We start from the raw sequence: 57,061 nt of genomic DNA on the forward strand, positions 1-57,061 counted from the left end.
CAGTGTCAGTATCAGTCCAGGTGGTCGCCTTCGCCACTGGTGTTCCTTCCTATATCTACGCATTTCACCGCTACACAGGAAATTCCACCACCCTCTACCGTACTCTAGCTCGCCAGTTTTGGATGCAGTTCCCAGGTTGAGCCCGGGGCTTTCACATCCAACTTAACGAACCACCTACGCGCGCTTTACGCCCAGTAATTCCGATTAACGCTTGCACCCTCTGTATTACCGCGGCTGCTGGCACAGAGTTAGCCGGTGCTTATTCTGTCGGTAACGTCAAAACAGCAAGGTATTAGCTTACTGCCCTTCCTCCCAACTTAAAGTGCTTTACAATCCGAAGACCTTCTTCACACACGCGGCATGGCTGGATCAGGCTTTCGCCCATTGTCCAATATTCCCCACTGCTGCCTCCCGTAGGAGTCTGGACCGTGTCTCAGTTCCAGTGTGACTGATCATCCTCTCAGACCAGTTACGGATCGTCGCCTTGGTGAGCCATTACCCCACCAACTAGCTAATCCGACCTAGGCTCATCTGATAGCGCAAGGCCCGAAGGTCCCCTGCTTTCTCCCGTAGGACGTATGCGGTATTAGCGTTCCTTTCGAAACGTTGTCCCCCACTACCAGGCAGATTCCTAGGCATTACTCACCCGTCCGCCGCTGAATCAAGGAGCAAGCTCCCGTCATCCGCTCGACTTGCATGTGTTAGGCCTGCCGCCAGCGTTCAATCTGAGCCATGATCAAACTCTTCAGTTCAATACTGCTTGGGTTTTTAAGAAACCCTAAACTTGGCTCAGCAATCTCAAATGACTATGTGATTTCTCGCATGGCCACTTGTGATGCTGATAATCTTTGTGACTATCAGTCCGTACTCACAAGCACCCACACGAATTGCTTGATTCGATTTGTTAAAGAGCGTTTGGTTAAGAGCTTTTCGTCTCAACCGAGGCGCGCATTCTACGCTTTCCTCATTTGCTGTCAAGCGTTTATTTGAAGTTTTTTACAACCAGTTTCTTTCGAAACCCTTCAACCTCAACAACTTACCGCTTGCCTCGAAGCGTTCATCGCTGCGAGGAGGCGAATAATACGCGCTTTGAAATCAGAGTCAACACCTTGATCTGAAAAAACTTTCTGCCGCCGTTTTACCTTTGTCGGCAACTAATGAAAGCGCCGCGAATCTGTAGAAATACACCACCCAACGGAGCGTAGCGGCCATGAGCGATGCGCAAAGCGAGAAAACCCCAGGCCTGTCCGCGGACGAGGAGCAGGAAGTCAGCCTCAACCAACCGCCCCGCGCGGCAGTACTGCACGAGATCATTCGTTACCAGGGCGACCAGGAACTGGAACGCACACTCGCCGCACTATGGTGGTCGGCACTGGCCGCAGGCTTGTCCATGGGGCTGTCGCTCATGGCCATGGGCCTGTTCTACGCTCGCCTGCCTGAGGGCGACAGTGCCCAGGTAATCGCCAGCATCGGCTACAGCGCAGGCTTCCTTGCAGTAATACTGGCGCGCCAGCAGCTGTTCACCGAAAACACCCTGACCGCCGTATTGCCAGTAATGACCACCCCTACCCTGGCCAACTTCGGGCGCCTGCTGCGCCTTTGGAGCGTGGTACTGCTTGGCAACCTCGCCGGGACCTTGCTGGTGGCCTGGGTAATGCTGGAGCTGCCGATCTTCGACAGCAAGACCGACGTGGCCTTCCTGGAGGTGGGCCGCAAGGTAATGATGAACGATGTCAGCCAGATGTTCGCCAAAGGCATCGTATCGGGGTGGATGATCGCCACCATGGTGTGGATGATTCCGTCGATGGAACACGCCAAGATCTGGATCATCCTGATGATCACCTACCTGATGGCCCTGGGCGACTTTACCCATATCGTGGTCGGCTCGGTCGAGGTGTCCTATCTGGTCTGGGCCGGCGATGAAACCTGGAGCAGCTTCTGGCTGGAGTTCGCCTTGCCGACACTGGCGGGCAACATCATCGGCGGCAGCTTCATCTTCGGCTTGATCAGCCATGCTCAGGTGCGCAGCGACAGCGGCAGACCGCCCTCGCGGCTACTGAAAGAACACCAGCCCCCCTCCCCGCGCCGCGACAACGGCAACAAATGAACTTCAGCGTGCCGCTACCACGCGCTCGTTCGCCTGCCCGCGCTGACGCACAGGTAGCGGCTGCCACCAGTTCTGCCCGGCATGTGGCGAGTCAAGGCTGACCCGCTCCCCCATCTGCGGCGTGCTCAGGCGCACCTGTGCCTGGTTGGCCAACGCCAGAATGCGCTCGAACGGCTCCTGCCAGCCGTGGATGGACAGGTCGAAGGTACCGTTGTGAATCGGCAACAACCAGCGCCCGCGTAAATCGAGATGGGCCCGTAGGCTCTGCTCCGGCTGCATGTGCACATCGGGCCAGGCGACGTTGTAGGCCCCGGTCTCGATCAGGGTCAGGTCGAACGGCCCGAAGCGCTCGCCAATCTGCTTGAACCCATCGAAGTAGCCGGTATCACCACTGAAGAATACCCGCACATCTTCGTCGACGATCACCCACGACGCCCACAAGGTCCGGTTGCTGTCCAGCAGCCCACGCCCGGAAAAGTGCTGAGCCGGGGTGGCGACAAAACGTACGCCCTCGACCTCGCTTTCCTGCCACCAGTCCAGCTGCCGCACCTTCGCCGGTGCTACGCCCCAGGTCATCAGCAGGTTGCCTACGCCCAGCGGGGCCAGGAACACACTCGTGCGCGGGGCCAGTTGGCGAATTGCCTGCTCATCCAGATGATCGAAGTGATCGTGGGACAGTACCACCGCAGCCAACGGTGGCAATTGGTCCAGCGCCAGGGGTGGAGCATGGAAACGCAGCGGGCCGGCCCACTGCACCGGCGAGGCGCGCTCGGCGAATACCGGGTCGGTAATAAAGAAGCGCCCGCGCAACTTGAGCAATACCGTGGAATGGCCAAGGCGCCACAGGCTGCGGTCAGGTGCGTCGAGCACCTGCTGGCGAGTCATGGGCTGCAGGCTCACCGGTGTGGCCGGCCGGGTTTCCGGCGGTTTGCTCAGGAACAGATACTTGAGCCCGATGCGCAGCTTCTGCAATACGCCATCCTGCGGCAACGACGCCTGGTTGTGAAAACGCCCTTCCCGCTGGGGCGCCGGCTCGCCGGCAGGGCTGGTCAAGGGGACCATCAGCAACACTCCGAGCAACAGGAAAGCCTTCATGTTACCCCACAGTGATCGGACCAACCGTGAATTGGCTTGTAAGGTCATTTTTCATAGATGAAACACTGTTCAACAATATTCATGAGAGTTATGCGATAAACGGTGCTCCAGCAGAAGAACGATACCAAGATGGATAAACGCAGCGGCAAAGGACTTTCATTCGTCAAACGCATCTACCTGCCGCGAGTCATCGGCCTGGGGATCGGCCTGTTCAGCGTCATGGCCGCCATGGCGCCGCTGTCCCCGCCCACCTGGGCATGGCTGCTGTTACTGTTCAATGGCCTGCTGTGGCCGCATGTGGCCTACCTGTGGGCAGCCCGTTCGGCCACGCCTTACCAGGCAGAACAGCGCAACCTGGTGCTGGACTCCCTGATGGGTGGGTTCTGGACCGCTGCCATCCATTTCAATCCCTTGCCCAGCGTGACCGTGCTGTCGATGATGACCATGAACAACGTCGCCGCCGGCGGCAAGCGCATGGTCGTTCGCGGCGTCCTGGCCCAGCTGACGGGCATGCTCGTCGCCATCCTGCTGCTGGGCCCCGGCCTGCAATTGAACGCTACGCCCCTGCAGGTCTATGCCTGCCTGCCGATGCTGACGCTCTATCCGCTGGCGCTGGGCTGGGTCTGCTACCAACTGGCGATCAAGCTGGCCGACCACAAGCGCCGCCTGAGCACCCTGAGCCTCACGGACAGCCTGACTGGGCTGCTCAACCATGGTGCCTGGAAAGACCTGCTGCTGTTGAAGTTCCAGGCCTGCCAGCAACAGCAGGGCCACGCGGTGATTGCCCTGATCGACATCGACCACTTCAAGACCATCAACGACACCTTCGGCCATGTGGTTGGCGATTGTGTGCTGCGCCAGCTTGGTGCCGAGCTGCGGCACAACCTGCGCGAAGGTGACCAGGCCGGGCGCTACGGCGGTGACGAATTTTGCGTGATCTTGCCCGATACCAGTGAAGCCCAAGCCTGCCAGGCCATGGAGCGCCTGCGCGAGCGGGTCGCCAGCTACCGCAACCCGCAGCTGCCGCACCTGCGCATAAGCCTGAGCATCGGCCTTTCGGCATTCGAGGCCAACCTGGAGTCACCCGAGCACTGGCTCGAACAGGCGGACAAAGCGCTGTACACCGCCAAGCATGCCGGACGCGACCAGGTCAATTTTGCCCGCAGCGACGCTGCGGCGCTCAGGCTGGCCTATCCTGATTGAACCTCCTTCCTGACTGCCTGGCGGGAGGCTGCCTGAAGGAGCCGCTCGCTCATGGCCAGGACCGCCAACCCTCCACCCGCCAGCCCCACACCGCGCTTCCAGGTGCGTCGCCTGATAGCCGGCTTCAGCGCAGTTTTCGGCTTGGCCTGCCTGGTCATCGTCGGCGCCCTGTTCAACATCGCAGGTACTCTCGACCATCAGGAGCGCCAGCGCAGTGCCTCCCAGGCCAGCAAAGCGCTGGAACAACGGTTGCTTGCCTCGCGCCAGTTCCTTTCCAGTTACGCCGTATGGGATGCTGCTTTCGAACACCTGGCGGGCCAGGTCGACTGGAAATGGGCCTACGAAGAAAAGAACGTGGGCGAGTCGCTGTACAGCGCCAGCGGCTATGAAGGGGTGTTCGTGGTGGAGGACGCACGCACCACCTACGGTTTGTTCAAAGGCCAGCCTACCCAGGCGGCGGCCAATACCTATATTGATGCAGCGCTGCAGCCAATCATCGACCAGGCTCGGGCGGCGGCCATCCCACGTGAACAGATCACCCGGTTCGTCCTGTTCAACGGTTGGCCGGCCGTGCTCAGTGCCGCGGCAGTGCGCCCGGACCGGGATGTCACCGATAGCGAGGTGCGCCAGGCGCCGGTGATGCTGTTCGTCGACCAGCTCACCGAGGAAAAGCTGGCGCAGCTGAGCAGCAGTGCCGGCCTGACCGGCATGCACGTGGAAAACAATGATGTGGGTGAGCACGACCACCTGCGCATCGACCTCGGCGATACCGGCTACCACCTGTCCTGGAGCAGCCCGCTGCCAGGGCAGCAGTTGCTGCGGGCGGTGTTGCCGCCGCTGGCGGGTGCCTTGCTGATACTCGGTCTGATCATGCTGTACCTGTTCCGCCATGCCTTGCGCAGTTCGCGGGCGATCGACCTCACGCTCGCCGATCTGCAGCAGAGCAACCAGGCGCTGGAGGCCAGCGAGCAACGTTTTCGCGCGGTAGCGGAGTCGGCCTCTGACTGGATCTGGGAAACCGATCGGCAACAGCGCCTGACCTACCTTTCGCAACGCTTTGTCAACGTCACCGGCTACCCGGTGGACGACTGGCTCGGCCACCCGCTCAATCAGTTGCTGGCCTGCGATACCACGCCGCTCTCGCCATGGCTGGATGCCTTGGCCGCGGCCGACCCACAACAACTGGCCAACCTGCGCTGCACCTACCGCGACCAGAACGGCCAAAACCGCTACTGCCGGATTTCAGCCCGAGCCATCTGGTACGACGGCAGGCCCGTCGGTTTTCGCGGCACCGCCAGCGACATCACTGACGAAGTCGACGCTCATGCGCGCATCCAGCATCTGTCGCTGCACGACCCGCTGACCGGGCTGGCCAACCGCAACAAGCTGGCCCGGCACCTTGAGCAGGCATTGTTGCGCGGCAGTGATTCGCCGCCACTGACCTTGCTGCTGCTGGACCTGGACAACTTCAAGCCGATCAACGATTCCCTTGGGCATGCCGCCGGTGACGCCGTGCTGCAGGAGGTAGCAACACGTCTGCGCGACAGCACCCGCGATGGCGACCTGGTAGCGCGCCTGGGCGGCGACGAGTTCCTCCTGGTGCTCGGCGGCATGGACAACCGCAACGAGATCGACCGCTTCTGCGCGCGCCTGATCAGCCTGCTGCAGCAACCGATCGTGTTCGATAGCCAGCCCCTGCACGTGGGCGCCAGCATCGGTGTCGCCCAAACCCGCACCCAAGGCTTCGATGCCGGCGAGCTGATCCGCTGCGCCGATATCGCCCTGTACCAGGCCAAGGCCGACGGCAAGTGCACCTGGCGCTATTTCGCTGCCGAAATGAGCCAGCAGATCCAGTACCGCCGCCAACTGGAGAACGACCTGCGGCGGGCCTTGCGCAACCAGGAGTTCGAGCTGCACTACCAGCCGCGCTACCGCCTCAGCGACCTGCGCATCGTCGCGGTCGAGGCCTTGCTGCGCTGGCAGCATCCGCAGGAGGGGTTGCTGGGGCCGGACACCTTCATTCCGTTGGCCGAACAGAGTGACATCATTGTTGCGCTGGGCCGCTGGGTGCTGCGCGAAGCCTGCCGCACCGCCCATGACTGGCCCGCCGATGTGCTGGTTTCGGTGAACCTGTCACCGGCGCAGTTCCTGCGCAGCGACGTGGTTGCCGATGTACGCGAGATCCTGCTGGAAACCGCTTTCCCCGCACAGCGCCTGGAGCTGGAGATTACCGAGAACGTGATGCTCAATGACATCGAAGGCGCGCTGGGCACCATGCTGTCGCTTAAGGAGTTGGGCGTGCGCCTGAACATGGACGACTTCGGCACCGGCTACTCGTCGCTGGGCTACCTGCGCACCTACCCGTTCGACAGCATCAAGATCGACAAACGCTTCATCGGCGGACTGAACAACACCAGTGGCAGCGACCGCGCCGTGGTCCAGGCCATCATCAACCTGGGCGAAGCGATGGGGCTGACGGTGACGGCCGAAGGGGTGGAGAGCGAGCAGCAGCTCAAGGCACTGCAGAAGGATCGTTGTCACGAAGTGCAGGGCTATTACATGAGCAGGCCGCTGGACAGTGCGGGGCTTGAGGCGTTGTTGACGCAGGCATCCCAGCGTTCGGCACCTTACCTGTAGCGCGTCGAGGTAACTGTCTTGCTCAGGTTGGAATGCTTATCCCTGTGGGAGCGGGTTTACCCGCGAAGAATGCGGCGCGGTATATGGCACCGGCTTCGCCGGTGTTCGCGGGTGAACCCGCTCCCACAGGGATAGTGCAGTTTTTCGAAGTTTCTTCGCTATTACAGAGCTGAATCCCGCTGCAAACTGCGCTCTGCCACGATTTCCGGCAGGTCGCGCCGACGCAGGTAGGTGCGCAGCGGTTCACCAATGTTCAAACGGTCATCCACATGCTGTTCCAGCAACAGCGCCAGCCGTTCGCGGCACAGGGCCATGCGCTGCCCTTGCTCGGGCCGCCAGACAAACTCGCTGCAGGGCGTGATACTGGCGTCGGCCACGTCCATGCCGAACGAATCTTCGGAAAAACGCACGATGTGCACACCGCGCTTGCCATGAAAACCGACAAAGCCCTTGAGCTGGTCGGCAGCGTTGCAAATGTCCTGGGAAGTGATGGCCATGACGTAACCTCGCAATCAAATCGGAAGATACGCACGCCAGGCGGGGAAAGGTTGCCTCTGCCGGGCAACTCGTGGCTGGCAGCCTAACGCAAGCCGTCGCACAGGCGCCACGGTTTTCATCGATCAGCGCCCACCGTCTACCTGGGAATGCAGCAGCTCGCCCAGCCACTGCATGAAGGCCTGCACCCGGCGTGGCACGTGCCGTTGCCGTGCATACAGCAGTGACACTGGCATGGCCGGGGCTTGCCAGCCTTCCAGTACCGAAACCAGCTCACCGCGCTGCAGGTGCTCGGCCACGCCCACCGCCGGCACCTGGATCAGCCCCAGCCCGGCCAGGCATGCCGCCGAATACGCCTCGGCATTGTTGACTGTCACCACGCCGGCCATTGCCTGGAAGTGCAGTTCACCGTCCTGGAGGTATTCGAAACCGGCGCTGCGCGCGCCCAGGGTGCGAACGTAATGCACCAGGTGGTGCCGGGCCAGGTCCTGCAGCGTGTGCGGCACGCCATGGCGGGCCAGGTAGGCAGGGCTTGCACAGTTGCGCATGCTCAGTTGCCCGACCGGGCGCGCCACCACATCCAGGTCATGCAGGGCACCAATGCGCATCACGCAATCGAAGCCTTCACGCAGCAGGTCGACCTGGCGGTCGGTGCAACTGAGCTCCACCTCCAGGCGCGGAAAGCGCTGCAGAAACTGCGGCAGCGCCGGGATGATGACCCGGCGGGCCATCATGGTCGGCAGGTCGACCCGCAGGCGCCCGGCCAGCTCGGCATCGTCGGCGCGGAACAGGCTCTCGATTTCGTCCATGCCCGACAGCAGGTCCTTGCTGCGTTCGTACAGCAAGGCGCCATCCTGGGTCGCCTGCACCCGGCGGGTGGTGCGATTGAACAACTGCGTACCCAGCAAACGCTCCAGCGCCCTGACCTGCTCCGACACGGTCGAACGGGGCAGCCCCAGGCTTTCGGCAGCCAGGGTGAAACTGCTGACCTCGCTGACCCGCACAAAGGTGCGCAACAACTCCAGCTTGTTCACTTGAACCTCGTCTATCCGGTTTTAACGAACAGTATTTCCATATTCGCTGGATTTAACAGCAGAACAGCGACCAATAACCTGTGCTCATCAGCCCACCATGAGGTTTTCACCATGACCCGCAAGATTGCCCTGATTACTGGCGCCAGCCGCGGCCTGGGCCGCAACACTGCCGAACACCTGGCCGCACGCGGCATCGATGTCATCGGCACCTACCACAGCAAGGCGGAGGAAGCCCAGGCCGTGGCCGCCCGGCTGGAGCAGGCCGGGGTCAAGGCCACCATGCTGCAACTGGACGTCAGCGACAGCGGCAGCTTTGCCGGTTTCGCCGAACGCCTGAAAGCAACCTTGCAGCAACACTTCGGCCGCGAACGTTTCGACTTTCTGGTGAACAACGCCGGGATCGGCTTGAACGTGCCCTACACCGAAACCAGCGAGGCGCAGTTCGACCAGTTGCTGAACATCCAGTTGAAAGGGCCGTTCTTCCTCACCCAGCGCCTGCTGCCGCTGCTGGTCGACAATGGCCGCATCGTCAACATTTCCACTGGCCTGGCGCGCTTTGCGCTGCCGGGGTATGCCGCCTATGCCGCGATGAAGGGGGCGATGGAAGTGCTTACCCGCTACCAGGCCAAGGAACTGGGCGCGCGTGGTATTCGCGTGAACATTCTGGCGCCGGGGGCGATCGAGACGGACTTTGGCGGCGGCGTGGTGCGGGACAACCGCCAGGTGAATGAATACATTGCCGGCAACACGGCGCTGGGGCGGGTGGGCTTGCCGGATGATATCGGGGCAGCGATTGCGCTGTTGCTGGAAGATGGCAATGGCTGGATCAACGGGCAACGGCTGGAGGTTTCAGGCGGGATGTTCCTCTGAGGTCAGGTTTTCTGGGGCCGCTTTGCGGCCCATCGCCGGCAAGCCAGCTCCCACCTCGACTGCATCGACCTCAAGCATTGTGCAGTACCTGTGGGAGCTGACTTGCCGGCGATGAGGCCAGGACAGGCAACACAGGACAGTTGCTCCCACCACCGCATGAGCCTGGGTTGCCAGCGATCGGGCCACAGAGTAGCCACCTGCCTCATTGCTCATGCACCTGCACACTGGCCGTCATCCCCGCACTCAGGGTCACCCCCTCCGGCACCTGGTCCAGGCGGATCCTCACCGGTATCCGCTGCGCCAGGCGTACCCAGTTGAAGGTCGGCTCAACCTCCGGCAGCAACTGGCTGTCGGGGTTACTGTTGCGGTCGGTGATACCACGGCTGATGCTCTCCACATGCCCTTGCATCGGCTCGCCCGCGCCCATCAGCCAGACCTTCACCGCATCCCCCACACGAATGCGCGGCAGCTTGGTTTCCTCGAAGTAGGCCTGGATATAGAAGGTTGAATCGTCCACCAGGGCCATCACCGATTCCCCGGTGTTCACATAGTTGCCCTCGGCCAGGCGCAGGTTGGTGATTTGCCCGCTGCGCGGTGCCCGCACTTCACTGCGCGCCAGGTTGATTCTGGCAACCTGCAACTGTGCCTCGGCCTCATGCAGTTCACCGCGGGCAATGGCCGCATTGATCTGGGCGTTTTCCCGCAGTTCGGCACTGATCGCCTCCGGCCCCAGGGCCGTACGCCGGGCGGCTTCCCGCTCGCGCAGGCGCAGTTGCTGGCTGCGGGTCTCGGTCACCGCGCTGGCCTGGTCGAATGCCGCCTGGAAGCGTTCGCGGTCAATGCTCATCAGCAGGTCGCCGGCCTTGACCTGCTGGTTGTCACGAACCTTCAGCTCGCGCACCCAGCCGGACACATCGGGGGCGATCACCACCACATCGGCACGCACACGCGCATCTCGGGTCCAGGGGGTGAGCATGTAGTACTGCCACAACTGATAGCCGGCGAACACGGCAAGGGCCACCACACACAAGGTGACCAAGGTACGTACGGCCGCACGCATCGAAACACTCCTTTACAAGGTTCCCAGCAGTCGCACCACCAGGAACAACACACAAACGAACAGCGCCGCGTCGAACAGCGCTTCATGCCAGATCCAGCGCCCCAACGGCGTGGCCTGCACCACCAGACGCAGCAACCCGGTAAGCACCAGCGCCAGCAACACATAAACAAGGAAGGGACTGAACAGCACGCCGCCCACTTCCCACTCACGCAACCCCATGAGCTTCCTCCTGCCAGCGGCACCACTTGCCCCAGCTTTTTTGCAGTTGCAGCACCGCCCCTTCGGCCAACCGCAGCGGATCGCTGGAGGGTAGACGGCGCAAGGCGCCAATGAACTGTTCGCTGGCGGCATCCAGGCGCTGCCCGCGCCCGGGCGCCGGCCCCTTGGCCAGCACGGCCTCTACCTGCTGCAGGTATTCACGCTCGGCACGCCCCAACGGGGCCTGGGCGACCGCCAGGCACATGCGCAGATGCACCAGTTCGTCGCCGATATCCAGGCCGTGCAGGCCGTCGTCCCAGCGCTTGCGTTCGCTCTCGGGCAGTTCGCCGGCATGCCGCGCCAGTTGCATCAGGCGGTCGGCCATGCGCCCGCCAAACCAGCTGTCGGCCCCGCGCAAGTCGCGTCGGGTCAGGCGCACCAGGTCGTTCTGGGTCGCCGCACGCAAGCGCCGGCCCAGCCAGGCCGGGTGACGGAACACCAGCAAACGGAAGGCCATCACCGCTGCCGACACACCTACCAGCATGGCCAAGGCACTGTTGAGCATGGTGGCCACGCCGAACTGCATGGCATTGAGCGGCGACACCAGCACGATGAAATGCAGGCAATAAGAGGTAGCCGTTGCCCCGGTCCGCGGGTGAGCCATACCCAGTGCACCAAGAAACAGCGGCACGCCCATGCCCAGGCAAAGCATGGCGAAGCTGCTCCATTGCGGCAGCAGAATCTGCCCGACCAGAAACGCCGCGGGTATCGCCAGGAAGATCCCGCGCAAGAAGCTCAGGCCGATCTGCGCACCGTTCTCGCGGCTGGCGAACAGGCTGCAGACCACACAGGTCAGCACCAGGCCACCCGGCGCCGAAGGCCAGGCGGTGGCCAGCCAGAAGCCGCTCATTACCAGAAAGGCCAGCGCACTGCGTGAGCCGAACAGCAAGGCCAGCGACCAGTCGCGGTGCGCGGCCAGGCCTTGGGATACATCCTTGGGCGCCCTGCCCGCCTCGACATCTTCCAGCGCCTGGCTGGCAGCCATGGCGTAATCCAGCAGCAGAGCCATGCGCGCAAGGCAGAAGTGCTCCGCCGGGCTGATCTGCTCATCGTGGGCGGTATCCCAGATGCGCTGGCGCAGCAACAGAAGGCCCGGCTGGTCGGGCTTGCCCAGCAGTGCGCGCACCTCCTCCAGCCAGGGCGCCAGGCGTTGGGCCTCGCGCTCATCCAGTTGCCGCCACTGCCGGCGCACTGACCGGGAAATGCGCAGCAGCACCATCAGTTTCTGGCTCAGGCCGCGAATGGCACGAGCACGCTGGCGCCCGCGGTTGCCTTCGAACCAGGCGTGTTCGCGCTGGCTGTCGATGGCAACGATACGCCCCAGGCTCTCCAGCAAGCCTTTGCGCGCCTCGTCTTCCCCGCCCAGCATGGCACTGGCGGCCTGCAGGCCGTTCTGCCAGGCCTGGCGGGCCTGCCCGCCCAGTTGCTGCTCTACCCGCATGGGCCAGAGCAAGGCACTGCTGGCGGTGGCACAGAAGATACCCAGGCAGATCTCGGTGCAGCGCGCCACGGCCTGGTCGAACACCTGCAATGGGTGGTCGATGGCCGGCAGGGCAATGATCGCCGCGGTGTAGCCTGCCAGCACGAAGGCATAGGCCCAGGCGCTGCGTAGTTGGGTGGAGGCGGCGGTGCACAGGGCCAGCCACAGGGCCAAGGTGAGCAGGAACAGGCCGGGGGTCTGGGCGAACAGGCCGATGAACAGCACCGACACAATCGTGCCGACAAGAGTGCCCGCCAGCCGCGCCAAGCCCTTTTGCACCACCATGCCCGATAAAGGCTGGGCGACGATGAAAGCGGTCATCAGTGCCCAGGACGGTTGCTCCAGGCCCCAGCGCATCGCCAGCCACAGCGCCAGGCCGCCACCGAGCAGGGTCTTGATGGCGAACTTGAGGGCGAGGCTGCTGGGGGCGAACAGGGCCTGGAGAGTGATGGGCACGAGGCGGACCTTGCGGGGATGGTCTTGTAGAAAGATAGACAATGATGGGAAGGATAAGGCGGAAAGGATTAATTAGCTAGCTAATCATCTTTGTTATCGACAGGCTCTCCTGTGCTGCCCTGTTCGCGGGCACGCCCGCTCCCACATGGGACCGCGCACAGTCCGAATCTCGTGAAGTCATTGTGGGAGCGGGTTTACCCGCGAAGAGGCCGGCACAGGCAACACAAAAATTGCAGGCAAAAAAATGGGCGACCGAAGTCGCCCTAAATGCCTTGCGTGCTCGTGTACCCGGAAGGTCAGCGCGGCTTGCGCTTGTTCGAATCCTTCCAGATGAAAATGCCCAGACCGGCAAAGAAGACGACCATCAACCCGACCGTTACCACTCCGGCGATAACCACGTTGTCGAAGAACATGCTGGCCTCCCCATTCGTTTGCCGTTGTCCGATGGGTGCAAGTTAACCAAACTGGGGGCGGGGAAAATTGATCGGTGTCAATGGTGCCCGGGGCCGGGCACGCGAGGCGGGTGCTGGGTTGACCTGCGTCAAGTTTCAGCGTTTCTTCGGCTTGTTCTTGGGTTTCTTTTTCTTGGCGGTGTTCAACGGCAGGGCCTGCTCGAAAGCATTGCGCATTTCGTTCAGGCGCTTTTCCTTGAGGTCGTGGACGCGCTTGGCGCGTTCGGCATCGAAATCGATGAGGTTGTCTTGGCTCATGGGTGGGCTCGACGATCAACTGAGACTTGCATGATGAAGCCAGGCGCTGGCGCTGACCAGCCCCGCGTCAGACTTCGATGTCCACCAGAAGCCCCTGGCGCCCGTGCTCGCCCATCAACGGCGCCACCGGCACGGTGTTGTCGGCGTTGACCTCGTCACCCGGCATCGCACTGTAGCGTTCGTCGTCGCCCTTCTGCCGGCGTTGCTGCTGGCGGCGCTGCTCGTCGCGCAGCAGTAGTGCCTGCTCCTGCGGGTCACGCTGGTGCTTGAGGTCGATGGTGCTTTCGCCGGAGGCAGGCTGCGTCGGCACCACCGGCTTGATGTCGGGTGTCGGTTTGACCGGGTCCTGTTGCGAGGTCACCGGGGCGGCACTGAGCGGAATGATCGGTGGCAGCATGGACGTTCTCCTATGCCCCCTGTATCGGCAGGCGCGGGCTTACCTTGATGGCAGGCACAACACTTATTCGGCTTCTTCGTCAGGCTCGTCGTCGGTTGGCGGGCTGGCCTCGCTCCAGGGGCGCTTGTACACCTGCTGCCAGACCGCGTCCATGTGTTCGCGCAGCACCTGTGGCGCGGCTTTGAGCGAGGCGCTGTCTTCGCGCTCACCGCCGATCGGCTCCTCACCCGCCGGGGTGATCAGCGACTGGCCGGTGATACTGTAGCTGGCCTGCCCTTCACGCATCTCGATGGCGATGTCGTGCGGGTCGATGCCACCGCCGCAGAAGGCGTGGCTGGCAACCGTCACCTCGGCGACGCCGTCCTTGTTCAGGTCGCCGACATCGCTGACATCGTTATAGAAGTCCACATCCAGGTCCAGGCCCGGGCAGGTGGTTTCCTGTTCGATCTGCCAGCGCGCCTTGAACGCGTCGCTTTCGGCGGTGCGCCCGTACAACGTGGCCTTGAGGACCACCTTGTCCACTTCCTGCTCGCTTTCCGGGTCGCTGGTCTGGCCATCGCTGCGGCTCAATACCAGCAGGCCTTCACCATCGCGGTCACGAAAGTGCACGCTCTTGATCGGCGTTTGCACGCCCAGTACCTCGAGCTGCTCGATCGGGATGGCGGGCAAGGTCTCGAAGTTTTTCTGCTCGCAGGCGGCCAGCAGCAACAGGCTGCCCACGGCCATCGAAGTGCTGATCCAGCGGTGCTTGGCAGACATGTTGATCCGGGGCCCTCGTCGGCAGCAGGGTGGGGGACGATGAAGCGACTAGACTGTTGCTACCTATCGCACTTGCTATCGCAATTCGGCACCTTTCGATGCGCTCGGCACTTTGGTCTGACCGGCCGATCCGTTAACATAATCGGCTTTTTCATCGCGGGAGTTCAGGCAGTATGGCGCAGCAGTATCAACCGGGGCAACGCTGGATCAGCGACAGCGAAGCCGAGCTCGGCCTGGGTACCATCCTGGCGCAGGATGGCCGCCTGTTGACCGTGCTCTACCCGGCCACTGGCGACACCCGCCAGTATTCCCTGCGCAATGCGCCGCTGACCCGCGTGCGCTTCTCGCCAGGTGACCAGATCACCCACTTCGAAGGCTGGAAGCTGACTGTGCGCGAGGTCGAGGATATCGACGGGCTGATGGTCTATCACGGCCTGGACGGGCAAAACCAGCCGCGCACCCTGCCGGAAACCCAGCTGTCGAACTTCATCCAGTTCCGCCTGGCCAGCGACCGCCTGTTCGCCGGGCAGATCGACCCGCTGTCGTGGTTCAGCCTGCGCTACAACACCCTGCTGCACACCAGCAAGCAGATGCAGTCGGCGCTGTGGGGCCTGGGCGGCTGCCGCGCCCAACCCATCGCCCACCAGTTGCACATCGCTCGCGAAGTCGCCGACCGCAGCGCGCCGCGCGTCTTGCTGGCCGACGAAGTGGGCCTGGGCAAAACCATCGAGGCCGGCCTGGTGATCCACCGCCAGCTGCTGTCCGGCCGCGCCAGCCGCGTGCTGATCCTGGTGCCGGAAAACCTCCAGCACCAATGGCTGGTGGAAATGCGCCGCCGCTTCAACCTGCAGGTGGCCCTGTTCGACGCCGAGCGCTTCATCGAAAGCGACGCCAGCAACCCGTTCGAGGATGCCCAGCTGGCGCTGGTGGCCCTGGAGTGGCTGGTCGAAGACGAAAAGGCCCAGGACGCGCTGTTCGCCGCCGGCTGGGACCTGATGGTAGTGGACGAAGCCCACCACCTGGTCTGGCACGAAGACCAGGTCAGCGCCGAATACGGCCTGGTCGAACAGCTGGCCCAGGTGATCCCGGGCGTGCTGCTGCTCACCGCCACCCCAGAGCAGCTCGGCCAGGACAGCCACTTCGCCCGCCTGCGCCTGCTCGACCCCAACCGTTTCCATGACCTGGCCGCCTTCCGCGCCGAGAGCGAGCACTATCGCCCGGTGGCCGAAGCCGTACAGGAACTGCTCGACGAAGGCCGCCTGTCACCCAAGGCCCACGCCACCATCCAGGGTTTCCTGGGTGCCGAAGGCGAAGCCCTGCTGGCAGCGGTCAGCGACGGCGATACCCAGGCCAGCGCGCGCCTGATCCGTGAGCTGCTCGACCGCCACGGCACCGGCCGCGTGCTGTTCCGTAACACCCGCGCGGCGGTCCAGGGCTTCCCTGAGCGCCAGCTGCACCCTTACCCACTGGCAACGCCCGAGCAGTACCGCGACCTGCCAGCCGGCGAACATGCCGAGCTGTACCCGGAAGTTGCCTTCCAGGCCCAGGGCGAGGTGGCCGACGACGAGCGCTGGTGGCGTTTCGACCCGCGCGTCGACTGGCTGATCGACACCCTGAAGATGCTCAAGCGCACCAAGGTGCTGGTGATCTGCGCCCATGCCGAAACCGCAATGGACCTGGAAGACGCCCTGCGCGTACGCTCGGGCATCCCGGCCTCGGTGTTCCATGAAGGCATGAGCATCCTCGAACGCGACCGTGCCGCCGCCTACTTCGCCGACGAAGAGTTCGGCGCGCAGGTGCTGATCTGCTCCGAGATCGGCAGCGAAGGCCGCAACTTCCAGTTTGCCCACCATCTGGTGATGTTCGACCTGCCAGCGCACCCGGACCTGCTCGAACAGCGCATCGGCCGCCTCGACCGCATCGGCCAGAAGCACACCATCCAGCTGCATATCCCGTACCTGCAGGACAGCCCGCAAGAGCGCCTGTTCCAGTGGTACCACGAAGGGCTCAACGCCTTCCTCAACACCTGCCCTACTGGTAATGCACTGCAGCATCAGTTCGGCCCACGCCTGCTGCCACTGCTCGAAAGCGGCGAAAGCAAGGCCTGGGAAGCACTGGTGGCCGACGCCCGCAGCGAGCGCGAACGCCTGGAAGCCGAACTGCATACCGGCCGTGACCGCCTGCTGGAACTCAACTCCGGCGGTGCCGGCGAAGGCCAGGCGCTGGTCGAGGACATTCTCGAACAGGACGACCAGTTCGCCCTGCCGATCTACATGGAAACCCTGTTCGACGCCTTCGGCATCGACAGCGAAGACCATTCCGAGAACGCGCTGATCCTCAAGCCGAGCGAGAAGATGCTCGACGCCAGCTTCCCGCTGGGCGACGACGAAGGCGTGACCATCACCTACGACCGTGGCCAGGCGCTGTCGCGCGAGGACATGCAGTTCCTCACCTGGGAACACCCGATGGTGCAAGGCGGCATGGACCTGGTGCTGTCCGGCTCGATGGGCAACACCGCCGTGGCGCTGATCAAGAACAAAGCGCTCAAACCCGGTACCGTGCTGCTTGAACTGCTGTTCGTCAGCGAGGTGGTGGCACCGCGCAGCCTGCAACTGGGCCGTTACCTGCCACCGGCAGCATTGCGCTGCCTGCTTGATGCCAATGGCAACGATCTGGCATCGCGCGTGGCCTTCGAAACCCTCAACGACCAGCTGGAAAGCGTGCCGCGCGCCAGCGCCAACAAGTTCGTCCAGGCCCAGCGTGACATGCTGGCCCAGCGTATCGGCAGTGGCGAGGCCAAGGTCCTACCGGCCCACGTCGAGCGCGTGGCCGAGGCCCAGCGTCGCCTGAAAGCGGAGGCCGACGAGGAGCTGGCCCGCCTGGTCGCGCTGCAAGCAGTCAACCCGAGTGTGCGCGACAGCGAGATCGAAGCGCTGCGCAAGCAGCGCGAAGAGGGCCTGGCGATGCTGGAAAAGGCCGCCCTGCGCCTGGAGGCCATTCGCGTGCTGGTGGCTGGCTGATACCGGTCAGACACCACCGCCTTTGTGGGAGCGGCCTTGTGTCGCGAAAGGGCCGCAACGCGGCCCCAGAATTGGCGCAATAATTGAAATTGCTGGGGCTGCTTTGCAGCCCTTTCGCGACACAAGGCCGCTCCCACAGGGGGCCAATTTTCAGAAACCAAGTACATATTCCCTGCTGCGATCAGGTTCATAACCAAATCGTAGAAATCAATGTGCCATTAGTCAGGAAGGCTTAACCACCTCTTCCTATACTGCCTCTGGACAGTCTGCACAGGGTTGTAGCGCAGACGAGTGAAAACTCGATCATGAGGCATTCCATGGAGTGGCTGGGGCTGCAACTGTTCGCCGACCTGCCGGCAACCGGGCGCATCGTCATTGATTGCCGGCATGAACCGTTCCTGGTTCTGCTCGCCTACCTCGTCGCCTGTGCGGCCTGCTTCGCCACCCTGGACATGGCCGAGCGCCAATCCCACAGCGAAGACCCCACCGCCCACCGACAATGGAACATGCTCGGTGCCTGCTGCCTGGCAGGTGGCATCTGGGCCATGCACTTCATCAGCATGCTGGCTTTCCAGGCGCCAGTGGAAGTGCACTATGACGTTTCCCTTACCATCCTGTCGCTGCTCATCGCCCTGGCCGTCGCCTGGCTGGCCATGCACAGCCTCGACCGCAGCCAGATGCGCACGCACCACTACCTGCAAAGTGCAGTGCTGATTGGCCTGGGCATCATCCTCATGCACTTCGTCGGCATGGCCGCCCTGGAAACCGGAGCCCGCCAGTACTACCAGACCGGCCTGCTGCTGGCATCTGCCACCATTGCCCTGCTGACCAGCCTGACGGCGCTGTGCCTGGCACGCTACTTCCGTCATGGCAGCGGCACCTTGCACCACGCCATGAAATACGGCGCCAGCCTGCTGATGGCCGGCGGCATAGTCGCCACCCACTTCAGCGCGATGTCGGCCATGACCCTGGTCATCCCGGCAGACACTGCCCTGCGCCTGCCCTCTGGCGACAACAGCCTGCAACTGGCGCTCGGCATCGGCTTCATCACCCTGCTGATCAGTGCTGCCAGCATCAGTACCGCGCTGGCCGACAAGAAGCTGCAAAGCAAGGAACACGACCTGCGGCGGGTCAGCGTGTTGCTCAGCCAGCTGGACCAGGCCCGGGCTTCGCTGCAGCAGGCCGCGCACTACGATGCCCTGACCAACCTGGTCAACCGCCGAGGTTTCAACCAGGTGTTCGCCGAACGCCTGGCCGAACACCAGGCCACGGAAAGCCACCTGGCAGTGATGTTCCTCGATATCGACCATTTCAAGCGCATCAATGACAGCCTCGGCCACGACGCCGGCGACGAACTGCTCAAAGTGATCGCCAGCCACATCAAGGCCGCCACCCGCAACCACGACCTGGTCGCGCGCTTTGGCGGCGACGAGTTCTGCGTGGTCACCAGCCTCAACAACCGCGACGAAGCCCGCCACCTGGCCCAGCGCATCATGCAGCGGATGAAGGAGCCCATCGACCTGGGCGGTCGGCGCATGGTCATGACCACCAGCATCGGCATCAGCATCTTCCCCGACGACGGCACCACCGCCGAAGAACTGCTCAAGCACGCAGACCTCGCGCTGTACCAGTCCAAGGGCAACGGGCGCAACAGCCTGAACTTCTTCAACGACAGCCTGAAGACCCAGGCCTCGATTGCCCTGCAACTGGAAGAGGAATTGCGGGTGGCCCTGCTCGAGGAGCATGGGCTGTGCGTGCATTACCAGCCGATCTTCGACCTGCGCAGCAGGCAAGTGGCCAAACTGGAAGCCCTGGTGCGCTGGCGACACCCGCAACACGGCCTGCTCGGGCCCGATCGTTTCATTGCCATCGCCGAAGCCAACGGCCTGATCATCGACCTTGACCTGTGGGTGCTGCGCCACGCCTGCGCCGACCTGGCCTACCTGCAGCGCCACGGCCATGGCAACCTCAAGGTCACGGTCAATTGCTCGGCCGTCACCCTCAGCCACGACGAACTGCCCAACGAGGTGGAGAAGGCGCTGTTCCACGCCGGGCTCGCGCCCTGCCAGCTGGAGCTGGAAGTGACCGAGAACGCCCTGATGGGTGACATCCAGCGTACGGTCAACCTGCTCAAGCGCGTGCGCGCCCAGGGCGTGGCGCTGTCGATCGATGACTTCGGCACCGGCTACTCGTCACTGGCCTACCTCAAGCGCCTGCCGCTGGATGTGCTGAAGATCGACCGCAGCTTCCTGCAGGATGTGCCAGGCAACCAGAAGGACCGCGAGATCGTCCAGGCGATCATCGTCATGGCGCATACCCTCCATCTGCAGGTGGTCAGCGAGGGCGTGGAAAACGCCGAACAGCTGGCGTTTCTCGAAGCCCACGGCTGCGACTACCTGCAAGGCTACCTGCTGGGCCGCCCGGAGCCGCTGGCCGAACTGCGCTCGTTGCTGGAGCGGCTTCAGCACCAGGGCGGCCTATTCAGCCCTTGCTGCGATACAGCTCAACCAGTGTCGCCGGATCTTTTTGCAGATACCCCTGGCTTGCGTGCAGGCGCATCAATTGTGCGGCAAGGCCACTGAGCGGCGTCGCCGAGCCTTGCTCGCGGGAGAACTTGACCGCGCCATCGAGGTCCTTGAGCAGCGTGCGCACGTGCCACTTGATCGGCTCGAAGCGGCTCTCGGCCATTTGCGGAGCGAGGATCTGCAACGGTTTGGAGTCGGCAAAACCGCCCGCCAGCGCTTCGGCGATCAGCGTCGCGTCGACCCCGGACTGTTCAGCCAAGGCCACCACTTCGGCGATCACCAGGGCATTGCAGGCCACGATCATCTGGTTGCAGGCCTTGGTCACCTGGCCTGCGCCCACCGCCCCCATGTGCGTCACGCGCTGGCCAAGTACCTGCAGTACCGGGCGCGCACGCTCCAGGTCGGCCGACTCGCCACCGACCATGATCGCCAGGGTGCCGGCTTCGGCCCCGGGCGTGCCGCCGGAAACTGGCGCGTCCAGCCAGGCCATACCGCACAGCGCTGCCAGTTCGGCGGCCATTTCACGGGTGGCGGTTGGCTCAAGGCTGGAGAAATCGATCAGCAACTGACCACTACGCCCGCCCTGGGCAATGCCTTGCTCGCCGAACACCACCTCGCGGACCACGGCCGTGTCGGCCAGGCACAGCAGCAGCATGTCGCTGTCGCGGCACAGTTCGGCAGGGTTGCTGGCCAGGCGCGCGCCGGCGGTGACCAGTGCAGCGCACTTGTCCGGGCTGCGGTTCCACACCGTCAGCGGGTAGCCCGCTGCCAACAGGCGCCGGCACATGGGCAGGCCCATCAGGCCGATGCCGGCGAATCCAAGCGAAGGTAGTGCAGTGCTCATCGATGACTCCTGACTATTCGAATAACCGGGGGCCGCTGTGCGGCCCATCGCCGGCAAGCCAGCTCCCACAGGGTTCGGTGCAGCTTTACAGGGCTGCACCTCACCTGTGGGAGCTGGCTTGCCGGCGATGGGCTGCAAGGCAGCCCCCATTACGCATCCCGTAAACTGTTACCGCCACGCCGAATTGTTACTTACCTCTACCCGCCTTGAACGCCTGCAAGCACCAAAACGAGGCGGCTGCGCATTTTCGCGCACCAAAAGCGATCATGCATCGAGAGGGCGCTTCGCCTGGATCACGATGAATGGCGAAACCACCACCGCCCAAATCTCTGGATCGCGGCTTTGCAGGTCCTGGGCCTGCTCGGCGGTCACCGGCCCAACAGTGCCATCACTACGCCACTTGGCGAAGATCTCGCTGCGATTCTCGGCCATTGCCTCGGCAACGGCAATCAGGTCCAGGCTTGGGTCGACCCAAATCAGGTCACCCTTGGCCCAGAAACGCTCCAGCGCTTTCCACTCGATGATTGCCGTCTCGCCAAGCAATTTGGCATAGAGGGTGCTTGTGTGATCAGTCATGGGTGGTATCCGCAAAAATCGGCCAATAAAAAAGGTCGGCATTTTTGCAGAAAAACCCGGTTTCAAATATGTAATTTGGTCGATTGATCCCGAAACTTGTGGGGCGGGGTCGCAGATGCAGGCAGTTTGATGGCGCCTTTCTGTATCTTTGTGTCGACCATGCGACAACCCAGGAAGCAGGCACTTTTCGACCGCTTTTCAAGCGCTCGGGCAGCGCTCTACACTGTACCGGTACAGTTCCGGGACATGTTCCGGGGGAAGGTGGGCTTGCGCGTTGGCATGGCCACGCCGCAAATCCCGCCCGGTCTGTAGCCCTGGCCGCCAGGACTATAAGAATTACAACAGAATGAGTGGAGCACTATGATCAAGATTTCCAAGCTGTTCGCCGCAATGGTTCTGGCAGGGGTAGCCAGCCATTCGTTTGCCGCCGATACCATCAAGATCGGGATTGCAGGCCCCAAGACCGGCCCTGTAACCCAGTACGGCGACATGCAGTTCATCGGCGCCAAGCAAGCCATCAAGGATATCAACGCCGCGGGCGGCGTGGATGGCAAGATGCTCGAAGCCAAGGAATACGACGACGCCTGCGATCCTAAACAGGCCGTTGCAGTCGCCAACAAAGTGGTCAACGACGGCGTCAAGTTCGTCATCGGTCACCTGTGCTCCAGCTCCACCCAGCCTGCGTCCGACATCTACGAAGACGAAGGCGTGATCATGATCACCCCGGCCGCCACCTCCCCGGAAATCACCGCCCGTGGCTACAAGCTGATCTTCCGTACCATCGGCCTGGACAGCGCCCAGGGCCCGGCTGCCGGCAACTACATCGCCGACCACGTCAAGCCGAAGGTAGTCGCCGTCCTGCACGACAAGCAGCAGTACGGTGAAGGCATCGCTACCGCGGTCAAGCAGACTCTGGAAGGCAAAGGCACCAAGGTTGCCGTGTTCGAAGGCCTGAACGCCGGTGACAAGGACTTCTCCTCGATCATCCAGAAGCTCAAGCAGAACAACGTCGACTTCGTCTACTACGGCGGCTACCACCCAGAGCTGGGCCTGATCCTGCGCCAAGCCCAGGAAAAAGGCCTGAAAGCCAAGTTCATGGGCCCGGAAGGCGTGGGTAACGACTCCATCTCGCAGATCGCCCAGAACGCCTCCGAAGGCCTGCTGGTGACCCTGCCGAAGTCGTTCGACGCGGACCCTGCGAACAAGAAGATCGTCGACGCCATCAAGGCTGACGGCAAGGACCCAAGCGGCCCGTTCGTGTTCCCGGCCTACTCGGCTGTCGAGCTGATCGCCCAGGGCATCAAGGCCGCCAAGTCCGAAGACGCCGAGAAGGTGGCCGAGGCCATCCACGCCGGCACCTTCAAGACCCCGACCGGTGATCTGTCCTACGACGTCAAAGGCGACCTGAAAGACTTCAAGTTCGTGGTCTACGAATGGCACTTCGGCAAGCCGAAGACCGAAGTCTCCCCTCAGTAACTGCGTGACTAATAGCTGACCGTAGAAGCCCACTGTGCGAGCAGTGGGCTTTGTTTTACGAGGTTCATGGGCCTGATCCCCGCGATCCGGGGGCGGGTTCACCTGAAAATCTTAAAACCGTCACCCGCGGTTTCCTGGCCGTACCCCCGCCAGCGAAATGCAAATCAGGTTTTTAGGAGCGCTGTAATGCCTGAGATCTACCATTTCTTCCAACAACTGGTTAATGGATTGACCATCGGCAGCACCTATGCCTTGATCGCCATCGGCTACACGATGGTGTACGGCATCATTGGCATGATCAACTTCGCCCACGGCGAGGTGTACATGATCGGTTCCTACGTGGCCTTCATCGCCCTGGCGGGCCTGGCCATGATGGGTATCCATTCGCTGCCGATCCTGATGACCGTCGCCTTCGTCGCGACGATCTTCGTCACCAGTGCCTATGGCTACAGCATCGAACGGGTTGCCTACCGCCCCTTGCGCAACAGCAACCGCCTGATCCCGCTGATTTCCGCCATCGGCATGTCGATCTTCCTGCAGAACACCGTCTTGCTGTCGCAAGACTCCAAGGACAAGTCCATCCCCAACTTGATCCCCGGAAGCTTCTCGTTCGGGCCGGGTGGCGCGGAGGAAGTACTGATCAGCTACATGCAGATCCTGGTGTTCGTGGTCACCCTGGTGGCCATGACCTGCCTCACCCTGTTCATCTCCCGTTCCCGCCTGGGCCGCGCCTGCCGCGCCTGTGCCGAGGACATCAAGATGGCCAACCTGCTGGGCATCAACACCAACAACATCATCGCCCTCACCTTCGTCATCGGTGCCGCCCTGGCGGCGGTGGCGGCCGTGCTGCTGAGCATGCAGTACGGGGTGATCAACCCCAACGCCGGTTTCCTGGTGGGCCTGAAGGCTTTCACCGCGGCGGTGCTGGGTGGCATCGGCAGCATTCCGGGCGCCATGCTCGGCGGGCTGGTGCTGGGCGTGGCCGAAGCGTTCGGTGCCGATATCTTCGGCGACCAGTACAAGGACGTGGTGGCATTCGGCTTGTTGGTTCTTGTCCTGCTATTCCGGCCGACCGGCATCCTGGGCCGCCCGGAGGTTGAAAAAGTATGAACAGAAATCTCAAACAGGCGTTCTTCAGCGCCTTGCTGGTATGGGCCGTGGCCTTCCCGGTACTGGGCCTGAAACTGAGCATCGACGGCATCAGCCTAGTGGTGCACAGCCAGGGCTCGTTCACTATCAGCATCATTGCCGTGTGTTCGGTGCTGATGTTCCTGCGTGTGCTGTTCGACAAGCAGTGGAGTTCGGTGATGGGCCGCCGTTCGGATCGCAAGCTGATCCCGCCGGCCGTCAGCAACTACCTGACCCTGCCGAAGACCCAGCGCTACGTGATCCTGGGCCTGATCGTCGCGGCACTGGTGTGGCCGTTCTTCGGTTCGCGCGGTGCAGTCGACATTGCCACGCTGATCCTGATCTACGTGTTGCTGGGCCTGGGCCTGAACATCGTGGTCGGTCTGGCAGGCCTGCTCGACCTCGGTTACGTCGGCTTCTACGCCGTCGGCGCCTACAGCTATGCCATGCTCTCGCACTACCTGGGCTGGAGCTTCTGGGTATGCCTGCCGATCGCCGGCCTGATGGCCGCTACCTTCGGCTTCCTGCTCGGCTTCCCGGTGCTGCGCCTGCGCGGTGACTACCTGGCGATCGTGACCCTCGGCTTCGGCGAGATCATCCGCCTGTTCCTGCGTAACCTCACCGACTGGACCGGCGGCCCCAACGGCATCAGCAACATCCCCAAGCCGGAGCTCTTCGGCCTGACCTTCGAACGCCGTGCCGCCGAGGGCATGCAGACCTTCCACGAGTTCTTCGGGCTGGAATACAACTCGATCAACAAGGTCATCTTCCTCTACCTGGTGGCTCTGCTGCTGGCCCTGCTGGCGCTGTTCGTTATCAACCGCCTGCTGCGCATGCCGATCGGCCGCGCCTGGGAAGCCCTGCGCGAAGACGAGATCGCCTGCCGTGCACTGGGCCTGAACCCGACCGTGATCAAGCTCTCGGCATTCACCCTGGGCGCCTGCTTCGCCGGTTTCGCCGGCAGCTTCTTCGCTGCGCGCCAGGGCCTGGTGACGCCGGAGTCGTTTACCTTCATCGAGTCGGCGATCATCCTCGCCATCGTCGTGCTTGGCGGCATGGGCTCACAACTGGGCGTGATTCTCGCGGCCATCGTGATGATCCTGCTGCCCGAGCTGATGCGTGAGTTCAGCGAATACCGGATGCTGATGTTCGGTGCGCTGATGGTGTTGATGATGATCTGGCGTCCGCAGGGCCTGCTGCCTATGCAACGACCACACATGGAGCTGCATCGATGAGCCGTGAAATTCTGCAAGTCAGCGGCCTGAGCATGCGCTTCGGCGGCTTGTTGGCGGTCAACGGCGTGGGCCTGACCGTCAAGGAAAAACAGGTGGTGGCACTGATCGGCCCGAACGGCGCCGGCAAGACCACGGTGTTCAACTGCCTGACCGGCTTCTACAAGCCCAGCGGCGGCACCATCCTGCTCGATGGCCAGCCGATCCAGGGCCTGGCCGGGCACCAGATCGCCCGCAAGGGCGTGGTGCGGACCTTCCAGAACGTGCGCCTGTTCAAGGAAATGACTGCGCTGGAAAACCTGCTGATCGCCCAGCATCGCCACCTGAACACCAACTTCTTCGCCGGCCTGTTCAAGACCCCGAACTTCCGCCGCAGCGAGAAGGAGGCCATGGAGCGCGCCCAGTACTGGCTGGAGAAGGTCAACCTGACCGAGTTCGCCAACCGTACCGCCGGCACCCTCGCCTACGGCCAACAGCGCCGCCTGGAAATCGCCCGCTGCATGATGACCCAGCCGCGCATCATCATGCTCGACGAACCGGCAGCCGGCCTGAACCCGAAGGAGACCGAAGACCTCAAGGCGCTGATCGCCTACCTGCGCGAATCACACAACGTCACCGTGCTGCTGATCGAACACGACATGAAGCTGGTGATGAGCATTTCCGACCATATCGTGGTGATCAACCAGGGCACCCCACTGGCCCACGGCACGCCGGAAGAGATCCGCGACAACCCTGACGTGATCAAAGCCTACCTGGGGGAAGCGTAAATGCTGAAGTTCGAAAACGTTTCCACCTTCTACGGCAAGATCCAGGCGCTGCACAGCGTCAACGTGGAGATCAACCAGGGCGAGATCGTTACCCTGATCGGCGCCAACGGTGCCGGCAAGTCGACCTTGCTGATGACCCTGTGCGGCTCGCCGCAGGCGCACAGCGGCAGCATCAAGTACCTGGGTGAAGAACTGGTCGGCCAGCCGTCCTCGCACATCATGCGCAAGAGCATCGCGGTAGTGCCGGAAGGCCGCCGTGTGTTCTCCCGCCTGACCGTCGAGGAAAACCTGGCAATGGGTGGTTTCTTCACCGACAAGGGCGATTACCAGGAGCAACTGGACAAGGTGCTGCAGCTGTTCCCGCGCCTGAAGGAGCGTTATATCCAGCGTGGCGGCACCATGTCCGGTGGCGAGCAGCAGATGCTCGCCATTGGCCGGGCGCTGATGAGCAAGCCCAAGCTGCTGCTGCTCGACGAGCCCTCGCTGGGCCTGGCGCCGATCATCATCCAGCAGATCTTCGACATCATCGAACAGCTGCGCCGTGATGGCGTGACGGTGTTCCTGGTGGAGCAGAACGCCAACCAGGCGCTGAAGATTGCTGATCGGGCGTACGTGCTGGAGAACGGCCGGGTGGTGATGCAAGGGACAGGTGAAGCACTGCTGACCGACCCGAAGGTGCGCGACGCGTACCTGGGGGGGTGATCGGGAAAAGGGCCTTCGGGCCCTTTTTTCTGCCTGCCGGTTTTGTGTCGCCTGTGCAGCCCTCTTCGCGGGTAAACCCGCTCCCACAGGTACGGCGCCACACTCAAGCCTTGCGCTACCCCTGTGGGAGCGGGTTTACCCGCGAAGAAGCCAGCACAGTTGACCGAAAACTTGTGATCCCGGCAAAGCCTGAGTAACGTGGCCAGCTCCTTGGCAAAAGATTCCCCCGGAGCCCGCCCCATGCGCCTCACTCCCACCCTGCTGCTCACCGCCCTGCTGCCCCTGTTCGCCGGCTGCCAGCTGATGGCTGACGCCCCCAGCGACCCGAACATCGGCACCACGCGCATGCAGGGCGAGCTGCGTGCCGCCGGTGGCCAGCTGCTGTTCAAGCCGTGCAGCGAAAACCGTACCTTCGTGATCAACGACGTCGCCGCCACCGGCATCCTGCAGGAAGCCGCCAACCTCGCCAAGGATGCCAACGACAAGCTGTTCGCCGACGTCCGTGGCCGCCTCACCGGCAGCAGGCAGGCCAACAACGACGGCCAGCTGGAAGTACGCCGCCTTTACCGCCTGGAACCTTCCACCCGCGCCTGTGAAGACCCCAACTTCAAGCAGCTGACCCTGCGCGCCAACGGCCACGAACCGGAATGGGACATCAAGGCCAGCGGCAAAGGCATGGTGCTCAACCGCGTCGGCCAGGAACCCCTGCCCCTGCCCTTCCTGGAAGAAGAAGTGCCCGGCGGCGGCCTGACCCTGACCAGCGAAGCCAACGGCCAGCACGTGGAGCTGTGGGTCGCGCCACAACGCTGCGTGGATACCGCCACCGGTGCCATCCACCACCTGCGCGCCGAACTGCGCATTGACGGCAAGACCCTGCAGGGCTGCGGCTACTACGGCGGCGCACGCGACAACTGATCGCCGGGCGCTTTTATCCTGCCAGTCCGGGCGGCGAACAGCTTATACTTGGCGGTTTGTGTAAAGCCGCCGGCCGCCCATGGCCGGGATACTGGACCCTGCCATGCTACGAATCACCGAACTGAAGCTGCCCCTGGACCATCCCGACGAAGCCCTGCGTGAAGCCATCGTCCAGCGCCTGGGCATCCGCGACGAGCAACTGCTCAGCTTCAACCTGTTCAAGCGCAGCTACGATGCGCGCAAGAAGAACAGCGAACTGCTGTTCATCTACACCATCGACCTGGAAGCCAGCAACGAAGCCGAACTGCTCAGCAAATTCGCCGACGATCGCAACATTGGCCCGGCGCCAGACGTAACCTACAAGTTCGTCGGCCAGGCCCCTGCCGATCTGCAGGAACGCCCGATCGTGGTCGGCTTCGGCCCGTGCGGCATCTTCGCCGGCCTGTTGCTGGCACAGATGGGCTTCAAGCCGATCATCCTCGAGCGCGGCAAGGAAGTGCGTCAGCGCACCAAGGACACCTGGGGCCTGTGGCGCAAGAGCGTGCTCAACCCGGAATCCAACGTGCAGTTCGGCGAAGGCGGCGCCGGTACCTTCTCCGACGGCAAACTGTACAGCCAGATCAAGGACCCGCAGCACCACGGCCGCAAGGTGCTGGAAGAGTTCGTCAAGGCCGGTGCGCCGGATGAGATCCTGTATATCAACAAGCCGCACATCGGTACCTTCCGCCTGACTGGCATGGTCGAGCAGATGCGTCAGGACATGATCGCCCTCGGCGCCGAGGTGCGCTTCCAGCAGAAGGTCACCGACCTGCTGATCGAGGATGGGCAACTGACCGGCGTAGTGCTGGAGAGCGGCGAACAGCTGCACTCGCGCCATGTGGTACTAGCCCTGGGCCACAGTGCTCGCGACACTTTCCGCATGCTGCACGCCAAGGGCGTGTACATGGAAGCCAAGCCCTTCTCTGTGGGCTTCCGTATCGAGCACCCGCAAACGCTGATCGACAAGGCGCGCCTGGGCAAGTACGCCGGCCACCCGAAACTCGGTGCCGCCGACTACAAACTGGTGTACCACGCCAAGAATGGCCGTTCGGTGTACAGCTTCTGCATGTGCCCGGGCGGCACTGTGGTCGCCGCCACCAGCGAGCCAGGCCGGGTGGTTACCAACGGCATGAGCCAGTACTCGCGTAACGAGCGCAACGCCAACTCCGGCATTGTCGTCGGCATCGACCCCGAGCGCGATTACCCGGGCGGCCCGCTGGCCGGCATCGAGCTGCAGGAACGCCTGGAAGCCCACGCCTACGTGATGGGCGGCAGCAACTACCAGGCCCCGGCGCAGCTGGTGGGTGACTTCGTCGCCGGCCGACCGTCGACTGCGCTGGGCAGTGTCGAGCCGTCCTACAAACCGGGCGTGACCCTGGGCGACCTGGCGCCGAGCCTGCCGGACTTTGCCATCGAGGCCATTCGCGAGGCACTGCCGGCGTTCGACCGGCAGATCAAGGGTTACAACCTGCATGATGCAGTGCTGACCGGGATCGAGACCCGCACCTCGTCGCCGCTGCGCATTACCCGCGGTGAGGACTTCCAGAGCCTGAACCTGAAGGGGCTGTTCCCGGCGGGTGAAGGGGCCGGGTATGCAGGCGGGATCCTGTCGGCGGGGGTCGATGGGATTCGCATTGCCGAGGCGGTGGCGCGGGATATGCTCGGCCTCTGATCCTTTGTTGCCTGCGAGGGCCTCTTCGCGGGTAAACCCGCTCCCACAGGTACTTCACAGGTATTGAAGACTGTGAAGTACCTGTGGGAGCGGGTTTACCCGCGAAAGGGCCACTGCAGACATCAGAAAAATCCACAGCAAATATCAGACTTCCCCTCCCCACTCCTTCCCCATCTGCATCTAGGCTTCCCTCAGCCCAGCCAGTAACACCATATAACAAAAACGAATATAGTTTTTGTTTGAAAGCATATCGTCACAGGCTAGGGTGTATGCCCGTTCCATCTTAACTGCTCATGGAGAGCCTATAGCCCGTGCGTAGCCTGTTCACCCGCTTCTTCCAGCTCGAAGCCGCCAGCGGCCTGTTGCTGATCGCTGCAGCCATCCTGGCCCTGGTCATCAACAATTCGCCGCTTTCCTACCTGTACAGCGGCCTGCTCGACGTGCCCGTCGCCGTCCAGGTCGGCGCGCTGCAAATCGCCAAACCGCTGCTGCTGTGGATCAACGACGGCCTGATGGCGCTGTTCTTCCTGCTCATCGGCCTGGAGGTCAAGCGCGAGGTGGTCGACGGCCACCTGTCCAAGCCCTCCCAGGTGATCCTGCCTGCCACCGCCGCCGTGGGCGGCATGGTGATCCCGGCATTGCTCTACTGGTTCATCAACCGTGACAACCCGGCAGCCGTGGCCGGCTGGGCGATCCCTACCGCCACCGACATCGCCTTCGCCCTCGGCGTACTGGCCCTGCTGGGCAAGCGCGTGCCGGTGTCGCTGAAACTGTTCCTGATGACCCTGGCGATCATCGACGACCTGGGTGCGATCATCGTCATTGCCCTGTTCTACTCGGGTACCCTGTCGAGCGTGTCACTGCTGCTGGCCGCCGCCTGCCTGGTAGTGCTGGTGGCCATGAACCGGCTTGGTGTGGTCAAGCTTGGGCCGTACATGGTCGTTGGCCTGATCCTCTGGGTCTGCGTGCTCAAGAGCGGCGTGCATGCCACTCTGGCCGGTGTTGCCCTGGCCTTGTGCATCCCGCTGCGCACGCGCCATGCCGAACGCTCGCCACTGCTTGCCCTGGAACACGCCCTGCATCCCTGGGTCGCCTACGCCATCCTGCCACTGTTCGCTTTTGCCAATGCCGGTGTATCGCTGGCAGGCATGACCGTAGAAAGCTTCACCCACCCGGTGCCACTGGGCATCACCGTCGGGCTGCTGCTGGGCAAGACCGTGGGTGTCTTCGGCCTGACCTGGGTCGCGATCAAGCTACGCCTGGCCGCGCTGCCTGCCGGCGCCAGTTGGGGGCAATTGCTGGGTGTGGCGATACTTTGCGGTATCGGCTTCACCATGAGCCTGTTCGTTGGCTCGCTCGCCTTTGTGCCTGGCAGCAGTGATTACGCCGGGATGGACCGCATGGGCATTCTCACCGGCTCGTTCTTCGCCGCCGTGATCGGCTATGCGGTAACCGCCATGGCCAGCCGCAAGCCCAACGTCGGCTGACCTTGCCGCAGCATGAAAAAACCCCGACTGGCGAGCGCCATGTCGGGGTTTTTCTTGTTGGGCTACGGTCAGCGCGTGACGCGGCTGGTGCCATCGACAGTCATGATGCGCACGCGGTCGCCAACGCGGAAGATCTCGTTCTGCTGCACGGCCTGCACATAGGCACGCATGCTGCCATCATCCTCACGCACGGTGATTTCGACACCTTGGGTACGAGTCAGGCCTTCTTCGGCGGCGGAACCGGCCAAGCCACCGGCAACAGCACCGATCACGGCAGCAACGATGCTGCCACGGCCACCACCCACGGCGCTGCCGGCCACGCCACCGACGATGGCGCCCGCGCCACCACCGATCGGGGTCTTGGTGCCCTCGATCTTGACCGGACGCAAGGACTCGATGGTGCCCATGCGCACGGTTTGCACGCGGCGGGCCTCATCACGGGAGTAGCTGTCACCGGTCAGGCTCGAGGCACAGCCACCCAGCAACAGCGACATGGTGGTAAAGGTCGCCACCAGCAAAGCGGATTTACGCATGGGTAAAGTCTCCATAAGTCAGGTGCTCATTAGACGCTGCACGTTGACGGCTGTCACGGTACAAACGTAATAAAATTGTTTTCATTCAGCCAACGGACAGCCTGCGTAGCTGTGTCGAGGCCTTTCAAGTGAGACCAAGGATAGCCATGGATTACTTCATCGTCGTGGTCACCACCGTTGCGGGGCTGTACTTCCACTGGTGGCTTTATGTGCGCATGCGCCGCTGGATGGACCGTGATCTGGCATTGTCGCTGGCTGGGGCGGACCCTCGAAAACGCGCTTATATGCTGCAACGGCTGGAGCAGGCACGGGTGGAGAAGGTGGGGCGCAAGCAGTTGGCGGGGTGGTTGGAGCGGGAGGCTGCGGGGTATTCGGGGTAGCTGATGGAATGCGGGGGCTGCTGCGCAGCCCTTTCGCGACACAAGGCCGCTCCTACAGGGGGCCGCGTCAGTTGCCGGGACCGCGATCCCCTGTAGGAGCGGCCTTGTGTCGCGAAAGGGCCGCAAAGCGGCCCCGACAATCTCAGGGCGCCAACCGCTCCCGCAGCCATTGCCCATCCACCAGGCGGTAGTTCAGTCGGTCATGCAGGCGGCTGGCCCGCCCCTGCCAGAACTCGATACGCTCAGGCAGCAACCGATACCCACCCCAATGCTCCGGGCAATGCGGCTGGGTGTCGGAGAAGCGCGCCTCGGTGGCCTTGACCAGCCCCTCCAGTTCCTCGCGACCGGCAATCACCTGGCTCTGCGGCGACGCCCAAGCCCCCAGGCGACTGCCCAGCGGGCGCACCTGGTAGTACGCGTCAGACTCCTGGGGCGTGACCTTTTCCACCCGCCCTTCGATGCGCACCTGGCGCTCCAGCGCAGGCCAGAAGAAGGTCATGGCGGCGAAAGGATTGACCAGTAGTTGCTGGCCCTTGGCACTATCGTAGTTGGTGAAGAAGGTGAAACCACGCTCATCGAGCCCCTTCAGCAGCAAGATACGGCAGTGAGGGCGGCCTTCAGCATCGACAGTGGCCAAGGTCATGGCGTTGGCTTCCACCGGTGCCTGCTCGGTTTTCACCGCATCGGCGAACCACTGGTGGAACAGGGCGAACGGCTCCCCCGGAGCCTGGGCTTCGGCCAGGCCATCACGGGTGTAGTCGCGGCGCATATCTGCCAGGGATTGGGTCATTGCTGCGTTCCTTGACGATCAGTTGGTCTTCGCAGGGCTGTTGGCAGCTACTTTCTTGTCAGTGGTAGCTTTCTTGGCGACGGGCTTGGCCGGCGCGGCTTTTTTCTTGGCCGTGGTCTTGGCGGGCGCCTTGGCCTTGGCTTTTGTAACAGGCTTCTTCGCCGCAGCCTTGGTGGCCGGCTTGCTGTCGGCAGCCTTGACGGCAGGCGCCTTGACATCCTGCGCCGCCACCATCGGGGCCCGCGCCGGGGCGGCTTGCTGGTACTTGGCCAGCAGGGCGACCATGGTGTTCTGCGGGGTCAACAGCATTTCCACACGGCGGTTAAGGGCGCGGCCCTCGGCGCTGTCGTTGGCGGCGCGCGGCATTTCCGAGCCCATGCCCTTGAGGTTAAGGCGGTCACGCTGCAGGCCGCTGAGGCGGAAGATGGCCGATACCGAAGCGGCGCGCTCCAGGCTGAGCTTCTGGTTGGCGGCAGCGACACCGCTGCTGTCGGCATGGCCAAGCACCAGCACGGCGGTCTTGGCATCGCCCTCGACAGTCTTGGCCACCCGGGTAATCGGGCCCAGGGTCATCGGCAGCAGCATGTTAGGACGATCGGGGTTGTACGAACTGTCCACCGGGATGGTTACAGCCAGCACGTTGTCACGGCGCTCCAGCTCCAGCTTGCTGCCCTTGATCGCCTCACGCAGCTTGGGCTCGTACTCGTCCAGCCAGGCCTGGGTGGCCTTCTGGTCGATCTTCGGTACCACCGGCCCCTTTGCCTGCTTATCTTCACCGCCGAACGGCCACCACCAACGGCTGGCGCTGTCGGACTTGGCGTCGGCCTTGGCCACGTTTTCCGTGACGGCTTGCTTCACTTCCTGCTCGGCAACCTTGTCCGAACCGAAAGGCCACCAGCTCGAGGCGCTGTCCTTCGAGCCGTCCTGGGGGTGGCTGGCGCAGCCGGTAACGGCGGTCAGGCACAGGGCGAGTGCTAAGGTTTTGTGTGAAGACATCAGCGATACACCATGAAATAGAAAGAAATTTTGCCTACGCACTTCAGGCGTTGGCATTGAGGATAGTCAAAGGGATGGGGCAATACCCGCATTACCCGATCAAAGGCAACTGGCAAGGACACGTACCAGTTTCTGGGCTCGCGGGTCCATGAGCACATAAGGGCCAAGGGTATTGACCACGAAACCGAAGGCAACATCGTGCTCCGGGTCAGCGAAACCGACCGAGCCACCAGCGCCTGGGTGGCCGAAGGCGCGGGCCCCGAGGCCGAACGTGGCGTTGGCCACATCGGGTTGGTCGAGCATGCAGCCCAGGCCAAAACGGGTCTGGGTAAGCAGGGTGCGATCCTGGCCGAGGCTGTGCTCTCGGGTCAGTTCGTCGAGCAGTTCGGATTCGAGCAGGCTACCGTCCAGCAACCCGGCATAGAAGCCCGCCAGGCTGCGCGCATTGCCATGGCCATTTGCCGCTGGCTGCTGCATGCGCCGCCACTCCGGCTTGTTGGTACTGGTCAGGATCGCCGGCGGGTTGGTGAAGGCACGGGTCGACAGTGCCTCTGGCTCGCGCATGGTCACCTGTAGCAGGCGCTGGGCCGCAGCGTCGCCGGCGTTGCCCTTGCCACGGGCGATATGCGCTACGCGATGGAACTCATCGTCTGCCAGGCCGACATGAAAATCCAGCCCCAGGGGCCGAGCGGTACGGGCCACGATCGAGTCGCCGGGGCCACGGCCGTCGGCACGGCGGATCAGCTCGCCAATCAGCCAGCCATAGGTAATGGCGGCATAGCCGTGCTCGGTGCCGGGTGTCCACCAGGGCGTTTCGGCAGCCAGCGCATCGACCATGGTCTGCCAGTCATACAGCGCCTCGGCCGGCAGCAACTCACGGATGGCCGGCAAGCCGGCACGGTGGCTGAGCAGCTGGCGCAGGGTGATCGCCTGTTTGCCTGCTTGGGCAAACTCGGGCCAGTAGTTGGCCACCGGGGCATCCAGGGCCAGCTTGCCCTCGCCAACCAGTTGCAGGGCAGTGACGGCGGTGAAGGTCTTGGTGCAGGAGAACAGGTTGGCGATGGTGTCGCTGTGCCAGGCCTGCTGGCCATCCTTGTCGGCACTGCCGGCCCACAGGTCGACCACGGTTTCGCCACCGACCTGGATGCACAGCGCGGCGCCACGCTCCTGGGGATCATCGAACAGCGCGGCGAAGGCCTCGTGCACTGCTTCGAACTTCAGCTCATAGTGACCCTGGATCTGCACCCGCTGTTCTCCGTACGACCAATTCCGAAAATGGTGTGCATTGTTTCAGTAGTTGCGAGTTTTGCAAACTGGCTTGGGCTGGGTGGTCACTGTGGGAGCGGCCTTGTGTCGCGATGGGCTGCGCAGCAGCCCCGGCAATTTATGCAGCGCCGCTGAAATCAGGGGACTGCTCCGCAGTCCTTTCGCGACGCAAGGCCGCTCCCACAAAAAGACCGCGTCAACCTGGGCTAGGGCGTCGGCTTTTCCAGCTGGGCGCGCAGCTGGCTCATTGCCTGCAAGTTGCTCTTGCGCACGGCATCGACAAACCCTGGGTATGGCATATCGGTAATCGCCACCAACCCGAGGTGGCCGTTCTCGCCATCGAGCAGGCGGCCGCTGGCCGGCTGGTCGAGGTACTGGAACCAGTGCGCGCCAACGATCATCGGCTGCGCCAGCGCCGCCTTGAGGAAATTGCCGTAGGCCGGGCCACGGTCTTCTTCCCGCGCCACTTCCAGCGGCCCCGGCCAGAACGGCCCGCGATCGCGCGAGCCGAACTGGAACTCGGACACCAACACCGGCTTGTCCAGCTCGGCCAGGCGGGCGAAGTCGTAGCCGTCCTGCGGCTTGAGGGTATAGAAGTTGAAGCTGAGCACATCGCAGAATTCGGCGCAGGCCTTGACCGCCTCCGGCGTGCTGACGGCAAAGCGGCCGCCCAGCAGCAAGTGATTGGGCGCATGCCACTTCAACGAGTCGGCAATGGTTTTGAAATAGGTTTCGGCGAACACCTGCTGGAAGTGCTGGTAGTCACGCTCGATTTCCGGGTGCTCCGGGTTGGGCAACGGTGCCTCGAAGCCCGGGTCCTCCATCAGTTCCCAGGCCGCCAGCTCGATCCCCCAGGCCTTGGACAGCCCTTCTTGGTTGCGGTACTTGTCACGCAACTGCTTGAGGAAGGCGCGCTTGGCCGGTACATCGGTGGTCAGGCGCAAGGTACCGTAGGCCAGGCCATAACGCGCCTTTGGGTCGTTACCTGGGGCGGCCCAGGCCAGTTCGTTGTCGGCGAAATAGCCGATCAGCCAGGGGTCGTCGCGGTGATCGCGGGCGGCGATTGCCACGGCGCGCTCGGTGGCCATGGCAAAACGCGGGTCGAACGGGTCGGGCATGCGGCCCCACCAGTCCATGCCGGTGCTGATGCTGGCGTAATCCCCCACGATCGATAGCGGCAATGTGTATGGCATGCGCCTGGCCTGGCCCAGAGCCGGCTCGCTCCAGTTGCCTACCGTGTTGAAACCCCAGGCCTGCAGGCGGTCGAGCGCATGCGCCTGCCAGCGGGCGGTATCCAGCGCCAATGGCGGGCAACTGGCCGGCTGCCCTTCTACTGCGGGCGGGCAAGATTTGCCATGGGTGCGTTGCAGGTTGGCGGCATAGAAGTCGAACCAGCGCCCTTGCTTGAAGTTACGCCCTTGCGACGAAGGGTTGCCATCGTCGTTGTTGCCATCACCATAGAATGCTGCCAGTGCATCACCTTCGCCCGGCAACGCCTTGAACATCCCCTCACGCCCGGCAACGTAGGTACGCCCGCCATCCGCAGCCACTGCATTCACCCCCAGGGAATAGAACGGATGCCCCTCGGGCGTTACCAGGTACCAGCGGCCGTCACGCTTTTCGGTGCGGAAGAAGCCTTTGGCCTCGAACGCCGGGCCAGCCAGCAGACCACCGTATGCGTCCAGCTGCTGTTTGCCGCGCTCTGCCAGCCAGCCTTTGAGCTGTTGCTGTTCGCGCGCATCGGCCGCCTTGAGCTGCTCGTCATTGGCAACCTTTTCTGGCCAATGGCCGCGGGTGGACTGGCCATAGGCATCGATCAGCTCCTGATAGGCCGCCTTGTAGGGCTGGTCGTCATCCTGGATGCCCACACGTTCGATCAGCAGGTTCTGCGCCACGTTGGGGTTGGGGATACTCAGGCTGACCGACGCCACCTGCTTGAGGTCGACCGCGCCGGCGCTGCTGGTCAGCAGCAGGCGCTGGCCGCCATGGTTCCAGGGCATGGGCGGGCCGGCGCGCATGCCCTGACTCAGCGGCGAGCTGGCCGTCAGCGGTACCATCACGGTTTGTGCAGGACCGGCCGGAAGGTCAATGCGGCTGGTCAACATGCGCCCATCACTGCCTTGCACCGTGACATCCACCGTCAGCGCCCAATCCATCGCGCTTTGCAGGCGCAAGGTCAGGAACTGCCCACCGGACCAGTCCCACACACCGCTTTGCGGGCTCAGGCGCAGGGTCGGCCGCTGGGCCGGGTTGAACACCACGCGCCGCAACACTTCGCCTTCGGCCGTCTGCTCCGCATTGTACTGCGGCATGCCGGCGTTTTCGGTCGCCACGTTGACCACCGAGGCCGGGCGCACGAAGCTGAACAGCGTCTGCTGCCCAGCCAGCAAGGGCGAGCTGAACAACAAGGCGAAAACGGCGGGCAGGGTACGGCGGACCATAAGGCTGGGGCTCTCCTTCAAGGGCCCTCATGGCCCGCGACTGAGTAATGGACAACGCGCCGGAGCAAGTGCTCCGGCGGTCAGGAAATCTCCCGCCGGAACGGCGGCAGCGCATTGAGAATAGCCTTGCCGTAGCGCTGGGTAACCAGGCGCCGGTCAAGCAAGGTGATGACACCGCGATCCTGTTCGGTTCGCAGCAGGCGGCCGCAGGCCTGGATCAGCCGCAGCGAGGCGTCGGGCACGGCAATTTCCATGAACGGGTTGCCGCCGCGAGCCTCGATCCACTCGGCCAATGCAGCTTCGACCGGGTCATCGGGCACGGCAAAGGGAATTTTGGCGATCACCACATGCTCGCAGTAAGCCCCCGGCAGGTCGACCCCCTCGGCAAAGCTGGCCAGGCCGAACAGCACGCTGTGCTGGCCATCGTCGACCCGCGCCTTGTGCTTGTTCAGGGTTTCCTGCTTGGACAGGTTGCCCTGGATCAGCACCAGCTTGCGCCAGTCACGGTCCAGGCCATCGAACACGTCCTGCATCTGCTTGCGCGAGGAGAACAGCACCAGCGCGCCGCGGGCATCTTCGACAATGTTCGGCAGTTCGCGGATGATCGCAGCGGTATGCGCCGCCGCATCGCGCGGGTCGGCCTTGAGGTCGGGGACCCGCAGCAGGCCGGCATCGCCATGCACGAACGGGCTAGGCACCACGCAGGTGACCGCGTCACGCGGCAACCCCGAGCGCATGCGGAAGCGGTCGAACTTGCCCAGCGCGGTCAGGGTCGCCGAGGTCACCAACGCGCCATGGGCCACGCTCCACAGGCTGCGGCGAAGCATTTCGGCGGCCAAAATGGGGCTGGCATTGACTTCGATGTCGAATAGCGCACCGCTCTCGGCCAGGGTCAGCCAGCGGGCCATGGGCGGGCTGTCTTCCGGGTCTTCGGCGGTAAAGGCCGTCCACAGCTCCCAGTTGCCCTGGGCACGGGTGACCAGGCTCCCGAACAGCGGGTACCACTCCTCGGCCTGGTGGCTGGCGATGCCGATGTTGACCTCACCGTCCATGCCTTCCTTGAGCAGGTCGGCCAGGCGCGTGAACAGGTCGTTGAGGCGGGCAAAACCCTTTTTCAGCTCGATGCCCACTTCACGAATCTGCTCCGGTACCACGCCACCTTCGAAGCGGTAGCGCGGGCGCTCACGGCCTTCGTTGTCCTCGCTGGGGCGGAAGTCGGCAACCTGCTCGCACAGGGTGAACATGAACTGCTGCTGGGTGCGCACTTCCCGCGCAAGCTCCGGCACCTGCTCGATGTACTTGCCCAGGTCGCCGGGCAACGGGTGCTGGGCCAGCAGCTTGGTCAGGTTCTTGGCTGTCTGCTCCAGCCAGTCGGCAGTGGAGCGCAGGCGCGAATAGTGAGCGAAATGGCCGATGGCCTTGTCCGGCAGGTGGTGGCCTTCGTCGAACACGTACATGGTGTCGCGCGGGTCAGGCAACACCGCGCCGCCGCCAAGGGCCAGGTCGGCCAGCACCATGTCGTGGTTGGTGACGATCACATCGACCTTGCCCATGCCTTCGCGTGCCTTGTAGAACACGCACTGCTGGAAGTTCGGGCAATGACGGCCGGTGCACTGGCTATGGTCGGTGGTCAGGCGCGCCCAGTCCTGGTCCTCCAGGGCTTCGGGCCAGCTGTCGCGGTCACCGTCCCAGCGGTTGCCGGCAAGCTTCTCGATCATGCTGTTGAACAGCTTCTGGCTGCGCTCGTCGACTTCGATGTGGAAGCCTTCTTCCTCGAACAGCTGGGCGGTGGCCGACTGGGCATGGCCCTCCTGCAGCAGGATGTCGAGCTTGGACAGACACAGGTAGCGGCCACGGCCCTTGGCCAGAGCGAAGCTGAAGTTCAGCCCGCTGTTGCGCATAAGGTCGGGCAGGTCCTTGAAGACAATCTGCTCCTGCAGCGCCACGGTGGCGGTGGCGATCACCAAGCGCTTGCCGGCGGCCTTGGCGGCCGGAATCGCAGCCAGGCTGTAGGCCACCGTCTTGCCGGTACCGGTGCCCGCCTCCACTGCCACCACGGCAGGCTCGCCGGCACGGCGGCCTTCTTCGTCGCAGGCAATGTCGCCGAGCACCTTGGCCACTTCGGCAATCATCAGGCGCTGGCCATAGCGCGGCTTGAGGCTCTTGGCTTCGAGAAAACGCGTATAGGCGCCCTGGATGGTGGCTTTGAGTTCGTTGCTGATCATGGTCTGCAGGCGCCCGGAGGGCTGGATATATTTTCAGTGTTGCGCATGGGGCGGCTATCATACCCCGCTATTGCCCTTTATGCCGCATGGAGATCCGCATGCTTGCCTTTGCCCTGCCCTACACATTGCATGTCCTGGCCGCCATGGTGTGGGTCGGCGGCATGTTCTTCGCCTGGCTGGTACTGCGCCCGGCAACGGTTGCAGCCCTTGAAGGGCCTGCCCGGCTGCGCCTGTGGGTGGAAGTTTTCCGACGCTTCTTCGGCTGGGTCTGGCTGGCGGTGGCGATTTTGGCGATAAGTGGTATCGGCATGTTGCACATGCGCTTCAGCGGCTTCGAGACTGCGCCGAAGTACGTGCATGTGATGATCGGTGGGGGCATCGCCATGTTTGCCCTTTTCATGCGCATCCAGGCGTTGCTGTTGCCGGAGCTGAGGGCTGCTGTGCAAGCCGAGGACTGGTCGGCAGGTGCGGCGGTGCTGGGGCGGATTCGGCGGATGGTGGGGATCAACCTGCTGCTGGGCCTGGCCGTGGTCGCAGTGGCCAGTTCGCGGCTGATGCTCTGATATTGCCTGCACCGGCCCTATCGCCGGCAAGCCAGCTCCCACAGGTACTGCACATGGCTTGCAGCCGATGCGGTCGCAGTGGGAGCTGGCTTGCCGGCGATAGGGCCAGTACAGGTTTTCACAAGCGCTGCAGAATCAGCTCACCTGCAGCCCCCGCCAACCCAGGCTGGCCCGGCTCCCCCGCCCGGCCGTTGGCACCGGCGTCTGTGCGGTACACCAGGCAACCCTTGCTGGCCCCGCCTTTACCGGCCTTGCCGGCAGCCCCGGCCTTGCCCGGTGCGCCGCCGTCCAGGCGCACCACGATACGTTCCTGCGGGAAGCCCTGCGGCAGGCTCACGCGGACGCGCCCACCCGGTGCACCATCGTGCCCGTTGCCGCCGTCATCGCCATTGGCGCCGCGGCTGGCCTGGCCCCAAGTGCAGCCACCGGCCTGGCCGTTGGCACCATCGAGCCCCACGTATCCCGGCGCACCGGCACCGCCACGGGCATCGATAGCCAGGCGTTCAGCATCCACTTCCGCCAGTTTCAGGTCCAGGCTGCGGCCAGACCGGGCTCCCCGCTGGTAAGTGCCCGCCGCTCCCGGCGCACTGAATTCACTGCCCTCACCCAGCCGCGCGCTGCGCGCCTCGATCAGCAGCGGGCTATCGGACGGTGCAATGGCGATACGCGCATCGCGCCCCAGCTCCAGCTGGTCGACCTTCAATTCGGCGAGCGTGGCAGGCAGCAGCAGGGTTGCAGCATCGGCGACACGCAGCTGTGCAAGATGCACGCTGGCCGACTTGTCGGGCAGGCGCAGCATGGAATTGGCAGCGACTTCCAGGCTTTCGGCCTGGGCCAGTGGAGCAGCCAACATGGCCATTAACATCAGATTACGCATTTCGCGGCGCCTCCTGCACACGGGGGATGGACATGACATGGAAGATACCCGTCAACAGGATCTGCAGACGATCGAACCAGCGGTGGCTGCGCCCGCGCAGGCTGCCATTGAAGAACAGCACTTCGAGCAGGTGCAAGCCCAGCAAGGTGATGCCGGCGGCGTTGATCAGCAGGTTGAAGGGCAAAGGTTGTGGCATCAACTGATTGAACAGCACCACCCCCCAGAAAGCGACAGTCAGGACCTTGCCCAAGCCCAGGATGAACCTCATATCCCGCCCCCATGAATTGTTGTTATGTCGAGACGGCCCGTTCGAGCGGGCCGTGCGACCAACATTAACTGCAATGCCAGGACAGGCGCCAGCACCACTCAGTTGAGGTGCAGTTCCACCCGTCGGTTGCGGGCGCGGCCCTCCTCGCTTTCGTTGTCGGTGAGCGGTTCACTCTCGCCGCGCCCTTGGCTGGTGACCTTGCCCGCCTCCAGCCCCTGGCTGATCAGGTAAACGGCCACGCTGCTGGCGCGGCGTTCGGAAAGTGCCTGGTTGTAGCTGTCGGAGCCCACGTTGTCGGTATGCCCGATCACGCTTACTTTCGCCACCGTCGGTGAATCGAGCTTCGCCACCAGGCCTTGCAGGCGCTGCTGGGCCGCCGGGGTCAGCTCGGCAGAATCGAAGGCGAACATCACCGCGCCGTTGTCATCCAGGATGATCACCTCTGGCGAGGGTTCAGGTTCAGTGGCGGGCTGTGATGCGGGGTACACCTTCAACGGGCAACCCATGTGGTCGACCGCAGTGTTGGCGGGGGTATCGGGGCAACGATCGCGGCGATCGAAAATGCCATCGCCATCTTCGTCGCCATCCTGGGCGTAACAGATCAGGCCCCCGGCAATGGCGCCAAGGGCACCGCCGCCAGCCGCCCAGGTCGAACTTTCGATGGCGCCCAGGCCACCACCGACCAGGCCGCCGAGCAGGCTGCAGATGGGCCAGGTCCTCTGGTTGAGCGGCGCGCTGCCATCGCTGTGGGTGGCGCAGCCCGCGAGCAGGCTGGCAGCCACCAACAGCGGCAGCGCCGCCTTCGACGTCACACTCATGCTGAATGCTCCTGTGTCATTGGCCACGAACGGCTGAGCGCCGTGAAGACACGCCCGTGCCACTGCTCAAGGCACGGGCGCACGCCGTTCTACCGCTGGATCTTGATCTCGGTACGGCGGTTCATGGCACGCCCATCGGCCGTGGCGTTGTCTGCCACCGGTTGGGTTTCACCGGCACCGACCACCGACACGAAGCTGCTGCGCGGCACACCGCTCTCGACCAGGTAATCGGTCACCGAATGGGCACGGCGCTCGGACAGTTTCTGGTTGTAGCTGTCGGAGCCAACGCTGTCGGTATGGCCGCTGACGCTCAGGCGGGCGGACGGCGCCTCCTGTTTCAGGCGCGTGGCAATGGTGTTGAGGCGCTCCTTGTCGCTGGCGGTCAGGCGCGCAGAGTCGAACTCGAAGTGCACATCGCGGATGACGATGACTTCTTCCTTCTGCACCACCACTTCCTCAACCACCGCGGCCGGCTCCGGCGGGCAGCCGTTGGCATCGACCTGCACACCGCGCGGGGTGCCAGGGCACTTGTCACGGCTGTCCGGTACGCCGTCGCCATCCTCGTCGCCATCGCCATGGGCCCAGCAATAGCCCGCCGCCAGGCCACCGCCCAGCAACGCGCCCCAACCAGCCCAGCTGGAGCTCTCGATGGCGCCCAGGGCAGCGCCGCCTACACCCCCGACGGCAGCACACTTCGGCCAGTCGGTCTTTTGCAAACCTGCACAACCAGTCAACACACTGGTGAGCAGAACCAGGGGTATCGCTGTGCGTACTATGCTCATTTCATTGCTTCTCCTAGGGGGAATCGGCATAAGGCCGATCTCAGGGATTAAAGACCGAGCATTTGATCCCTGCCAGCAATAAGCCACGACACAATCACATGCCTCTTTGCCCGCACGCTGCGGCCCGCTAGTCTTGGACGACTTCAACGAGGATTGCCAATGACCGACGGTTTTTCCCAGCGCACCCCGCAGCAGGCCCTGGCGGCCCTGCTCGAGCGCTTCACTCCGCAACGCCTGCTGCTGGTGGGCACGCGTTTCCCGGCGCTGGACGCCTTCGCCCAGGCGCATCCACTTGCAACCATCGCCGCGGCCGCCCCAGGCCCGCTGCCGGCCGAACTGGCCGCCCAGCGCTTTGACCTGGCGGTACTGGTGGACTGCCTGGAGCACCTGCCCAAACGCACCGGCCTGGAATTGCTCGGCGGCATTCGCAACCTCAATGCCAGCCGGGTCGCGGTGCTGGCCGACCTGGCCGCCTGTGGCTGGCAAGACACCGATTTCTTTGCCCTGGCCCTGTCGGCCAGCGAGAAATTCCGCCGTGACCAGCAGGTATTGAGCCTGTTCACCTATGATCTACATGACTACAAGCAGGTACCGGACTGGCTGAATGCCAAGTTCTGGGCCAACCCTGAAAACTTCGGCAAGTACTGGTGGTGATGATGAGTGTCTCGGTCTGCCCTTGTGGCAGTGGCAACCTGCTCGACGCCTGCTGCGGGCATTACCATGCCGGCACCCCGGCACCGGATGCCCAGGCGCTGATGCGCTCACGCTACAGTGCCTACGTGCTGGGCCTGGTCGACTATCTGGTGGCCACCACCCTGCCGGCCCAGCAAGCTGGCCTGGACCGTGCTGCCATGGCCGCCTGGAGCGCCCAGAGCACCTGGCTGGGCCTGGAGGTGGAAAGCGCAGAGGTGCTGGGCGGCCAGCCGGAGCACGGCTTTGTCACCTTCACTGCCCGCTGGCACGACCAGGAAGGTGACCATCAGCACCGCGAGCGCTCGGCATTCGTCCAGCATGCCGGGCGCTGGTACTTCATCGACCCCACGGTCGGACTCAAGGCCGGGCGCAACGACCCCTGCCCCTGCGCCAGCGGCCAGAAGTTCAAGAAATGCTGCGCCAGTTACGTGGGTAGCTGACCATGATCGCCCGCGCCCGCCCGCTGCTGTTCGCCGCCCTGATCGCATGGCTGGCACTGCTGGCGGGCTGCGCCAGCTGGGGCGGTGACGACTGGCGCGAACCCGAGGTGCATCTGGTCGAGGTGGAGACGGTCAAGGCCAGCTTGCTGGGGCAAGAGTTCGTGCTGCATCTGCGAATCGACAACCCCAATGACAGCCGCCTGTTCATCCGCAACCTGTCGTACGCCATACGCCTCAACGACCTGTTGCTGGTGCAGGATGAAACCAGCGTATGGCGCAGTGTCGGCGGGCATGCCCGGCGGACTTTCAAGATCACCGCGCGGACCAACCTGTGGCAGCACCTGAAGCCTCTGGCCAAGCTGCTGAAAAGCGAACAACCGCTGCATTACAGCCTGCAAGGCGAACTGGCGACCGGGTTGCTCATCCATCGGGACCTGCACTTGTCGCGCAGTGGTGAGATAATCCCCGGCGATTACAAACCGGAGTAACCCTGCAATGTCCCAGCAACCCCACGTTCATGGCCCTGACTGCAACCACGATCATGATCACCACCACGACCATGGCCATGTACACGGTCCGCACTGCAACCACGGCCACCAGGAACCGGTACGCAACGCCCTGAAGGACGTTGGCCGTAACGACCCGTGCCCGTGCGGTAGCCAGAAAAAGTTCAAGAAGTGCCACGGCGCCTGAGCTGAACAGCACTTGCGCGTCCCTGCCGTGGGCCGCGCAGTGGGTAGCCGGGGCCTAGCTGGCCCTGGCAGGCCCTGAAACCTTGCGCTGCAGCAACCCGGCGGTGGCCATGAGCAGCACGATGCACAGGGCCATGCAAATGGCATTGGTACCCTCCCAACCGACCGTGCCCAGCAACAGCGCCGGGCTGAACGCGCCAACGGTCGCGAATACCGCGATGGCCAGATCGTTCTTCCCCTGCATCTGCATCGCTGCCGGGCTGTTTTGCAGCGTCTGCGCCAACAGCGCACCACCGCCCACGTAGGTCAGGTTCCAACCCAGGCCCAGGGCTATCAGTGACAAGGTCATCATCGCGTAGCTGTGCGACCACATGTTCATGGCCGTGCAACCGATCAGCAGGCCCAGGCCGAGACAGATGGTGGCCCTGATGCCGAGCTTGTGGATGATGGCGCCGGTGAAAAACGATGGCGCAAACATGGCAATCACATGCCATTGAATCGCCAGGCGAACGTCGGAAAAGTCCTCATGCATGTGTTTCATGTGCATGGACGCCTGGATCATCAGCAGATTCATGATCCCGTATCCCAGCGCGGCCACTGCCATGGCCACGGCAACCACCGGGCTCAGCGGTTCGGCGGCCGTGCCAGCCGGTTTCGCTTCGCGGTCGTTACCGGCGGTGTCGGTATCGCCGGGCAGGCAGGCCGCTGTCAGCAAGGACATCACCGCCAGGCCGACAAAAGCGGCGTAGCACAGCGAAAACAGCGGATAGCCACCAACGTCCCTAAGCCACTCGGTGAGTGCCGGCCCGACCACGGCAGCGATCACCCCACCGGCCACCACCAGGGAAAGCGCTTTGGGCTTCAGGTCCTGCGCCAGATTATCGGTGGCCGCAAAGCGATTGAAGTTGGCAAACGCAATGTAGATGCCCAATGCCGAATGGCTGATTACCAGCGTCGGGAAGTGCTGGTACTGCACAGCCAGGTAGCCACAGATGCCAGACACCGCCAACGGGATCGAGCCCAGCATGAAGGCGCGCTTGCGGCCAATACGGCTCATCAGCCTGGAGACCGGATAGGTGGCCAGCATCAGGCAGAGGAACTGGAAACCATAGGGCACGGTGGACCAGGTGGCGGCAGGCGCCAGCGCCGCCCCGACAATGGCCGCCATGGTCACGGACATGACCGCAGTCGTCAGGTTGATCGATTGCGCGGTGAAATACAGGTACGTGCGCCGCGGAAGTGTGCTCGACATGGCGTGTGCTCACGGTAGGTGGACAGGGTAATTGTCGGCACGGGAAAAGCGCCGACAGGTGCATGGTGGCATCTGTCGAACCCAGCGATGCAAACAGTCGACGCACTTTTCGGTTAACTGTTAGGCTGTTTTTTCTAACAGCTGCTGGACCCGCCATGCGCCCGCACAGCCTTCTTGACCAGTTGAAACAGCGCCTCGAAGCCGGCGAATGGCTGCCCGGCCAGCGCATGCCTTCCATCCGTAAGCTGACGGCGGCAATTGGCTGCAGCTACCACGATGTCGTCTCCAGTTATGCCCGGCTGGTCAGCGAAGGTGTGTTGACCGCCATTCCTGGCCGCGGCTACTTCGTCGCCAGCCACACACGGCAAACCGGCGCGGTGGATGCGCCCGCAGGCATGGCCGCAGACCCGTTGTTCAAGCTGCTGCAGGGGGGCAAGCACTACACCAAACTGGGCAGCGGCTGGCTGCCACCCGCCTGGCGTGACACCGAGCTGCTGGCCAAGGCGATTCGGCGCACGGCGCGGCTGGAGCAGAGTTCGCTGGCCGAATATGGCGACATCCAGGGTTACCTGCCCATGCGCAAACAGCTGTGCGTGCACCTGAAACGCCTGACCCGTGTCGATGCCCGGCCAAGCCAGTTGCTGACTACGCTGGGCGCCACACAAGCGCTGGACCTGGTGGCGCGATTGTTGATCAAGCCAGGGGATCACGTGTTCGTCGACGAACCCGGCAATGGCAACCTGATCAAGCTGATCCAGTTGGCCGGCGGCCACGTGGTCGGGGTGCGCCGAACCCAGGACGGGCCAAGCGTGGAAGACATGAAGGAGCACCTGGCCAGGCACAAGGTCAAGGCATTCTTCTGCAACAGCACCTTCCACAACCCGACCGGCGGCAACATCAGCCCGCACAATGCCTTCAGCGTCCTGCGGCTGGCGGTGGAACACGACTTCTTCGTGGTCGAGGACGATGTCTACGGCGACTTCAGCCCGGGAGTGCGCCAAACCTTTGCCGAACTGGACAACCTTGAGCGGGTCATCTACATCGGCAGCTTCTCGAAATGCCTGTCCGCCTCATTGCGCGTGGGCTACATCGCCTGCTCGGCAGAGCTGATAGAGCCGCTCACGCGCCTCAAGCTGCTGACCTGCGTGGCGGTGCCGGCGTTTTGCGAACGCTTCGTCAACACCATCTTGTCCGACGGCACCTATGCCCGGCACATGCAAGACCTGCAGCAGCGCCTGGTCCGGCAGCAGGCGCAGACCCAGCAGTTGTTGCGGGCACGTGGCTGGCAGTTCGACATAACGCCCCAAGGCGGCATGTTCCTGTGGGTCTACCACCCCGAACTGGCCGACCTGCAGCCGTTCATGCGTCGCCTGGAACAGCACCAGGTGCTATTGATGCCAGGCTCGGCCTTCGCAGTCAGCCGTGGCTATCAAAGCCTTGCTCGCATCAATTGCACGCACTTTTCCGACGCCGTGGCCGAACATTTCAAGGTTTGAGTCGGCACTGGCAAATAAACCGCCCAAGGACCTTGCACGGCGCCTGCGCGCTCACTACCTTAGCGCCTTTCAAACCCGCCACGCCTTGCAGGAGCCCTCGTCATGGCCGCCCCCGCCTTTCCTCCATTCCGTCCGCGGTTCGCAACCGCTGCCACGCTGCTCGGCATGCTCGGGCTGGCCGGCTGCCAGACGGGCGGCTACCAGGGCAGCGTGCCACCGACCAGTGGCGTGCAGCCACTCAAAGGCCTCGCGCAGAACGTTTCGGTTCGGCGCAACGCGATGGGCGCACCACTGATCGAAAGCAGCAGTTTCCATGACGCCCTGTTCAGCCTGGGCTATGTGCATGCCGGCGACCGCATCGAGCAGATGGTCGCCATGCGCCTGCTGGCCCAGGGCCGCCTGGCAGAACTGGCAGGCAGCGACGCGCTGGACATCGACCGCCTGATGCGCGCAGCCAACCTCAAGCAGAGCGCGGCCCAGCAGTACGCCGACGCATCGCCACGGCTCAAGCGCTTCTTCGAAGTGTATGCGCGCGGTGTCAACGCCTACCTGTTCCGCTACCGCGACAAACTGCCTACCAGCCTGGCTGGCAGTGGCTACCGCCCCGAATACTGGAAGCCCGAAGACTCGGCGCTGATCTTCAGCCTGTATGCCTTCAGCCAGTCGGTGAACCTGCAGGAAGAACTGAGCGCCCTGACCCTGGCGCAGAACGCCGGCAGCGACAAGCTGGCCTGGCTGCTGCCCGGTGCCCCGGACGAGCCGTTGGCCGAGGCCGAAGTGGACAAGCTCAAGGGCCTGAACCTGGCCAGCCAGTTGCCGGGGCTACCGGCCCTGGCAGCTGCCAGTCAGAAGCTGGCCGACCTTGACCTTCTGGGCAGCCCGGGCTCGGCCAACCTGGCCCTGGCGCCGCAGCGCAGCCGCAGCGGCAAAAGCCTGCTGGCCAGCGACAGCCGAGCCGCCTGGGCCCTGAGCCCGGTGCAGATCCATACCGGCAAGTATCAGGTCGCCGGCCTGTCGTTGCCTGGCCTGCCGATCGTGCTGGCCGGCTACAACGGCAAGCTGGCCTGGAGCAGCAGCGCGGTCATGGCCGACAACCAGGACCTGTACCTGGAGCAACTGCGCCACCAGGGCAGCCAACTGAGCTACCTGGCCGACGGCAAATGGCTGCCGGCCCGCGCCCGTAGCGAAACCTTCTTCGTCCGCGGCCAGCGCCCGCTGCGCGAGGTGATGTACGACACCCGCCACGGCACCCTGCTGGCCCAGCCAGGCAATGCCAGCCTGGGCCTGGCGCTGAACCTGCCACAGTTCAAGGGCGACCGCAGCCTGGATGCGCTGTTCGACCTGACCCGTGCCAAGAGCGTGGAGCGTGCCTTCGACAGTACCCGTGAAGTGACCTCCGCCGCCCTCAACTTCGTCTTCGCCGAACCCGAGCACATCGGCTGGCAAGTCAGTGGCCGCTACCCCAACCGCCGCGAAGGCCAGGGCCTGCTGCCCTCGCCGGGCTGGGACGGGCGCTACGACTGGGACGGCTATGCCGACCCGATGCTGCACCCTTACGACCAGGACCCACCCGCCGGCTGGATCGGCCACGCCAACCAGCGCAGCCTGCCGCGTGGCTATGGCATGCAGCTGTCCAGCACCTGGTACTACCCCGAACGCGCCGAGCGCCTGGCCCAGCTCGCTGGCAATGGCCGCCACGACAGCCGCAGCCTGATGGCCCTGCAGAACGACCAGACCACCCTGTTGGCCGAAAAGCTCAAGCAGATGTTCGACGCCCCAGGCATGGCCCAGCCACTCAAGCAGGCGATCGATGCCCTGCCCGCCGCACAGCGCGACAAGGCCCGCGACGCGCTGGCCCGGCTCAAGGCCTTCGATGGCCGCCTGAGCCCGGTGTCGAGCGATGCCGCACTGTACGAACTGTTCCTCCAGGAAGTGGCCCGGCAAACCTTCCTCGACGACCTGGGCCCTGAATCCGGCGCGGCCTGGCAGGCTTTCGTCAGCAATGCGCGGTTGTCGTTCTCGGCGCAGGCCGACCACCTGCTGGGCCGCGACGACAGCCCGTTCTGGGATGACCGCAGCACCCCGCAGAAGGAAGACAAGCCGGCCATCCTGGCCCGCAGCCTAGCGGGCGCGGTGGATGCCGGCACTGCGCAACTGGGTGCCGACCGCCGCGCCTGGCAGTGGGGCAAGCTGCACCAGTACCGCTGGCCTGCACCGGCCTACCATGGCTTGGGCGATACCCTTGAACGCTCACCGCAGGCTGCCGGTGGTGACTTCACCACCCTGGCCCTGACGCCATACGCCTGGGGCAGCGACTTCAACACCCGCCTGCCGGCCTCGGCGCGGATGATCGTCGACTTCGGCCAGGCCGAGCCGTTGCAGGTGCTGACCAGCAGCGGGCAGTCCGGCAACCCGGCCAGCACGCATTACAGCGACGGGCTGGATGCCTGGTTCAAAGGGCGTTTCATGAGCCTGCCGCTGCAGCAGCAGAACTTCGGGCGGGCGTATGGCAACCAGCGTTTGACCCTGGTGCCCGGCAAGTAAACCTCTCAATCAAGCCGCCACCTGTGGCGGCTTGGGCTATGCACTACACAGCTACGACTGAAAGCTCGATCCGTTGTCCCAACACGTGCAGCGCATGCTCGACCTGCTCGATCTTGGAACGGTGCAGCAGATCGACCAGACGATCGACCTGGGGACGATTCACTCCAAGTCGGCGCGCCATCTCGGTCTTGCTGATTTTTTGTGCAACCATCGTATTCCACAACGCTGCCTTCGCGGCGGTCAGGGCTGGCAGACGTACGACGGGTTGACCTTCAGTTGGTGTTGCAGGCAGCGGAATAGCTTTTTTTTGATCCACATAGAACGAGAGCGCGGACTCCAAGGCATCCACGGCATCGAACAGAGCTTCCTCCGAAGTGTCACCCGCGCAGGCCATCTCAGGCACATCGGGACAACTCACCCAGACACTGGCGTCTTCCCGATGAACGACTACCGGATATTCGAATACCATCACGTGCTCCCCTAAACCGTTCATGATTTCAACCCTAGGTCCTTCAGGATCTTCCGTCTCAGGCCTTCGCTTATTTCCTTCGCCCCGTGATCTGGGAAAATCGTCTGGCGATTACCTAAATAGACCTTGAAATGACTACCCTTGGCAGCGACAAACGTAGCGCCTTGGCCGCGCAGCCATCGGCGAAATTCACTGTATTTCATATCAGCCTTTGTCGAACCAATGTGCATCACGCGCCGACAGACCGCAACATTTTTGTTGCAGCCCTTCGACCTGAGGACACAGTTAACCGCAAAAGGCGGTTCGGCATTTCTGAATGGCAAGTAGTCCACTTCGCTTGTTAAAACGTTCGAACTCTCGTGACAGTTCCGCGCTCCTAACAAGAACCTCGGCCACCAGCGCCCACGCCATGGACCTCGTCATCGCCCGCCCCGAAGGGCTCTATTGCCCCCCCGGTGATTTCTATATCGACCCGTGGCGGCCCGTAGACCGGGCCGTAATTACCCATGGCCATGGCGACCATGCTCGTATCGGCAACCGCCATTACCTCACCGCCGCCCCAGGCGCCGGCATCCTGCGCAGCCGTCTGGGCCAGGACATCGACCTGCAAACCCTGCCGTATGGCGAACGCCTGCTGCATCATGGCGTGACCCTGAGCCTGCACCCGGCCGGGCATGTTCTGGGCTCGGCGCAGGTACGCCTGGAGTACCAAGGCGAGGTGTGGGTCGCCTCCGGGGACTACAAAGTGGAGCCCGACGGCACCTGCACGCCGTTCGAACCGGTGCGCTGCCACACGTTCATCACCGAATCGACGTTCGGTCTGCCGATCTACCGATGGCCCAGCCAAAGCGAAATATTTGCCGGCATCAACGCCTGGTGGCGCGCCAATAGCGAACAGGGCAAAGCCAGCGTGCTGTTCTGCTATGCCTTCGGCAAGGCCCAGCGAATCCTCCACGGGTTGGACGCCAACCTTGGTCCTGTCCTCGTGCATGGCGCTGTAGAACCGCTCAACCGAGTGTACCGGGACGCTGGCGTCTACCTTCCGCAAACCCGTTATGTCGGCGATATCCCACGCAACGACCCGCTGCTGCGCCAGGCACTGGTCCTGGCACCGCCTTCGGCTGGTGGCAGCAGCTGGATGCGCCGTTTCGGCGACTACAGCGATGCCTTTGCCAGTGGCTGGATGCTATTGCGCGGCACCCGCCGCCGGCGTGGGGTAGACCGCGGTTTCGTGCTCTCGGACCATGCCGATTGGCCGGGGTTGCTCTGGGCCATCGGCCAGACAGGCGCAGAACGCGTGATGGTCACCCATGGCTCGGTCAATGTGCTGGTGCGCTACCTCATCGAACAAGGCCTCGACGCACGCGCCTTCGTGACCGAGTACGGCGAGGAAGATGACGTTGTAGCCACGGAGGCAGACGCATGAAAGCATTCGCCGAACTGTACCTGAGGCTGGATGCGACCACCTCCAGCACTGCAAAGCTCGAGGCGCTACGCGACTACTTCAGCACCGCCCCGGCTGTGGATGCCGCCTGGGCGGTGTATTTCCTGGCGGGTGGCCGCCCTCGCCAACTGGTGCCTACACGCGTGCTGCGGGAGCTGGCCGGCAGCTTGGCCGGGCTGCCTGACTGGCTGTTCGAGGAATGCTACCAGGCCGTTGGCGACCTTGCCGAAACCATTTCACTGCTGGTACCGGAAAGCCGCAACCCTGGCGACGACGGCCTCGCCCGCTGGGTCGAAGCCCATCTGCTGCCATTGCGGAGCCTGCCGGTCGAGGAAATCCAGCAACGCCTGCCGCCACTTTGGGCCCAGCTGGACCGCCCCAGCCTGATGCTCTGCCTGAAACTCATCACTGGCAGCTTTCGCGTGGGTGTATCGAAGCTGTTGGTCACTCGCGCCCTCGCACAAATGGCCGGGCTGGATGCCAAACGCGTGGCCCAGCGCCTGGTTGGCTACACCGACATCAGTCACCGCCCGACGGCAGCCAGCTTTCAACGGCTGATAGCCCCGGAATCAGACGATGAACATAGCCAGCGTGGTGGCCAGCCCTATCCGTTCTTTCTGGCCCACCCCCTGCAGGTGCCAACCGAACAGCTCGATGCACTGCTCGGGCCGCCGAGCGAATGGCAAATCGAGTGGAAATGGGACGGCATTCGCGCCCAGGTGGTCAAGCGCGAAGGCCAGCTGTGGGTCTGGTCGCGCGGTGAGGAACTGGTCACCGAGCGCTTCCCCGAACTGCACAGCCTGGCGCAGACCCTACCCGACGGTATCGTGCTCGATGGCGAGATCCTGGTTTGGAAACCTGGTGGCTCAGCGGCTGAACTGGCTGTACAGCCGTTTGCCATGTTGCAGCAGCGCCTGGGTCGCAAGACCTTGGGCAAAAAGCTGCTGAGCGACGCGCCAGTGGTGCTGCAGGCCTACGACCTGCTGGAATGGCGAGGCGAGGACTGGCGCAGCCGGCCGCAGCATGCACGCCGCCAGCAGCTGGAACACGTGCTTGAGGAGCACCCATTGGCCCCGGTGTTGCTCTCGCCTCTACTGGTAGGCCAGAACTGGGCCGACCTTGCCCGCCAGCGCGAACAGTCCCGCAGCCTGGGGGTGGAAGGGCTGATGCTGAAACAGCGCGAGGCCTTGTATGGCGTGGGGCGTACCAAGGACATGGGCACCTGGTGGAAGTGGAAGATCGACCCGTTCAGCGTAGATGCCGTGCTGATCTATGCCCAGCGCGGCCACGGCCGGCGGGCCAGCTTGTACAGCGACTACACCTTCGCCGTGTGGGACGCGCCACCCGGTACGCCGGGGCGGGCACTGGTCCCCTTCGCCAAGGCCTATTCAGGCCTTAGTGACGAAGAGATGCGCAAGGTCGACGCCATCATCCGCAAGACCACTGTTGAAACATTCGGGCCGGTACGCAGCGTGACACCCACGCTGGTGTTCGAGCTTGGCTTCGAGGGCATCGCCCTGTCCAGGAGGCACAAGAGCGGCATTGCCGTGCGCTTTCCGCGGATGCTGCGCTGGCGGCTGGACAAGCCGGTGGAAGAAGCGGATGACCTGGCTACATTGCAGGCACTGCTGGTCTGAAACAATTTCTGGACCGCGCTGGCTTCTTCGCGGGTAAACCCGCTCCCACAGGTCATGCACGAAAGCTGGATTTTTTACGACCCCTGTGGGAGCGGGTTTACCCGCGAAGTAGCCAGCGCGGTGGTCAGGAGGGCACCGATGCAGGCGCAAGGCCAAAATTTGTGCTTCTATCTGTGTTCCGCCTCGTGTCGCAGACCGTTTTCGCCACGCACCCAGGACCACCATGCACCACTCGACTCATGACCTGCTCTCTCCCGTTCCGGGCATCACCCGCCAGTTGCACAGCTTCCACTTCGGACCTCGCGGTGGCGGCAAAGTCTATATCCAGGCCTCGCTGCATGCCGACGAGCTGCCCGGCATGCTGGTGGCCTGGCACCTCAAGCGCCGCCTGGGTGAACTGGAACAGCAAGGCCGCCTGCAGCGCGAGATAATTCTGGTACCGGTGGCCAACCCGGTCGGCCTGGAACAGGTGCTGCTGGACGCGCCGCTGGGGCGTTTCGAACTGCAAAGCGGCGAGAACTTCAACCGTAACTTCGTCGACCTCTCCGACAGCATCGGCGACCAGATCGAAGAACACCTGACCGAAGACCCGGCACACAATCTCGCGCTGATCCGCGAATACCTGCGCCGGGGGCTGGACGCACACCCAGCGCGCACACCGCTGCAGGCCCAACGCCTGATCCTGCAACGCCTGGCCTGCGATGCCGACATGGTGCTGGACCTGCACTGCGACTTCGAAGCGGTCGAGCACCTGTACACCACGCCAGACGCCTGGCCGCAGATCGAACCGCTGGCGCGCTACCTGGGCGCACAGGCCAGCCTGCTGGCCACCGATTCGGGCGGGCAGTCGTTCGATGAATGCTTCAGCCTGGTCTGGTGGCAGTTGCAGCAACGCTTCGGCAAACGTTTCCCGATTCCGCTGGGCTGCTGTTCGGTCACCGTCGAGCTGCGCGGCCAGGCAGATGTCAGCCACGACCTGGCCAGCAAGGACTGCCAGGCAATCCTTGACTTCCTGACCCATGCGGGGGTCATCGAAGGAGCCGCAGCCGCCCTGCCCGCCTTGCGCTGCCCGGCCACGCCGCTGGCCGCCGTCGAACCGGTGATAACGCCACTGGGCGGGCTGCTGGTGTACCACGCCCGGCCAGGCCAGCACCTGGAGGCGGGCCAGTTGATCGCTGAAGTCATCGACCCGCTCAGCGACCGGGTGACTGCCATCCACAACAGCCAGCCCGGCCTGCTGTATGCACGTAACGTACGGCGCATGGCTACCGCTGGCATGGTCATCGCCCACATCGCAGGCGAGCAGGTGTGCCGCAGCGGCTATCTGCTGGCCAACTGATCCGGTAAAACCATTGCACCTGGGTGGTGGTCTCTAGACACACAACCTCCAAAGGACCTCATGCCTCATGCCCGCTGCCCCCGACCTCGCCAAGGCCTGGTTCGCCAAGCGTGGCTGGAAGCCGTTCGCGTTCCAGCGCCGTGTCTGGGCCGCCGTGGCACGTGGCGAGTCCGGCCTGTTGCATGCCAGTACCGGCGCCGGCAAGACCTATGCGGTATGGCTCGCCGCACTGCGCGCGTTCAAGGCACAATGCCAGGAGCGCCAGGAGCGCCAGGGGCGCCAGGCTGCGCCGTTGCAGGTGCTGTGGGTCACGCCTATGCGGGCCTTGGCCACCGACACTGCCCGCGCCCTGCAGGCGCCACTGGACGAGCTTGGCCTGCCGTGGAACGTGGGCGTACGCAGCGGCGATACCGGCAGTGCCGAACGCGCCCGGCAGGCACGGCGCCTGCCCAGCGTACTGGTGACGACGCCGGAAAGCCTGACGCTGTTGCTGACCCGGGCACAGGCCAGCGAAGACTTCGCCACGCTGCGCCTGGTGGTGGTGGACGAATGGCACGAACTGTTGGGCAACAAGCGCGGGGTGCAACTGCAACTGGCCCTGGCGCGCCTGCGCCGCTGGCACCCGGGCCTGCCCACCTGGGGCCTGTCCGCCACCCTCGGCAACCTCGAGCATGCGCGGGATGTACTGCTGCCACAGGGCGGCTTGCTGGTGCAGGGCCGGCAAGACAAGCCGCTGCTGGTCGATACGCTGCTGCCAGCGGCCATCGAGCGCTTCCCCTGGGCCGGGCACATGGGCTTGAAGATGCTCGACCAGGTCAGCCGGGAGATCGATGCCAGCACCAGTTGCCTGGTATTCACCAACACTCGGGCGCAGGCCGAACTCTGGTACCAGGCCCTGCTCGAAGCACGCCCCGACTGGGCCGGGCTGATTGCCTTGCACCATGCCTCATTGGCCCGGGAGGCCCGCGACTGGGTCGAGCGCGCCCTCAAGCAGGGCAGCCTGAAAGCGGTGATCTGTACCTCCAGCCTGGACCTGGGCGTGGACTTTCTGCCCGTGGAGCGCGTGCTGCAGATCGGTTCTGCCAAAGGCATCGCCCGCCTCATGCAGCGCGCCGGGCGCTCGGGCCACGCGCCCGGGCGACGTTCCCGGATTACCCTGGTGCCCACCCACAGCCTGGAACTGGTGGAAGCCGCCGCTGCCAGGCAGGCCCTGGCGGCCGGGCACATCGAGGCCCGGCAGTCGCCGCGCCTGTGCATGGACGTGCTGGTGCAGCACCTGGTCAGCATGGCGTTAGGCAGCGGCTTTCGCGCCGAATCGTTGCTCGAAGAGGTGCGCAGCACCTGGGCCTTCCGTGAGTTGCGCGACAGCCAGTGGCAATGGGCGCTGGATTTCGTCTGCCATGGTGGCAGCTCGCTCAGCGCCTACCCGGACTACCAGCGGGTCGAGCGCCATGCCGACGGCGTTTACCGGGTTGCCAGCGAACGCCTGGCGCGCCGCCACCGCATGAGCATCGGCACCATCGTCAGCGACGCCAGCCTGCAACTCAAGTACTGGAGCAAGGGCGGTGGCGGCAAAGCGCTGGGCAGCGTCGAGGAGGCGTTCATCGCCCGCTTGCGCCCGGGCGATACCTTGGTCTTCGCCGGCCGAGTGCTGGAGCTGGTGCGCGTGGAAAACATGACCGCCTATGTGCGCCGCAGCACCGCACGCAAGGCAGCGGTGGCACGCTGGAACGGTGGCCGCATGCCGCTCTCCAGCGAACTGGCCGACGCCCTGATCGAGCAGCTTGGCGCAGCAGCTCAAGGGCGTTTCGACGGCCCGGAGATGCGCGCAGTACAACCTCTGCTGGCCTTGCAGGCGCAATGGTCGGCGCTGCCTGGCCCTGGCACGCTGCTGGCCGAAACGCTCAAATCGCGCCAGGGCTGGCACCTGTTCCTCTATCCGTTCGCCGGGCGCATGGCCAACCTTGGTCTGGCCAACCTGATTGCCTGGCGGGTGAGCCGGGTACAGCCGCTGTCGGTCTCGATTGCCGTAAACGACTATGGGTTCGAACTGCTCAGCCCCGGCAACGTCGACTGGGCGACGCACCTGCCACAGGCGCTCGCCACCGAACATCTGCTGGACGATGTGCTGGCCAGCCTTAACGCGGGGGAAATGGCGTTGCGGCGCTTTCG

The 57,061-nt window shown here is 63.7% G+C and carries 51 protein-coding genes and 1 rRNA gene (2 of these 52 only partly in view); 26 read left to right on the plus strand and 26 right to left on the minus strand.

Annotation, left to right across the window (positions count from 1 at the left end):
* Positions 1-752, minus strand: a 16S ribosomal RNA gene (locus R9B85_RS06610) (it extends 785 nt beyond the left edge of the window).
* A gap of 458 nt (positions 753-1,210) precedes the next feature.
* Here R9B85_RS06610 and R9B85_RS06615 point away from each other — a divergent pair.
* A complete protein-coding gene (locus R9B85_RS06615) occupies positions 1,211-2,107 on the plus strand; it encodes a formate/nitrite transporter family protein (protein ID WP_423770915.1) in 897 nt (298 codons plus the stop codon).
* Positions 2,108-2,110: 3 nt separating this feature from the next.
* Here the strand turns inward: R9B85_RS06615 and R9B85_RS06620 are convergent, their stop codons facing one another.
* Positions 2,111-3,202 (minus strand): MBL fold metallo-hydrolase, encoded by a 1,092-nt coding sequence (locus R9B85_RS06620; protein ID WP_207879996.1) that lies wholly within the window; start codon positions 3,200-3,202, stop codon positions 2,111-2,113.
* 129 nt (positions 3,203-3,331) lie between these two features.
* Here R9B85_RS06620 and R9B85_RS06625 point away from each other — a divergent pair, with 129 nt between their 5' ends.
* Complete coding sequence (locus R9B85_RS06625) at positions 3,332-4,405, plus strand: diguanylate cyclase (protein WP_207879994.1); 1,074 nt, start codon at positions 3,332-3,334, stop codon at positions 4,403-4,405.
* 51 nt (positions 4,406-4,456) lie between these two features.
* Positions 4,457-7,042 carry a bifunctional diguanylate cyclase/phosphodiesterase gene (locus R9B85_RS06630; RefSeq protein WP_423770916.1) on the plus strand — a complete coding sequence of 862 codons (2,586 nt, stop codon included), beginning with the start codon at positions 4,457-4,459 and terminating at the stop codon, positions 7,040-7,042.
* Positions 7,043-7,203: 161 nt separating this feature from the next.
* Here R9B85_RS06630 and R9B85_RS06635 read toward each other — a convergent pair whose 3' ends face one another.
* A complete protein-coding gene (locus tag R9B85_RS06635; protein WP_013973906.1) occupies positions 7,204-7,539 on the minus strand; it encodes a DUF2025 family protein in 336 nt (111 codons plus the stop codon).
* Positions 7,540-7,662: 123 nt separating this feature from the next.
* Complete coding sequence (locus tag R9B85_RS06640; protein ID WP_423770917.1) at positions 7,663-8,571, minus strand: LysR family transcriptional regulator; 909 nt, start codon at positions 8,569-8,571, stop codon at positions 7,663-7,665.
* A 111-nt stretch (positions 8,572-8,682) separates the two neighbouring features.
* On the opposite strand from R9B85_RS06640, the gene R9B85_RS06645 reads away from it, so the two are divergent.
* The gene (locus R9B85_RS06645; protein ID WP_215520761.1) at positions 8,683-9,441 is read left to right on the plus strand and encodes an SDR family NAD(P)-dependent oxidoreductase; all 759 of its coding nucleotides are present in this window, start codon (positions 8,683-8,685) and stop codon (positions 9,439-9,441) included.
* Between the two features lie 202 nt (positions 9,442-9,643).
* On the opposite strand, the gene R9B85_RS06650 is transcribed toward R9B85_RS06645, so the two are convergent.
* The 7 genes from R9B85_RS06650 to R9B85_RS06680 all read right to left on the minus strand — a co-directional run bounded on the left by R9B85_RS06650 (position 9,644) and on the right by R9B85_RS06680 (position 14,561).
* Positions 9,644-10,501 carry an HlyD family secretion protein gene (locus tag R9B85_RS06650; protein WP_112250676.1) on the minus strand — a complete coding sequence of 286 codons (858 nt, stop codon included), beginning with the start codon at positions 10,499-10,501 and terminating at the stop codon, positions 9,644-9,646.
* A gap of 12 nt (positions 10,502-10,513) precedes the next feature.
* A complete protein-coding gene (locus R9B85_RS06655; RefSeq protein WP_063913097.1) occupies positions 10,514-10,720 on the minus strand; it encodes a DUF1656 domain-containing protein in 207 nt (68 codons plus the stop codon).
* Positions 10,707-12,695, minus strand: coding sequence for an FUSC family protein (locus R9B85_RS06660; protein WP_313856156.1), 1,989 nt, complete (start codon positions 12,693-12,695; stop codon positions 10,707-10,709). The genes R9B85_RS06655 and R9B85_RS06660 overlap by 14 nt, the downstream gene beginning before the upstream one ends.
* 296 nt (positions 12,696-12,991) lie before the next feature.
* Positions 12,992-13,108: a cytochrome c oxidase subunit CcoM gene (gene ccoM, locus R9B85_RS06665; protein WP_025340347.1), complete on the minus strand. Its 117-nt coding sequence runs from the start codon at positions 13,106-13,108 to the stop codon at positions 12,992-12,994.
* Positions 13,109-13,243: 135 nt separating this feature from the next.
* The gene (locus R9B85_RS06670; RefSeq protein ID WP_166674299.1) at positions 13,244-13,405 is read right to left on the minus strand and encodes a hypothetical protein; all 162 of its coding nucleotides are present in this window, start codon (positions 13,403-13,405) and stop codon (positions 13,244-13,246) included.
* A gap of 67 nt (positions 13,406-13,472) precedes the next feature.
* A complete protein-coding gene (locus R9B85_RS06675) occupies positions 13,473-13,802 on the minus strand; it encodes an aspartate-semialdehyde dehydrogenase (protein WP_112250672.1) in 330 nt (109 codons plus the stop codon).
* A 63-nt stretch (positions 13,803-13,865) separates the two neighbouring features.
* On the minus strand, positions 13,866-14,561 hold the full coding sequence (locus R9B85_RS06680) for a M949_RS01915 family surface polysaccharide biosynthesis protein (protein ID WP_207879979.1): 696 nt from the start codon (positions 14,559-14,561) through the stop codon (positions 13,866-13,868).
* 173 nt (positions 14,562-14,734) lie between these two features.
* On the opposite strand from R9B85_RS06680, the gene rapA reads away from it, so the two are divergent.
* Together rapA and R9B85_RS06690 are read left to right on the plus strand one after the other, a co-directional pair.
* Positions 14,735-17,581 (plus strand): RNA polymerase-associated protein RapA, encoded by a 2,847-nt coding sequence (gene rapA, locus R9B85_RS06685; protein ID WP_423770918.1) that lies wholly within the window; start codon positions 14,735-14,737, stop codon positions 17,579-17,581.
* 317 nt (positions 17,582-17,898) lie between these two features.
* Complete coding sequence (locus R9B85_RS06690) at positions 17,899-20,163, plus strand: putative bifunctional diguanylate cyclase/phosphodiesterase (RefSeq protein ID WP_423771055.1); 2,265 nt, start codon at positions 17,899-17,901, stop codon at positions 20,161-20,163.
* Here the strand turns inward: R9B85_RS06690 and R9B85_RS06695 are convergent.
* Positions 20,063-20,950, minus strand: coding sequence for an NAD(P)-dependent oxidoreductase (locus R9B85_RS06695; protein ID WP_207879975.1), 888 nt, complete (start codon positions 20,948-20,950; stop codon positions 20,063-20,065). The genes R9B85_RS06690 and R9B85_RS06695 overlap by 101 nt on opposite strands.
* Positions 20,951-21,214: 264 nt before the next feature.
* The gene (locus tag R9B85_RS06700; protein WP_112250665.1) at positions 21,215-21,526 is read right to left on the minus strand and encodes a DUF2288 domain-containing protein; all 312 of its coding nucleotides are present in this window, start codon (positions 21,524-21,526) and stop codon (positions 21,215-21,217) included.
* Positions 21,527-21,886: 360 nt separating this feature from the next.
* On the opposite strand from R9B85_RS06700, the gene R9B85_RS06705 reads away from it, so the two are divergent.
* The 8 genes from R9B85_RS06705 to nhaA all read left to right on the plus strand — a co-directional run bounded on the left by R9B85_RS06705 (position 21,887) and on the right by nhaA (position 30,944).
* Positions 21,887-23,002: a branched-chain amino acid ABC transporter substrate-binding protein gene (locus R9B85_RS06705; protein WP_423770919.1), complete on the plus strand. Its 1,116-nt coding sequence runs from the start codon at positions 21,887-21,889 to the stop codon at positions 23,000-23,002.
* A gap of 186 nt (positions 23,003-23,188) precedes the next feature.
* Positions 23,189-24,112 (plus strand): high-affinity branched-chain amino acid ABC transporter permease LivH, encoded by a 924-nt coding sequence (gene livH / locus R9B85_RS06710; protein ID WP_025340356.1) that lies wholly within the window; start codon positions 23,189-23,191, stop codon positions 24,110-24,112.
* Positions 24,109-25,365: a high-affinity branched-chain amino acid ABC transporter permease LivM gene (locus tag R9B85_RS06715; protein ID WP_112250662.1), complete on the plus strand. Its 1,257-nt coding sequence runs from the start codon at positions 24,109-24,111 to the stop codon at positions 25,363-25,365. Before livH ends, R9B85_RS06715 begins: the two co-directional genes overlap by 4 nt.
* The gene (gene livG / locus R9B85_RS06720) at positions 25,362-26,129 is read left to right on the plus strand and encodes a high-affinity branched-chain amino acid ABC transporter ATP-binding protein LivG (RefSeq protein ID WP_025340358.1); all 768 of its coding nucleotides are present in this window, start codon (positions 25,362-25,364) and stop codon (positions 26,127-26,129) included. The genes R9B85_RS06715 and livG overlap by 4 nt, the downstream gene beginning before the upstream one ends.
* On the plus strand, positions 26,130-26,831 hold the full coding sequence (locus R9B85_RS06725; protein ID WP_013973921.1) for an ABC transporter ATP-binding protein: 702 nt from the start codon (positions 26,130-26,132) through the stop codon (positions 26,829-26,831). It abuts the gene before it with no gap.
* Positions 26,832-27,071: 240 nt separating this feature from the next.
* Positions 27,072-27,746 (plus strand): COG3650 family protein, encoded by a 675-nt coding sequence (locus R9B85_RS06730; protein ID WP_025340360.1) that lies wholly within the window; start codon positions 27,072-27,074, stop codon positions 27,744-27,746.
* A gap of 103 nt (positions 27,747-27,849) precedes the next feature.
* Entirely contained in the window at positions 27,850-29,457 is a 1,608-nt protein-coding gene (locus tag R9B85_RS06735; RefSeq protein WP_046614721.1) for an NAD(P)/FAD-dependent oxidoreductase, read from the plus strand.
* A gap of 311 nt (positions 29,458-29,768) precedes the next feature.
* A complete protein-coding gene (nhaA, locus tag R9B85_RS06740; protein WP_112250659.1) occupies positions 29,769-30,944 on the plus strand; it encodes a Na+/H+ antiporter NhaA in 1,176 nt (391 codons plus the stop codon).
* 68 nt (positions 30,945-31,012) lie between these two features.
* Here nhaA and R9B85_RS06745 read toward each other — a convergent pair whose 3' ends face one another.
* On the minus strand, positions 31,013-31,477 hold the full coding sequence (locus R9B85_RS06745; RefSeq protein ID WP_112250657.1) for a glycine zipper 2TM domain-containing protein: 465 nt from the start codon (positions 31,475-31,477) through the stop codon (positions 31,013-31,015).
* Positions 31,478-31,623: 146 nt separating this feature from the next.
* Between R9B85_RS06745 and R9B85_RS06750 the strand changes: the two genes are divergently transcribed.
* Entirely contained in the window at positions 31,624-31,857 is a 234-nt protein-coding gene (locus R9B85_RS06750) for a hypothetical protein (RefSeq protein ID WP_112250655.1), read from the plus strand.
* Positions 31,858-31,999: 142 nt separating this feature from the next.
* Here R9B85_RS06750 and pdxH read toward each other — a convergent pair whose 3' ends face one another.
* From pdxH to dinG, 5 genes are all read right to left on the minus strand, one after another.
* A complete protein-coding gene (gene pdxH, locus R9B85_RS06755; protein ID WP_112250653.1) occupies positions 32,000-32,647 on the minus strand; it encodes a pyridoxamine 5'-phosphate oxidase in 648 nt (215 codons plus the stop codon).
* An 18-nt stretch (positions 32,648-32,665) separates the two neighbouring features.
* Positions 32,666-33,643, minus strand: coding sequence for an OmpA family protein (locus R9B85_RS06760; RefSeq protein WP_112250651.1), 978 nt, complete (start codon positions 33,641-33,643; stop codon positions 32,666-32,668).
* A 99-nt stretch (positions 33,644-33,742) separates the two neighbouring features.
* Positions 33,743-34,888, minus strand: coding sequence for a serine hydrolase domain-containing protein (locus tag R9B85_RS06765; RefSeq protein ID WP_112250649.1), 1,146 nt, complete (start codon positions 34,886-34,888; stop codon positions 33,743-33,745).
* Positions 34,889-35,115: 227 nt separating this feature from the next.
* Positions 35,116-37,350: a beta-galactosidase gene (locus tag R9B85_RS06770; RefSeq protein WP_313856165.1), complete on the minus strand. Its 2,235-nt coding sequence runs from the start codon at positions 37,348-37,350 to the stop codon at positions 35,116-35,118.
* 80 nt (positions 37,351-37,430) lie between these two features.
* Positions 37,431-39,575 carry an ATP-dependent DNA helicase DinG gene (gene dinG, locus R9B85_RS06775; protein ID WP_112250645.1) on the minus strand — a complete coding sequence of 715 codons (2,145 nt, stop codon included), beginning with the start codon at positions 39,573-39,575 and terminating at the stop codon, positions 37,431-37,433.
* A 98-nt stretch (positions 39,576-39,673) separates the two neighbouring features.
* On the opposite strand from dinG, the gene R9B85_RS06780 reads away from it, so the two are divergent.
* On the plus strand, positions 39,674-40,138 hold the full coding sequence (locus tag R9B85_RS06780; RefSeq protein ID WP_423770920.1) for a CopD family protein: 465 nt from the start codon (positions 39,674-39,676) through the stop codon (positions 40,136-40,138).
* 118 nt (positions 40,139-40,256) lie between these two features.
* Here R9B85_RS06780 and R9B85_RS06785 read toward each other — a convergent pair whose 3' ends face one another.
* From R9B85_RS06785 to R9B85_RS06800, 4 genes are all read right to left on the minus strand, one after another.
* Positions 40,257-41,015, minus strand: a complete 759-nt coding sequence (locus R9B85_RS06785; RefSeq protein ID WP_423770921.1) for a collagen-like protein — start codon at positions 41,013-41,015, stop codon at positions 40,257-40,259.
* Positions 41,008-41,283 carry a DUF1145 domain-containing protein gene (locus tag R9B85_RS06790; RefSeq protein WP_023663398.1) on the minus strand — a complete coding sequence of 92 codons (276 nt, stop codon included), beginning with the start codon at positions 41,281-41,283 and terminating at the stop codon, positions 41,008-41,010. Before R9B85_RS06790 ends, R9B85_RS06785 begins: the two co-directional genes overlap by 8 nt.
* A gap of 98 nt (positions 41,284-41,381) precedes the next feature.
* A complete protein-coding gene (locus tag R9B85_RS06795; protein WP_112250639.1) occupies positions 41,382-42,101 on the minus strand; it encodes an OmpA family protein in 720 nt (239 codons plus the stop codon).
* Between the two features lie 89 nt (positions 42,102-42,190).
* Entirely contained in the window at positions 42,191-42,883 is a 693-nt protein-coding gene (locus R9B85_RS06800) for an OmpA family protein (protein WP_087500242.1), read from the minus strand.
* Positions 42,884-43,042: 159 nt separating this feature from the next.
* Here R9B85_RS06800 and R9B85_RS06805 point away from each other — a divergent pair, with 159 nt between their 5' ends.
* Genes R9B85_RS06805 through R9B85_RS06820 form a run of 4 tightly spaced genes read left to right on the plus strand, consistent with a single transcriptional unit; the run spans position 43,043 to position 44,709 of the window.
* On the plus strand, positions 43,043-43,537 hold the full coding sequence (locus R9B85_RS06805) for a DUF6231 family protein (protein WP_112250637.1): 495 nt from the start codon (positions 43,043-43,045) through the stop codon (positions 43,535-43,537).
* A 2-nt stretch (positions 43,538-43,539) separates the two neighbouring features.
* Entirely contained in the window at positions 43,540-44,016 is a 477-nt protein-coding gene (locus tag R9B85_RS06810; protein WP_015271542.1) for a YchJ family protein, read from the plus strand.
* Between the two features lie 2 nt (positions 44,017-44,018).
* Positions 44,019-44,504: an LEA type 2 family protein gene (locus tag R9B85_RS06815; RefSeq protein WP_112250635.1), complete on the plus strand. Its 486-nt coding sequence runs from the start codon at positions 44,019-44,021 to the stop codon at positions 44,502-44,504.
* A 7-nt stretch (positions 44,505-44,511) separates the two neighbouring features.
* Positions 44,512-44,709 (plus strand): SEC-C metal-binding domain-containing protein, encoded by a 198-nt coding sequence (locus R9B85_RS06820; protein WP_003258907.1) that lies wholly within the window; start codon positions 44,512-44,514, stop codon positions 44,707-44,709.
* Between the two features lie 54 nt (positions 44,710-44,763).
* Here the strand turns inward: R9B85_RS06820 and R9B85_RS06825 are convergent, their stop codons facing one another.
* A complete protein-coding gene (locus R9B85_RS06825; RefSeq protein ID WP_207877379.1) occupies positions 44,764-45,960 on the minus strand; it encodes an MFS transporter in 1,197 nt (398 codons plus the stop codon).
* A 155-nt stretch (positions 45,961-46,115) separates the two neighbouring features.
* Here R9B85_RS06825 and R9B85_RS06830 point away from each other — a divergent pair, with 155 nt between their 5' ends.
* The gene (locus R9B85_RS06830; protein WP_112250631.1) at positions 46,116-47,456 is read left to right on the plus strand and encodes a PLP-dependent aminotransferase family protein; all 1,341 of its coding nucleotides are present in this window, start codon (positions 46,116-46,118) and stop codon (positions 47,454-47,456) included.
* A 102-nt stretch (positions 47,457-47,558) separates the two neighbouring features.
* On the plus strand, positions 47,559-50,000 hold the full coding sequence (locus tag R9B85_RS06835; RefSeq protein WP_252378901.1) for a penicillin acylase family protein: 2,442 nt from the start codon (positions 47,559-47,561) through the stop codon (positions 49,998-50,000).
* A gap of 43 nt (positions 50,001-50,043) precedes the next feature.
* Here R9B85_RS06835 and R9B85_RS06840 read toward each other — a convergent pair whose 3' ends face one another.
* On the minus strand, positions 50,044-50,469 hold the full coding sequence (locus tag R9B85_RS06840) for a type II toxin-antitoxin system HicB family antitoxin (protein ID WP_423770922.1): 426 nt from the start codon (positions 50,467-50,469) through the stop codon (positions 50,044-50,046).
* 20 nt (positions 50,470-50,489) lie between these two features.
* Entirely contained in the window at positions 50,490-50,672 is a 183-nt protein-coding gene (locus tag R9B85_RS06845) for a type II toxin-antitoxin system HicA family toxin (protein ID WP_025340378.1), read from the minus strand.
* A 206-nt stretch (positions 50,673-50,878) separates the two neighbouring features.
* Between R9B85_RS06845 and R9B85_RS06850 the strand changes: the two genes are divergently transcribed.
* The 4 genes from R9B85_RS06850 to R9B85_RS06865 all read left to right on the plus strand — a co-directional run.
* The gene (locus R9B85_RS06850) at positions 50,879-51,895 is read left to right on the plus strand and encodes a ligase-associated DNA damage response exonuclease (protein WP_215520771.1); all 1,017 of its coding nucleotides are present in this window, start codon (positions 50,879-50,881) and stop codon (positions 51,893-51,895) included.
* Positions 51,892-53,550, plus strand: a complete 1,659-nt coding sequence (locus tag R9B85_RS06855; RefSeq protein ID WP_215520772.1) for an ATP-dependent DNA ligase — start codon at positions 51,892-51,894, stop codon at positions 53,548-53,550. The genes R9B85_RS06850 and R9B85_RS06855 overlap by 4 nt, the downstream gene beginning before the upstream one ends.
* Before the next feature lie 223 nt (positions 53,551-53,773).
* Positions 53,774-54,889: a succinylglutamate desuccinylase/aspartoacylase family protein gene (locus R9B85_RS06860; protein ID WP_112250623.1), complete on the plus strand. Its 1,116-nt coding sequence runs from the start codon at positions 53,774-53,776 to the stop codon at positions 54,887-54,889.
* A 67-nt stretch (positions 54,890-54,956) separates the two neighbouring features.
* Positions 54,957-57,061: the 5' portion of a ligase-associated DNA damage response DEXH box helicase gene (locus tag R9B85_RS06865; RefSeq protein ID WP_423770923.1), read on the plus strand. It continues 367 nt past the right edge of the window; only the first 2,105 of its 2,472 coding nucleotides appear in the window; the start codon lies at positions 54,957-54,959; the stop codon falls past the right edge of the window.

It is taken from the genome of Pseudomonas sp. NLJ1, from assembly GCF_049486705.1.
GTDB lineage: Bacteria > Pseudomonadota > Gammaproteobacteria > Pseudomonadales > Pseudomonadaceae > Aquipseudomonas > Aquipseudomonas inefficax.

Coding starts and splice junctions, on each gene's coding strand:
- R9B85_RS06810 (WP_015271542.1), top strand. CDS start 43,540: ATGAGTGTCTCGGTCTGCCCTTGTGGCAGTGGCAACCTGCTCGACGCC.
- R9B85_RS06625 (WP_207879994.1), top strand. CDS start 3,332: ATGGATAAACGCAGCGGCAAAGGACTTTCATTCGTCAAACGCATCTAC.
- R9B85_RS06780 (WP_423770920.1), top strand. CDS start 39,674: ATGCTTGCCTTTGCCCTGCCCTACACATTGCATGTCCTGGCCGCCATG.
- livH (WP_025340356.1), top strand. CDS start 23,189: ATGCCTGAGATCTACCATTTCTTCCAACAACTGGTTAATGGATTGACC.
- R9B85_RS06825 (WP_207877379.1), bottom strand. CDS start 45,960: ATGTCGAGCACACTTCCGCGGCGCACGTACCTGTATTTCACCGCGCAA.
- R9B85_RS06760 (WP_112250651.1), bottom strand. CDS start 33,643: ATGTCTTCACACAAAACCTTAGCACTCGCCCTGTGCCTGACCGCCGTT.
- R9B85_RS06860 (WP_112250623.1), top strand. CDS start 53,774: ATGCACCACTCGACTCATGACCTGCTCTCTCCCGTTCCGGGCATCACC.
- R9B85_RS06820 (WP_003258907.1), top strand. CDS start 44,512: ATGTCCCAGCAACCCCACGTTCATGGCCCTGACTGCAACCACGATCAT.
- R9B85_RS06750 (WP_112250655.1), top strand. CDS start 31,624: ATGGATTACTTCATCGTCGTGGTCACCACCGTTGCGGGGCTGTACTTC.
- R9B85_RS06715 (WP_112250662.1), top strand. CDS start 24,109: ATGAACAGAAATCTCAAACAGGCGTTCTTCAGCGCCTTGCTGGTATGG.
- R9B85_RS06835 (WP_252378901.1), top strand. CDS start 47,559: ATGGCCGCCCCCGCCTTTCCTCCATTCCGTCCGCGGTTCGCAACCGCT.
- R9B85_RS06705 (WP_423770919.1), top strand. CDS start 21,887: ATGATCAAGATTTCCAAGCTGTTCGCCGCAATGGTTCTGGCAGGGGTA.
- R9B85_RS06795 (WP_112250639.1), bottom strand. CDS start 42,101: ATGAGTGTGACGTCGAAGGCGGCGCTGCCGCTGTTGGTGGCTGCCAGC.
- R9B85_RS06620 (WP_207879996.1), bottom strand. CDS start 3,202: ATGAAGGCTTTCCTGTTGCTCGGAGTGTTGCTGATGGTCCCCTTGACC.
- dinG (WP_112250645.1), bottom strand. CDS start 39,575: ATGATCAGCAACGAACTCAAAGCCACCATCCAGGGCGCCTATACGCGT.
- R9B85_RS06830 (WP_112250631.1), top strand. CDS start 46,116: ATGCGCCCGCACAGCCTTCTTGACCAGTTGAAACAGCGCCTCGAAGCC.
- R9B85_RS06770 (WP_313856165.1), bottom strand. CDS start 37,350: ATGGTCCGCCGTACCCTGCCCGCCGTTTTCGCCTTGTTGTTCAGCTCG.
- R9B85_RS06815 (WP_112250635.1), top strand. CDS start 44,019: ATGATCGCCCGCGCCCGCCCGCTGCTGTTCGCCGCCCTGATCGCATGG.
- R9B85_RS06855 (WP_215520772.1), top strand. CDS start 51,892: ATGAAAGCATTCGCCGAACTGTACCTGAGGCTGGATGCGACCACCTCC.
- R9B85_RS06615 (WP_423770915.1), top strand. CDS start 1,211: ATGAGCGATGCGCAAAGCGAGAAAACCCCAGGCCTGTCCGCGGACGAG.
- R9B85_RS06675 (WP_112250672.1), bottom strand. CDS start 13,802: ATGCTGCCACCGATCATTCCGCTCAGTGCCGCCCCGGTGACCTCGCAA.
- R9B85_RS06785 (WP_423770921.1), bottom strand. CDS start 41,015: ATGCGTAATCTGATGTTAATGGCCATGTTGGCTGCTCCACTGGCCCAG.
- R9B85_RS06635 (WP_013973906.1), bottom strand. CDS start 7,539: ATGGCCATCACTTCCCAGGACATTTGCAACGCTGCCGACCAGCTCAAG.
- R9B85_RS06700 (WP_112250665.1), bottom strand. CDS start 21,526: ATGACTGATCACACAAGCACCCTCTATGCCAAATTGCTTGGCGAGACG.
- R9B85_RS06645 (WP_215520761.1), top strand. CDS start 8,683: ATGACCCGCAAGATTGCCCTGATTACTGGCGCCAGCCGCGGCCTGGGC.
- R9B85_RS06655 (WP_063913097.1), bottom strand. CDS start 10,720: ATGGGGTTGCGTGAGTGGGAAGTGGGCGGCGTGCTGTTCAGTCCCTTC.
- R9B85_RS06650 (WP_112250676.1), bottom strand. CDS start 10,501: ATGCGTGCGGCCGTACGTACCTTGGTCACCTTGTGTGTGGTGGCCCTT.
- R9B85_RS06805 (WP_112250637.1), top strand. CDS start 43,043: ATGACCGACGGTTTTTCCCAGCGCACCCCGCAGCAGGCCCTGGCGGCC.
- R9B85_RS06800 (WP_087500242.1), bottom strand. CDS start 42,883: ATGAGCATAGTACGCACAGCGATACCCCTGGTTCTGCTCACCAGTGTG.
- R9B85_RS06735 (WP_046614721.1), top strand. CDS start 27,850: ATGCTACGAATCACCGAACTGAAGCTGCCCCTGGACCATCCCGACGAA.
- pdxH (WP_112250653.1), bottom strand. CDS start 32,647: ATGACCCAATCCCTGGCAGATATGCGCCGCGACTACACCCGTGATGGC.
- livG (WP_025340358.1), top strand. CDS start 25,362: ATGAGCCGTGAAATTCTGCAAGTCAGCGGCCTGAGCATGCGCTTCGGC.
- R9B85_RS06745 (WP_112250657.1), bottom strand. CDS start 31,477: ATGCGTAAATCCGCTTTGCTGGTGGCGACCTTTACCACCATGTCGCTG.
- ccoM (WP_025340347.1), bottom strand. CDS start 13,108: ATGTTCTTCGACAACGTGGTTATCGCCGGAGTGGTAACGGTCGGGTTG.
- R9B85_RS06630 (WP_423770916.1), top strand. CDS start 4,457: ATGGCCAGGACCGCCAACCCTCCACCCGCCAGCCCCACACCGCGCTTC.
- R9B85_RS06840 (WP_423770922.1), bottom strand. CDS start 50,469: ATGGTATTCGAATATCCGGTAGTCGTTCATCGGGAAGACGCCAGTGTC.
- R9B85_RS06790 (WP_023663398.1), bottom strand. CDS start 41,283: ATGAGGTTCATCCTGGGCTTGGGCAAGGTCCTGACTGTCGCTTTCTGG.
- R9B85_RS06850 (WP_215520771.1), top strand. CDS start 50,879: ATGGACCTCGTCATCGCCCGCCCCGAAGGGCTCTATTGCCCCCCCGGT.
- R9B85_RS06725 (WP_013973921.1), top strand. CDS start 26,130: ATGCTGAAGTTCGAAAACGTTTCCACCTTCTACGGCAAGATCCAGGCG.
- R9B85_RS06695 (WP_207879975.1), bottom strand. CDS start 20,950: ATGAGCACTGCACTACCTTCGCTTGGATTCGCCGGCATCGGCCTGATG.
- R9B85_RS06680 (WP_207879979.1), bottom strand. CDS start 14,561: ATGTCTGCCAAGCACCGCTGGATCAGCACTTCGATGGCCGTGGGCAGC.
- rapA (WP_423770918.1), top strand. CDS start 14,735: ATGGCGCAGCAGTATCAACCGGGGCAACGCTGGATCAGCGACAGCGAA.
- R9B85_RS06670 (WP_166674299.1), bottom strand. CDS start 13,405: ATGAGCCAAGACAACCTCATCGATTTCGATGCCGAACGCGCCAAGCGC.
- R9B85_RS06730 (WP_025340360.1), top strand. CDS start 27,072: ATGCGCCTCACTCCCACCCTGCTGCTCACCGCCCTGCTGCCCCTGTTC.
- R9B85_RS06845 (WP_025340378.1), bottom strand. CDS start 50,672: ATGAAATACAGTGAATTTCGCCGATGGCTGCGCGGCCAAGGCGCTACG.
- R9B85_RS06690 (WP_423771055.1), top strand. CDS start 17,899: ATGGAGTGGCTGGGGCTGCAACTGTTCGCCGACCTGCCGGCAACCGGG.